Annotated in this window: 40 protein-coding genes; 33 read left to right on the forward strand and 7 right to left on the reverse strand. The window is 42.4% G+C overall.

Annotation, left to right across the window (positions count from 1 at the left end; all coding sequences use genetic code 11):
* Nucleotides 1-52: 52 nt before the first annotated feature.
* On the reverse strand, nucleotides 53-742 hold the full coding sequence (locus tag Q0P34_RS05255; RefSeq protein WP_294953999.1) for a 4Fe-4S dicluster domain-containing protein: 690 nt from the start codon (nucleotides 740-742) through the stop codon (nucleotides 53-55).
* A gap of 364 nt (nucleotides 743-1106) precedes the next feature.
* On the opposite strand from Q0P34_RS05255, the gene Q0P34_RS05260 reads away from it, so the two are divergent.
* The 3 genes from Q0P34_RS05260 to Q0P34_RS05270 are packed head-to-tail and all read left to right on the forward strand — an operon-like array spanning nucleotide 1107 to nucleotide 2073.
* Nucleotides 1107-1310, forward strand: a complete 204-nt coding sequence (locus Q0P34_RS05260; RefSeq protein ID WP_294953898.1) for a hypothetical protein — start codon at nucleotides 1107-1109, stop codon at nucleotides 1308-1310.
* Nucleotides 1303-1920: a hypothetical protein gene (locus Q0P34_RS05265; protein ID WP_294953900.1), complete on the forward strand. Its 618-nt coding sequence runs from the start codon at nucleotides 1303-1305 to the stop codon at nucleotides 1918-1920. The genes Q0P34_RS05260 and Q0P34_RS05265 overlap by 8 nt, the downstream gene beginning before the upstream one ends.
* Before the next feature lie 12 nt (nucleotides 1921-1932).
* A complete protein-coding gene (locus tag Q0P34_RS05270) occupies nucleotides 1933-2073 on the forward strand; it encodes a hypothetical protein (RefSeq protein WP_294953903.1) in 141 nt (46 codons plus the stop codon).
* A gap of 161 nt (nucleotides 2074-2234) precedes the next feature.
* On the opposite strand, the gene Q0P34_RS05275 is transcribed toward Q0P34_RS05270, so the two are convergent.
* A complete protein-coding gene (locus tag Q0P34_RS05275) occupies nucleotides 2235-2978 on the reverse strand; it encodes a TraX family protein (RefSeq protein ID WP_294953906.1) in 744 nt (247 codons plus the stop codon).
* Nucleotides 2979-3273: 295 nt separating this feature from the next.
* On the opposite strand from Q0P34_RS05275, the gene Q0P34_RS05280 reads away from it, so the two are divergent.
* Nucleotides 3274-4239, forward strand: a complete 966-nt coding sequence (locus Q0P34_RS05280) for a Gfo/Idh/MocA family oxidoreductase (protein WP_294953909.1) — start codon at nucleotides 3274-3276, stop codon at nucleotides 4237-4239.
* A 42-nt stretch (nucleotides 4240-4281) separates the two neighbouring features.
* Here the strand turns inward: Q0P34_RS05280 and Q0P34_RS05285 are convergent, their stop codons facing one another.
* Complete coding sequence (locus tag Q0P34_RS05285; RefSeq protein ID WP_294953912.1) at nucleotides 4282-5757, reverse strand: sodium-dependent transporter; 1476 nt, start codon at nucleotides 5755-5757, stop codon at nucleotides 4282-4284.
* A gap of 171 nt (nucleotides 5758-5928) precedes the next feature.
* On the opposite strand from Q0P34_RS05285, the gene Q0P34_RS05290 reads away from it, so the two are divergent.
* From Q0P34_RS05290 to Q0P34_RS05310, 5 genes are all read left to right on the forward strand, one after another.
* Entirely contained in the window at nucleotides 5929-8790 is a 2862-nt protein-coding gene (locus Q0P34_RS05290) for an insulinase family protein (protein WP_294953915.1), read from the forward strand.
* Nucleotides 8791-8880: 90 nt separating this feature from the next.
* The gene (locus tag Q0P34_RS05295) at nucleotides 8881-9705 is read left to right on the forward strand and encodes a transporter substrate-binding domain-containing protein (protein ID WP_294953918.1); all 825 of its coding nucleotides are present in this window, start codon (nucleotides 8881-8883) and stop codon (nucleotides 9703-9705) included.
* A gap of 176 nt (nucleotides 9706-9881) precedes the next feature.
* Nucleotides 9882-10553 carry an amino acid ABC transporter permease gene (locus tag Q0P34_RS05300; protein WP_294953921.1) on the forward strand — a complete coding sequence of 224 codons (672 nt, stop codon included), beginning with the start codon at nucleotides 9882-9884 and terminating at the stop codon, nucleotides 10551-10553.
* Nucleotides 10543-11289 (forward strand): amino acid ABC transporter ATP-binding protein, encoded by a 747-nt coding sequence (locus Q0P34_RS05305; protein ID WP_294953924.1) that lies wholly within the window; start codon nucleotides 10543-10545, stop codon nucleotides 11287-11289. The genes Q0P34_RS05300 and Q0P34_RS05305 overlap by 11 nt, the downstream gene beginning before the upstream one ends.
* A gap of 41 nt (nucleotides 11290-11330) precedes the next feature.
* The gene (locus tag Q0P34_RS05310; RefSeq protein WP_294953926.1) at nucleotides 11331-12254 is read left to right on the forward strand and encodes a DMT family transporter; all 924 of its coding nucleotides are present in this window, start codon (nucleotides 11331-11333) and stop codon (nucleotides 12252-12254) included.
* A 1-nt stretch (nucleotide 12255) separates the two neighbouring features.
* On the opposite strand, the gene Q0P34_RS05315 is transcribed toward Q0P34_RS05310, so the two are convergent.
* Entirely contained in the window at nucleotides 12256-13062 is an 807-nt protein-coding gene (locus Q0P34_RS05315) for an acyltransferase domain-containing protein (protein ID WP_294953929.1), read from the reverse strand.
* Between the two features lie 79 nt (nucleotides 13063-13141).
* On the opposite strand from Q0P34_RS05315, the gene Q0P34_RS05320 reads away from it, so the two are divergent.
* Complete coding sequence (locus Q0P34_RS05320) at nucleotides 13142-14002, forward strand: ATP-binding protein (RefSeq protein ID WP_366783698.1); 861 nt, start codon at nucleotides 13142-13144, stop codon at nucleotides 14000-14002.
* A gap of 57 nt (nucleotides 14003-14059) precedes the next feature.
* Nucleotides 14060-14743: an RNA polymerase sporulation sigma factor SigK gene (gene sigK, locus Q0P34_RS05325; protein WP_178667400.1), complete on the forward strand. Its 684-nt coding sequence runs from the start codon at nucleotides 14060-14062 to the stop codon at nucleotides 14741-14743.
* 262 nt (nucleotides 14744-15005) lie between these two features.
* On the opposite strand, the gene Q0P34_RS05330 is transcribed toward sigK, so the two are convergent.
* Nucleotides 15006-15698: a DUF4430 domain-containing protein gene (locus tag Q0P34_RS05330; RefSeq protein WP_294953933.1), complete on the reverse strand. Its 693-nt coding sequence runs from the start codon at nucleotides 15696-15698 to the stop codon at nucleotides 15006-15008.
* Entirely contained in the window at nucleotides 15688-16419 is a 732-nt protein-coding gene (locus tag Q0P34_RS05335) for a hypothetical protein (protein ID WP_294953936.1), read from the reverse strand. The genes Q0P34_RS05330 and Q0P34_RS05335 overlap by 11 nt, the downstream gene beginning before the upstream one ends.
* Before the next feature lie 214 nt (nucleotides 16420-16633).
* Between Q0P34_RS05335 and Q0P34_RS05340 the strand changes: the two genes are divergently transcribed.
* The 22 genes from Q0P34_RS05340 (at nucleotide 16634) to glnA (ending at nucleotide 40287) form a co-directional block, all read left to right on the forward strand.
* Nucleotides 16634-17407, forward strand: coding sequence for an RNA methyltransferase (locus Q0P34_RS05340; protein ID WP_294953938.1), 774 nt, complete (start codon nucleotides 16634-16636; stop codon nucleotides 17405-17407).
* Nucleotides 17404-18612 (forward strand): DNA-processing protein DprA, encoded by a 1209-nt coding sequence (dprA, locus tag Q0P34_RS05345; protein ID WP_294953941.1) that lies wholly within the window; start codon nucleotides 17404-17406, stop codon nucleotides 18610-18612. The genes Q0P34_RS05340 and dprA overlap by 4 nt, the downstream gene beginning before the upstream one ends.
* A 25-nt stretch (nucleotides 18613-18637) precedes the next feature.
* Entirely contained in the window at nucleotides 18638-20746 is a 2109-nt protein-coding gene (gene topA / locus Q0P34_RS05350; protein ID WP_294953945.1) for a type I DNA topoisomerase, read from the forward strand.
* Between the two features lie 2 nt (nucleotides 20747-20748).
* Nucleotides 20749-22029, forward strand: a complete 1281-nt coding sequence (gene trmFO, locus Q0P34_RS05355; RefSeq protein ID WP_294953948.1) for a methylenetetrahydrofolate--tRNA-(uracil(54)-C(5))-methyltransferase (FADH(2)-oxidizing) TrmFO — start codon at nucleotides 20749-20751, stop codon at nucleotides 22027-22029.
* On the forward strand, nucleotides 22026-23021 hold the full coding sequence (gene plsX, locus Q0P34_RS05360; protein WP_294953951.1) for a phosphate acyltransferase PlsX: 996 nt from the start codon (nucleotides 22026-22028) through the stop codon (nucleotides 23019-23021). Before trmFO ends, plsX begins: the two co-directional genes overlap by 4 nt.
* A gap of 2 nt (nucleotides 23022-23023) precedes the next feature.
* Entirely contained in the window at nucleotides 23024-23701 is a 678-nt protein-coding gene (gene rnc / locus Q0P34_RS05365) for a ribonuclease III (protein ID WP_294953954.1), read from the forward strand.
* Nucleotides 23698-24675 (forward strand): radical SAM protein, encoded by a 978-nt coding sequence (locus tag Q0P34_RS05370; protein WP_294953956.1) that lies wholly within the window; start codon nucleotides 23698-23700, stop codon nucleotides 24673-24675. Before rnc ends, Q0P34_RS05370 begins: the two co-directional genes overlap by 4 nt.
* Nucleotides 24676-24680: 5 nt before the next feature.
* Nucleotides 24681-28253, forward strand: a complete 3573-nt coding sequence (gene smc, locus Q0P34_RS05375; RefSeq protein ID WP_294953958.1) for a chromosome segregation protein SMC — start codon at nucleotides 24681-24683, stop codon at nucleotides 28251-28253.
* 32 nt (nucleotides 28254-28285) lie between these two features.
* Complete coding sequence (gene ftsY, locus Q0P34_RS05380; protein WP_294953962.1) at nucleotides 28286-29287, forward strand: signal recognition particle-docking protein FtsY; 1002 nt, start codon at nucleotides 28286-28288, stop codon at nucleotides 29285-29287.
* Entirely contained in the window at nucleotides 29287-29910 is a 624-nt protein-coding gene (rdgB, locus tag Q0P34_RS05385; protein WP_294953965.1) for an RdgB/HAM1 family non-canonical purine NTP pyrophosphatase, read from the forward strand. Before ftsY ends, rdgB begins: the two co-directional genes overlap by 1 nt.
* On the forward strand, nucleotides 29907-30353 hold the full coding sequence (gene yhbY / locus Q0P34_RS05390; RefSeq protein ID WP_294953968.1) for a ribosome assembly RNA-binding protein YhbY: 447 nt from the start codon (nucleotides 29907-29909) through the stop codon (nucleotides 30351-30353). The genes rdgB and yhbY overlap by 4 nt, the downstream gene beginning before the upstream one ends.
* 6 nt (nucleotides 30354-30359) lie before the next feature.
* Complete coding sequence (gene nadD, locus Q0P34_RS05395; protein WP_294953971.1) at nucleotides 30360-30944, forward strand: nicotinate (nicotinamide) nucleotide adenylyltransferase; 585 nt, start codon at nucleotides 30360-30362, stop codon at nucleotides 30942-30944.
* On the forward strand, nucleotides 30937-31518 hold the full coding sequence (yqeK, locus tag Q0P34_RS05400) for a bis(5'-nucleosyl)-tetraphosphatase (symmetrical) YqeK (protein ID WP_294953974.1): 582 nt from the start codon (nucleotides 30937-30939) through the stop codon (nucleotides 31516-31518). Before nadD ends, yqeK begins: the two co-directional genes overlap by 8 nt.
* 3 nt (nucleotides 31519-31521) lie before the next feature.
* Entirely contained in the window at nucleotides 31522-31887 is a 366-nt protein-coding gene (rsfS, locus tag Q0P34_RS05405) for a ribosome silencing factor (RefSeq protein ID WP_178669363.1), read from the forward strand.
* 37 nt (nucleotides 31888-31924) lie between these two features.
* Nucleotides 31925-34333 carry a leucine--tRNA ligase gene (leuS, locus tag Q0P34_RS05410; protein WP_294953979.1) on the forward strand — a complete coding sequence of 803 codons (2409 nt, stop codon included), beginning with the start codon at nucleotides 31925-31927 and terminating at the stop codon, nucleotides 34331-34333.
* 192 nt (nucleotides 34334-34525) lie between these two features.
* Nucleotides 34526-34702, forward strand: coding sequence for a 30S ribosomal protein S21 (rpsU, locus tag Q0P34_RS05415; protein WP_022258953.1), 177 nt, complete (start codon nucleotides 34526-34528; stop codon nucleotides 34700-34702).
* A 60-nt stretch (nucleotides 34703-34762) separates the two neighbouring features.
* Complete coding sequence (aroQ, locus tag Q0P34_RS05420) at nucleotides 34763-35200, forward strand: type II 3-dehydroquinate dehydratase (RefSeq protein WP_294954001.1); 438 nt, start codon at nucleotides 34763-34765, stop codon at nucleotides 35198-35200.
* Nucleotides 35201-35237: 37 nt separating this feature from the next.
* Entirely contained in the window at nucleotides 35238-35795 is a 558-nt protein-coding gene (gene efp / locus Q0P34_RS05425; protein ID WP_294953982.1) for an elongation factor P, read from the forward strand.
* A gap of 21 nt (nucleotides 35796-35816) precedes the next feature.
* Entirely contained in the window at nucleotides 35817-36236 is a 420-nt protein-coding gene (locus Q0P34_RS05430; RefSeq protein WP_294953985.1) for a CD1247 N-terminal domain-containing protein, read from the forward strand.
* A gap of 186 nt (nucleotides 36237-36422) precedes the next feature.
* Nucleotides 36423-37502 carry a calcium/sodium antiporter gene (locus Q0P34_RS05435; protein WP_294953988.1) on the forward strand — a complete coding sequence of 360 codons (1080 nt, stop codon included), beginning with the start codon at nucleotides 36423-36425 and terminating at the stop codon, nucleotides 37500-37502.
* A 36-nt stretch (nucleotides 37503-37538) separates the two neighbouring features.
* Nucleotides 37539-38744 (forward strand): CapA family protein, encoded by a 1206-nt coding sequence (locus Q0P34_RS05440; protein WP_294953991.1) that lies wholly within the window; start codon nucleotides 37539-37541, stop codon nucleotides 38742-38744.
* A gap of 199 nt (nucleotides 38745-38943) precedes the next feature.
* Complete coding sequence (gene glnA / locus Q0P34_RS05445; RefSeq protein WP_294953994.1) at nucleotides 38944-40287, forward strand: type I glutamate--ammonia ligase; 1344 nt, start codon at nucleotides 38944-38946, stop codon at nucleotides 40285-40287.
* 184 nt (nucleotides 40288-40471) lie between these two features.
* Here glnA and Q0P34_RS05450 read toward each other — a convergent pair whose 3' ends face one another.
* Entirely contained in the window at nucleotides 40472-41296 is an 825-nt protein-coding gene (locus tag Q0P34_RS05450; protein ID WP_294953997.1) for a Cof-type HAD-IIB family hydrolase, read from the reverse strand.
* Between the last annotated feature and the right edge of the window lie 143 nt (nucleotides 41297-41439).

Here is a 41439-nt window from a genome sequence, read left to right on the forward strand (position 1 = left end):
AAATATCGCTTTAATACTGCATTTTTGACGGGTTCGGATTATTACCGTTACCCTATGATAATATTTTTCCATCTGTTGAGATTGTTACAACCTGCCACGGAATGAATTTTCCGCTGTTTTGAAGTGCAGTCTTAACTGCGTGTTCAATACCTCCGCAGCAGGGCACCTCCATTCTTACAACGGTTACGCTCTTAATATTATTATTTGCAATAATTGCAGTTAATTTGTCTGAATAATCTACATCATCAAGCTTCGGGCAACCTATTAAGGTAATCTTGTTTTTGATGAAATCGTTGTGGAAATTGCCGTAGGCATAGGCCGAGCAATCAGCGGCAACAAGGAGATTTGCACCGTCAAAATACGTAGCATTAACAGGCACAAGCTTAATCTGCACAGGCCATTGAGAAAGCTGACTTGATACAGAAACATTGGTATGATCCACTTTCTTTTCGTGATTTATACTCATTGAGCGTGAGCCGGGACAGCCTGAATGTGCGTGTTGCTTTGCTTTTTGACTTGCCTTAACCGCCGCCTCATCATAAGCAGGAGCCTCTCGCATTTCAAAGGAAATTGCGTCAACAGGACAGGCGGGCAGGCAATCGCCCAATCCATCGCAATAGTTCTCTCTTGTGAGAACGGCTTTGCCGTTTACCATATCTATTGCACCCTCGTGGCAGGCAGATGCACAGGCACCGCAGCCGTTACATTTTTCTTTATCTATCTTAATGATTTTTCTAATCATTCTTATCTTCCTTTCATAGGGTAACGGTAATAATCCGAACCACGGTTTATCGTGGCAGATATTGCCCTTACTCTTTGTTAAAATACTCGTTAATCCGAAAGGATTAACTGCGTTTTTGCCTCGATTAAGACCAAATCTGCACACGATAAACTGCAAAGCATCAAAAATGCTTGGAGTAAAGATGAGATTTGGCGTCTTGAGATGGCAGCCTTGCTGACGCAAGGCAACAGCGAAAGCGACAAATATCGCTTTAATACTGCATTTTTGACGGGTTCGGATTATTACCGTTACCCTAAGTGACCTCATTATACTATAAATCGTACTAAAATTCCACAGTTTTTTGATAAAAAACACGAGGTATGTTATGGAAAGAAAGCAACATAAAATAAGTATTTTGAAGCTACTGTTTATTAGCTTCGGTATATCGGCTTCAACTTTGGGTACTGTTTTACGGACTGTCAAAGTGGGAAATATTTACAATAAAGTAATCTTAAGCTATAATGAACATAAAACGGATTATGACTTTATAAACGGACGATTTATCTATAAGGATGATGAGCATGAATAATGGCAACAAATACATATTCAAAATCATTGTTAATTCTCTTCTTTTCGATGCATACGAGGCAGTTGATAATACTCTTGAAATCTACGGTATCGTTATTTCAAATGATTACAGAGAAAGAACAGTTGTGGGAAAATGGAATCCTATGCTAAATAATAAATTAGGTGCCAAAATTAATGTTTGGACAGGCGAGTTTAGGTTGTGGGAGGACGGCTCAACAACTGTTATCCGATTGATTTTAAGCGGTATCGGCGATAAAGCTTCGGCAAAAATAATGGTTAAGTTTTTTTGCAAAAAGCTGAAGAAATTTATTTCGGTTCAAAATATGTATTTAGAAAGAAGCAGTAAAGCATCAAATAATATCACAAAAGAATTATTTACTGCTTTTCAAAGTGCACACCGGAATCCTAAACGAAGCTTTGGACAACAATTATGTGATGCTCTTGATATTGCAGATGCGTTGATACCTGAAAAGAAACAAGCAAAAAAGGTTTATAAATACGACGATTATGATGATGTATCATACTATCCTGACGAGGACCACGAAGGCCACGACCACGAGCCTGACGGGTATTGTATTGAAGCGGATGAGTATATCCAAGATATGATGTAATGGAGATCAATTATGAAAAATGATAGTCATTTGTTTCCGGTTGAAACACCTATGGACAGTCTTTTCGATAGCAATAAAGATGGTAAATTAACCGGATTTGAAACAACTATGCGTGATGCTGAGGATTATTATATGGAGCATCACGATGATTGATTTACTTTTGAAAAACTGAAAAATACAAGCCGAGAGGGGTGTCCTCTCGGCTTAATTTTTTGCGGATATGTAGTGCAATTTTCGTTAATTTTATGTTTTTGATGTAAATAGGCGCCCACTATGCTGTTTTTTGGATTTTTTCATAATATAGAGTATTTTTGCTAAATCTTAAGCCACATACGAAGTATTCCCAAAATAAGCAAATGAACCGGATAAAACCAATATCCCAGCATTTTGCTTTGCTTACCTCTTTTGCCGTTATATGTAAGTGTCAGCCCAAAGCCTAAAAGTGACCAAGGCTCTGTGTATATAGATGCATAGGCAAACGGAATTGATAAAAGCTGTGCATCGTGGAACAGATAGAAGAAATATCCTATTAAAATTGCGTGATGCTCGTAATCAAGTGCCAAAAGCATTGATACTGTGCTCATTACTGCAACAATGGCAAATGACACTAAATACCAATACACCTTCTTTTTGTTTTGCATTTTTACCTTAAGCACATCAATTATCCATATGGTAACAAGCACCAATGCCAAGGCAAACATTACATTGTTCCAATTCTTGTTAAAAAACTCGGAGGTTGTAAACATATCAAAGGGGACCTCGGATATTACACCGAAAATAAGCAGATTCATCAAATACTTTTTTCTGCTTCTTGTTTTATAAAATCCCTCAACTAAAAGAAAGCAAAACAAGGGAAATGCAATCCTGCCGATTTTGTCAAAAATATTACTGAGAGTGGTAAGTCCACCGTAGTCTGCTGTTAAATTAGGATAAATCAATGCCTTGTTAACATGGTCGATAAGCATTGAAATAATGGCAATAGCCTTTAGCTGTGCACCGTTTAGAAACTGAATTCTTTTGCATAAGGCATTAGCCTTGTCAGCGATTTTTTGATACATAATTCAACCGACACCCCCATATCCTTCTGCTTTGATTTTAAGATATCAGCTAAGTATTGTCAATCCTTAAAAGCGATAATAACACTAACCCGGATTTTGTATTTGTGTGTTGTGCCGTGTTGCCTTGACAAAGTATCGTTGATGATGATATATTGAAGTCAATTCAAGGTGAATATTATAAGATGAGAAGGAAAAGCAGCTTGAACAAACATATCAGGGCGAAATTTCCGAAATTGAGCTTCCTGAAAAAAGCATAATGACGGTTGTGTTTGACTTATAAAGGGAATGATGATAAATGGAAAAATTCAGATGGGCTTATATAGGCAGCGGAAGCATTGCACATTCTACTGCAAAGGATATTGTTAAGGGTAATCACAAAATCGTTTCTGTTTACGGCAGGAGCATTGACAGGGTTAAGAGCTTTGCCGATAAATTCGGCGCTGATGCATACGACAATTTTGATAAAGCTGTTAGTCGTGATGATGTGGATGCTGTATACATTGCAACTCCGCACACCTCACATCTTGAGTATGCAACAAGGGCAATGCGCCTTGGCAAGCCTGTTTTGTGCGAAAAGCCGGTCGGCGTTTCTGCTTTCGAGGCACAGGAAATGATTGCTGTTGCAAAGGAACAAAATGTGTATTTTTGTGAGGCAATGTGGACATGGTTTTCCGATGTTGCGTTAACAGTAAAGAAATGGGTGCAAAGCGGAGAGATAGGCAACATCACCGATGTGGAAATCAACTACGCATTCCCCGGTATTATGATGCCCAAAACATCAAGAGTGCTTACCCCTGAAACAGCGGGCGGAGCAATTCTTGACATAGGCATTTATCCTATTACATATTGCTATAATTTGTTCGGAGTGCCAAAGAGCATTTCCTGCAACGGAAAGCTTAAAAACGGCATTGACATATCCGAAACCGTCGTGCTCCGATATGACGGCTTTAACTGTAAGCTTAATATGTCATTGTGCACGCTTAAGGAAAACTGCAAAATAAACGGCACAAAGGGTAGCATAAATCTGCCTGTGTTCTTCCATATGGCATCCCGCGCCGTGCTGAAAAACGAAAACGGCAGACAGGTGTTTAACGGCAGGACAGATTACCTTACGGAATTTACCCGTGTGGCAGAGGAAATAAGGCAGGGTAAAAAGCAGTCAGATTATATTCCGTTTGAAGCAACAGCCGAATGTCTTAAAATCATTGACGAATGTCGCAGACAGATGAAGCTTGTTTACCCGTTTGAGAAAACAATATGACAGTAAAAACCGCCTTGCATAACAAACAAGGCGGTTACATTTTTATTCTATTCTCTTTTTTCTGCCGGTAAATAATGACATACCGAAAATCAGCAGGAGCAGTATTACTGCAAACGCCATCCAAGCAATTCTGCTTGATGCTGTGTGATTTGCGAAGAAATCGTAGTATCCCTTAAGATATACAAATACTACAATTATAGGAAGAATGTATTGCATATAGAATCTTGCCCATTTCGGAAACTTAAGACCGGTGCCCGTATTTGCTTCTTTAAGGAAATTTTCAAAGCCCCAGCCGTTCTTTCTTACACAGAACATAACAAACAGCAGACTGCCGAGCGGAAGAAGATTGTACGATACAATGAAATCCTCAACGTCCATAATTACCGTTCCCTCGCCGAGCGGTTGAATTTTTGACCAAAGGTTAAAGCCGAGTATGGCAGGGATACTGATAACGGTAACAATTACAAGGTTGACGATAACGGATTTAGAACGGCTCCAGCCCTTTGTATCCATAAAGGTTGCAATTAGGTTTTCAAACACGGCAACGATTGTTGACAGTGCGGCAAAGGACATAAATACAAAGAAGAGCGCACCCCAAATTCTGCCTCCTGCCATTTGATTGAACACGTTTGGAAGAGTGATAAACAAAAGCGACGGACCTGCACCAGGCTCAACACCAAAGGCAAAGCAGGCAGGGATAATGATAAATCCTGCCATGAGGGCAACAAAGGTGTCAAGCACCATAACGCTTACCGCTTCTCCGCCGAGCCTTTTCTTTTTGTTTAGATAGCTGCCGAAGATTTCCATAGCGCCTATACCAAGGCTCAATGTAAAAAATGCGTGTGACATTGCGGCAAAGATTGCCGTGCCAAAGCCCTGCTCCTTTACAGCCTGAAGGTCGGGCACAAGATAGAATTTGAAGCCCTCCTGTGCGTTTGGCAGGGTAGCAGAGTTAATTGCAAGTGCTACCATCAGCACAATAAGCAGTGACATCATAACCTTTGTTATTTTTTCTACTCCGTTTTTAACACCGAGCGCACATATGCCAAAGGAAATGATAATTGCAATAAACGCCCACAGCCCCATGGTTTGAGGTTGACTGAGCATAGTAGAAAACACATTGCCGACCTGCTCAACATTAAGACCCGATAGCCTGCCTGTCAGCTCAAGGTATGCATAATAAAGCATCCAGCCGCCTACCATAGTGTAAAACGACATAAGCAAAAAGCATCCCAAAATACTTATCCATTTAAGATTGTGCCATTTTGTACCCTTTGGCTCAAGCCTTTCAAATGCCTTGCCCATTCCCATTTGACTGCCTCTGCCGACTGCAAACTCGGCAACAAGAATAGGAAATCCGAGCAATACCAAAAATAACAGGTACATCAGTATAAATGTGGCACCGCCGTACATACCGCATATGTACGGAAATTTCCACACATTGCCTATGCCCACCGCACAGCCTGCCGATACAAGAATGAAGCCGAGGCGGGAGGCAAATTTTTCTCTTTTTTCCATAAACAAATCCCTCTCAAATTTGTATATAAAGTAATATAGATTGTAACATAAAGATTTTTTATGTCAAGCATAAAAGACATTTATTACAACAAATAATATCAATAGTTGGAACCTTGTGTATTTGATTTTTTTATGGACTGTGATATAATGATTTTATTCGGAGGAATTTTTATGAAAATTAACGACATAATTAACGGATTTAAGGTAACACAGATTAAGGATGTTACCGAGCTAAAGGGCAGAATTATTATTATGCACCACATCAAATCGGGTGCAAGGCTTATGTGGCTTGACCGACCCGATAACAACAAAACATTTTCAATAGCATTCAGAACAGTTCCTGTTGATGATACGGGCATTTTTCATATTTTAGAGCACAGCGTTCTATGCGGTTCAAAAAAGTTTCCTGTAAAGGAGCCTTTTGTTGAGCTTATAAAAAACAGTATGAACACCTTTTTGAACGCTTTGACCTTCAGCGACAAAACAATGTATCCTATTTCGAGCAAAAACGATAAGGACTTTTTTAATCTTATGGAGGTTTATCTTGATGCGGTTTTTTACCCTGCTATTTACACAAAGCCTCAAATTTTCTATCAGGAGGGCTGGCATTACGAGCTTGATGATAATGACAGTATTTCGTATAAGGGTGTAGTTTTTAACGAGATGAAGGGTGTGTACGCAGATGCTGATTCCGTAAAAGAAACAGCTATGTGCAGGGCACTTTATCCCGATACCTGTTACAGCTGTGAGTCGGGCGGTCATCCGTCGGCTATTCCCGATTTAACCTATCAGCAGTTTATTGACGGGCACAAAAGGTATTATCATCCATCCAATAGCTACATTATTTTGGACGGGGATTTGGATATTCAAAGAGTTACGGAGTTTATAGACAGTGAATACCTCTGTCATTTTGACGCCATTGAGCCAAGCGAGGCGCCTGCAATGCAGGCACCTGTTGATGCAGGTAAAATCGAGGTGTGCTTTGAGCAATCAAGGGATTTACCGCTTGAAAACCAAAGCTCTTTGCTTATGGGATATGTTATAGGCACCTTTGACCAAAAGGAAAAAATATACGCATCTCATATTCTTTCCCGTTATTTGTGCGAAAATAATCAGTCTTATTTAACCTCTTTGCTTCTTGATAACGGCTATGCCGAGGATGCTTATATTCACGTTACCGACGGTATTTTACAGCCGTATTTGTGTATAGACATTAAAAATATTGACGAAAAGCGCGCGGATGAAATAGAGGCATTTGTCAAAGAAAAATTGCTTGTGCTTGCAAATGACGGACTTGACAGAGAACAGCTCGAGGCATCTATTTCAAATCTGGAGTTTGAGCTTAAGGAAAAGGATTTCGGTTATCCGCGTGGCTTAATGTATGCAATGCTTTCGCTTGAGACCTGGCTTTATGACGGCGATCCCACTGCTAATGTTGTAGTCGGAGATATATTTGAAAGGCTTCATAAAAAGGCTGACAACGGCTATTTTGAAGAGCTTATCAGAGAGCTGTTCTTTGACAATGCTCACCGTTGCACCTTGCTTGCAAAGCCTTCGTATACCGCAGGCGACGAACAACGAGAGGCAGAGCTTGCAAGGCTTAAGGCTGTTAGAGACTCTTGGAGTGATGCCGACCTTGAGCATTACAGAAATGAGCAAAGACTTCTTGACGAGTGGCAATCATCAACGGACTCTCCGGAGGATTTGGCAAAAATACCAATGATAACTCTTGACGATATAGAGGTAGAGCCGGAGCCGTTGCCTACGGTTGTGGAGTCGAATATCCTAAAGCATGATGTTCAAACCGACGGCATTGCCTACATCAATATGTATTTTGACATTACCGGTGTTGAGGAAAAGGATTTGCCGAGTCTGTCGCTTTTGAGCAGTCTTTTCGGCGAGCTTGATACCGCACATCATACGGCAAAGGAGCTTAAAACAGAACTTATGACAAAGTGCGGAAGCATTAGCTTTTCTGTCAGTCCTATGATGGATTATAACAGCTCACACAGCGGTCAAATCAAGCTTGTTGCATCGTTTAGTGCACTTAACAGATACGTCGATGATGCAGTTGCTCTTGTGCATGAAATACTGACCTCCACAAAATTTGACAATAAAAATCAAATTGTGGATATTATCAAACAGCTTCGTCAAAGAAGGTATCAGGCGTTTGTTTCTGCCGGTTCTATGCTCGCTGCAAGACGAAGCGCTATGTCGTTTTCCTGCGGTGCCGTTGTTGATGAGATGACAAACGGACTTGAATACTATCTGTGGCTAAAGGCACAGGAAAGCAACCCTACTGTTATAGATACTCTGCCCGAGCTTGCACGGTCAATCATCGGAAAGGACAATGTTGTTATCAGCATTTGTGCCGATGATGCGAGTGCATTTGATGAAAGCATTAAGCACTTTGTTGCCTCGCTTGATAAGTCAAGTGTTGACCGTACCTTAAAAATAAAGCCTCACGTTAGGTCAAATGACGGCATTGTTATCCCGGGTGACATTTCCTTTTCTGCTATGTCCTGCGATTTTGAGGGAGGCTATGACGGATTGTCCCTGCTTATGTCGCACATTGTCTCGCTTGATTATTTGTGGAACGAGGTCAGAGTAAAGGGCGGGGCGTACGGTACAGGTCTAAAGGTTATGTCTGACGGCTGGCTTTTTGCTTATTCATACCGTGACCCAAATGCAAATGCATCTGTAAAAACCTTCGGTACTGTTGCCGATTATGTTCGTAGCTTTGCAAAATCAGATAGGTCGCTTGTCGGCTTCATTATAGGTGCAATGTCGAGCGCGTCACCGCTTCTTACCCCTCGTCAAATTGCAATCGGAGCAGATGCAAATTACTTTAAGAACGTTTCGTACGAGGATAGGCTGAAAACCCGTCAGCAGATTGTCGGTGCAACCGTTCAGGACCTTTTGAGCCTTGCAGATAGGCTTGATGATGTAATTAAAAACGCCTGTTATTGTGTTGTCGGCTCAAAAAATCAGGTAGATTCTATGGGCGATATTGACAATGTTTATACCTTATGATGTATAGGTGTTGCACTATGCTGATTGACAAAGTATTGACAACCGACTGAAAAATCATTATAATAAATTCATTATAGTATAAAAAATCCAATGAAGGGGTTAAAAGACGAAAGGATAATTATTATGAAAAAGACTATGAAAAGAGTATTGGCTCTTGTTCTTGCAGCTCTTGCAATCGTAGCTGCATTTGCAGGATGCTCAGGTAAGGCTAACAACGATGCCGGCAACGACACGGCTGCTGCAAAGTACATTATCGCAACAGATACTGTATTTAAGCCATTTGAGTACACAGACGCTCAGGGCAATTTTGTTGGTATTGACGTAGAAATTCTTGCTGCCATCGCAGAGGATCAGGGCTTTGAATACGAGCTTAAGTCACTTGGTTGGGATGCGGCTATCGCTGCCTGTCAAGCAGGTCAGGCAAACGGTATGATTGCCGGTGCTTCCATCACCGAGGAAAGAAAGAATTCAGGCTGGATTTTCTCTGATCCATACTACATTGCAACACAGTGCGCAGCAGTAAAGGCTGATTCCGAAATCAACTCAATTAAGGACCTCAAGGGTGCTCAGATAGCTGTTAAGACAGGTACACAGGGTGCTCAGTATGCAGAGTCACTTAAGGATGAACTTGGCTTAAAGCTTACATATTTTGAGGATTCTCCTACAATGTATCAGGCTGTAACAGGCGGTCAGTGTGTTGCTTGCTTTGAGGATACTCCTATTATGAAGGCTTCAATCAAGGACGGCGATCTTGCACTCAAGGTTCTTGAGGATTCCGAAAACGAGGGTGCAGGCTATGGCTTTGCAATTCACAAGGCAGAAAATCAGGAGCTTATTGATAAGTTTAACGCAGGCCTTGCAAATATCAAGGCTAACGGCAAGTATGACGAAATCATCAATAAGTACCTTGGCTAATTGCTAAACTAAAAACGTATCTATTATCGGATAGGGCGTCTTTAAGGATGCCCTATCTTTGAGTTATTACCGTTACCCTAATGGATAACCTTACAATGACGAAAGCGAAAATATGCCGAAATCAAACCCTTTTAGGCTTGTTCGGATTTATTTCGCTTGCTTAAGGAGGAGAGAGAATGATAAAAATTATCACTGACTATGGTGGGATGTTGTTCTCTGCTTTGGGCCAAACTCTCATAATGGCTCTTTGCAGCTTGCTTTTTGCCTGTATGATCGGTTTGATTTTCGGTATTCTTTCCGTACTGAAAAACAAGGCTTGCAATGCTGTTTACCGTATTTTTGTAGACGTTGTTCGCGGTGTGCCTATGATTGTACTTGCGTTCTTCGTATATTTCGGTGTTCCGATGGCAGTGAACAATATGCTTCCCAATGCTCATTTTACTTTGACCGCGCTTCAGGCAGGTATTGTTTGCCTGTCGCTTAACTGCGGTGCGTATATGGCAGAGATAATTCGTGCAGGTATTCAGTCTGTTGACATCGGTCAAATGGAGGCCTGCCGTTCACTTGGTATGACATACGGTCAGGCAATGCGCAAGGTTGTGCTTCCGCAGGCTATCAAAACAATGATTCCAAGCATTATCAATCAGTTTATCATTACACTTAAAGATACATCAATTCTTTCGGTAATCGGCTTCCCGGAGCTTGTAAACACAACAAAGAATGTAATTTCCGTATCTATGGATTCGTTCGGCGGTTGGGCTTGCGCAGGCATTATGTATCTTGTTGTAATTACAATACTTTCATATATTGCAAAGTTTATCGAGAGGAGGATGAACCGTGGCCGTTAATTATGATAACGTAAAAATCCATGCTTCACACCTCCATAAATGCTTTGGTAAGCTTGAGGTGTTAAAGGACATAAGCACTGACATTTACGAGGGCGAGGTAGTTGTTGTTCTCGGTCCTTCAGGTTGCGGCAAGTCAACATTTCTTCGCTGTATTAATCGCCTTGAGGATATTACGGGCGGTGAAATGGTTGTTGACGGCAACCATATGGATGATAAAAAAATTGACATCAATAAGGCAAGAGAAAACATTGGAATGGTATTTCAGCATTTCAATCTTTTCAACAATCTTAATGTTATGGACAATCTTACTCTTGCGCCTATTCAGGTAAAGAAAATGAAGAAGGATGAGGCTTGCAAGCTTGCAATGTCTATGCTTAAAAAGGTTGGCCTTGAGGAAAAGGCAGAGGCTTATCCGTCACAGCTTTCAGGCGGTCAAAAGCAACGTGTTGCTATTGCACGTGCACTTTGTATGAACCCTGACATTATGCTTTTTGACGAGCCTACATCAGCCCTTGATCCCGAGATGGTAGGCGAGGTTCTTAACGTTATGAAGCAGCTTGCCGCCGACGGTATGACAATGGTTGTTGTTACCCACGAAATCGGCTTTGCAAGGGAGGTTGCAGACAGGGTACTTTTCTTTGCCGACGGCTATATCGGTGAGGAGGGCACTCCTCAAGAGGTTATTTATAACCCTAAAACCGAAAGAGCAAAGGATTTCTTTAACAAGGTATTATAATGTCAAAGTCGAGGTGAGTCCTCGACTTTTTTGGAGCTTGTATGAAAAACAAAAAACTGTTAGCATCTTTTTTGCTGATATTAATTTCTATGGCTTGGGGCGGCTCGTTTGTTGCCCAAAGTAAGGGCGGAGCCATTGTCGGACCGTTTACCTTTGGATTTTTAAGATTTTTGATGGCAGGCATTGCAATTTTGCCCGTTGTTGCCATACATTCCAAGAGAAATAAGGCTGCCGCGGCCGTCAATTATTCTTCAAGAGAGCTTATCAAGGACGGAATAATATGCGGGTTTTTCCTTGCAGGAACATCGGCATTTCAACAGCTCGGCTTGTTTGCAGGCACACCGTCCGGCAAGGCAGGGTTTATTACATCCTGTAACGTACTGTTTGTGCCTATTATCGGCTTGCTGTTCAAAAACAAGGTTAAAGCTAATGTTTGGGCATCGGTAGTAATTACTGTTTGCGGCTTATACTTGCTTTGTGTTAATGAGGGCTTTGATGTTCGGCTGTCGGATGCTTATGTGCTTGTCTGTGCAGTGATGAACGCGGCAAGAATTGTTGCGGTTGACAGATTTAAGGATAAAACAGATATTATTAAGCTTGCCTGTGTGCAGTTTTTTTCTGCATCCGCTATGCTTGCCGTACCCACATTTGCGTTTGAGGCAAGGGACATTTCTTCTTGGTGGTCAACGGTAAATCAAGGCAGCGTGTGGATGGCATTGCTTTATGCCTCTGTTGTTGCAGGTGCATTTGCCTTTACCATTCAAAATGTTGCACAAAAGCACGTTGATCCAACTGTTTCGTCTATTTTGATGAGTACCGAGGCGGTTTTTGCCGTTCTTGCAGGATGGATGCTGATGGGCGACATTCTTTCGGCTAAAGAGATAATAGGATGCTGTGTGATTTTTGTTGCACTGATAATTGCCCAACTGCCAAGCAAAATGCATAAAAACAAGGACGAGATATGATTTATTCAATCTCGTCCTTGTTTATTGTACCTATTCCTATGCCGAGCCTTCCGCCGCCGAGCATATATTCCTTTGCGGATTTTTGCAGGTGGGTGTTGTGCGGATAGTTTCTTTTGTTCAGCCGTCTTTTGCCGTAAATCCTCTCTATTGCCTGTGCGTCAATAGGCAAGGATACGTTAATGTCAAACAGAGACTGAAACTGAATTATGTTGCTGTCTGCATCCATAAATTCCTTGTTTTTGTCGTACAAAAGCCAGCTTTCGCAAAGATAGTAGCTGTATTTGTGGCATGGAAAATATTTTGCAAAAAACTCGTTTGCCTGTCGTATCGAGTCCTTACAGTCCGACAGTCGCAGCTTTTCTCCCTGTGGTATGTGGATGTAGATTAAGCTGTCACCCTTTTGAAAAGGAAGCTTTGAATACGGCAAGGTGGGGTTGTTACATTTGAACAGCTGAAATTGCAGTCTGCCCAACTTAAACAACTCGGCCTTTAGGTGATTTTGTATCCACATATGGTTTTTTAATCCCTTGTTGCCGTTATTTTTGCACCAAATTCCGATGTCCTTTGCTGTTGCTTCAAGTATTGATTTATCTATTCCAAGCTCTTTATAGCGTTGCTCTGTGTACATAAGATATTGTGTGCAAACGGCAAGTCGGGTAATGTGATTCCTGTGATTCAGCACACCGAAGCCCTTGCTTTTACATTCCTTTGCAAGAGCCTCTGTTTTGCTTTTGTTTTTGCTGTAATAGGCTGTCAAACGTTCCTTTAACTCGTCGTCAATGCCTATCATTTCTATATATTTATTCATATTGGTATTATATCATTTTTTATTCTTGCCTGTCAAATTACTGTTGACTAAAGGTTTTTTCGCATTTATAATTGTGGTTATGGAAAAGAATGTAGAGAAAAAAAGAATACCTGCCGAAAACAAGGACATTGAGCGAAGCATCCAAAAAAAGTTCAATAAAACAATTTGGAGCAAATTTGTTAAGGGCATTAATGAATACAACCTTGTAGAGCCGGGCGATAAAATTGCAGTTTGCATTTCGGGCGGCAAGGACAGTATGCTTATGGCAAAGCTTTTTCAGGAGCTTAAAAGGCACAACAAATTTGATTTTGAGCTTGTGTTTTTGGTTATGGATCCCGGCTATACTCCTGTAAACCGTAAGGCGATAGAGGATAATGCCCGCCATATGAATGTGCCTATTACCGTGTTTGAGTCCGACATTTTTAACAGTGTGTTTAATATAGAAAAATCTCCGTGCTATCTTTGTGCAAGGATGCGCAGGGGCTATCTTTACAGCAATGCCAAAAAATTAGGCTGTAACAAAATTTCCCTCGGCCATCATTATGATGATGTTATTGAAACTGTGCTTATGGGTATGCTGTACGGCGGACAGGTGCAAACAATGATGCCGAAGCTTCACAGCACAAACTTTGATGGGATGGAGCTTATCAGACCTCTTTACCTTGTCAGAGAGGCTGATATTGAGCATTGGCGAGATTATAACGGCTTGACCTTTTTGCGTTGTGCCTGCAGGTTTACAGAGCAAAACAAGGAGGTCAAGGCAACGGGAGACAGTGCATCAAAGCGACTGGAAATTAAGCATCTTATTGCACAGCTTTCAAAAATCAATCCGCAGGTTGAGCAAAATATTTTTAAGTCTGTGGAAAATGTTAACCTTTCTACCGTTATTGCATACAAGGACAAAGAGGGCAAAAAGCATAATTTTTTAGACGAATATTAAGTAATCAAACACCTTTTTCCGTCATAGTATTTACTGTGATTAAAAGAGGTGTTTTTTATGTTTTCTGCATTGCTTACGGCGATTGGCTCCGGTTTGCTGGTTTTACTTTTACACGTGCAAACCTCCAACGGCTTTCCAAAGCCTTTATCCGCAAAGGAGGAGCTGGCACAGCTTGAAAAAATGGCAAACGGTGACCTAAATGCAAGGGCGGTTTTGATAGAACGTAACCTGCGACTTGTCAGTCATATTTGCAAAAAGTATTATTCAAAGGCCGGCGATAATGATGATTTGATTTCCATAGGCACAATAGGGCTTATTAAAGCCATTGATTCGTTTGATTATACCAAGGGCACCCGTCTTTCTACATATGCTTCAAGGTGCGTTGAAAACGAGATTTTGATGTATTTTAGGTCACTTAAAAAGCAAAACGGTGAGGTGTTTATGGGTGACGCCATTGATACAGATAAGGACGGAAACCCGTTGACTATCGAGGATGTAATCAGTGATGACAGAGATATTGTTGAGGAGCTTGAAACAAAACGACGTTGGCTTGAGGTAAAAAAAATTATTGACGAAATGACAGACGAGCGGGAAAAGGAAATAATCATTCTTCGCTATGGCTTAAATAATGCCAAGCCGCTTACTCAACGCGAGGTTGCCCAGCGGCTCAATATTTCCCGTTCCTATGTTTCAAGAATTGAAAAAAAGGTCCTGCAGGACATAAAAAACAGGGTGAACTAAAATAGACTGTTGAGAAATGGAGCTGAATTTCGCATTCTTGCGAGTGGGAGCTGTACGATGGTACTGCCCCCGAGCAAAAGGCGAAAAACGCCAAAAGCGGCTTAGACTCGATGTCTAAGCCGCTTTTACAATCCCTCCGAGTGCGATAAATCGCACCCACCTCCCTTTACACAAGAGAGGCTCAAATCGGTTTGTTTAATTTATATGGCGTGTTTCAGCCTACTTTATCGACAGTCAAAAAGAGGCTGATTTTTCAGCCTCTTTATTGATATTCACATACATATTCAAATGTAATTTCGTCGCCGTCGGTTACCCTTTGGCTTGACGCGGAAACATTGGGTCTGTTACCGTTTATGCTGTACATCCACCCGCTTTGGCTGCCGCAATCAAATTCATCAATGTTATTGATTCCCGATACATATGTGCCGTACATTGACGACTTTGCTGTCAGCTTTATGCCGTTATCCTCACAAGCTTTTTTTAGAGCATCATATGCGGTAAAGCCTGCCTTTGCCGTGTATTTGTATCCTTTGATAATATAGCCGTTAGCCGGTACATATTCGCTGTGACCGTCCTTTAGCTTGTCCATATTGTTTAGGATGGATTTACATTCTACATTGAGTGTACAGGATATTTCATCCTTTACCGTCGGCTCATTATTCTTTGTCGTAGTCTTTGATGTGGTGAGATTTACCGTGGTTTTATTCTTTTTTTCTTTATTATTTTTATTCTTTGCTTTTGACGTACTCTGTGCCGTGGTGCTTTCTTTGTCGGCGGTAGTTGCCGCTTCGGTAGTTGCGGTGTCTTCACCGAGCTGTGCCTGCGTTACTGCCTCGGTTTGTGATGTCGTTGATAGGTTATTATTATCAACAGTCTGAGTGTTTCCTGAGCAGGATACAAAGCAAAAGCACATTGCAATTGTCAGTAGCAATGTGCATAGCCTTTTATTTTTCAAAGTCCGCTAACTCCTTTTTCATTGTATTGTACGAGCAGTCAACAGCGTCCTCGGAAATATTACAGCCAAGCTCGTAGATCGGCACCTTGCTGAAGATTACATTAAGGTTGTCCATAAGCTTGTTCATTCCTTTTTCACCGAGTCTTCTGATGGTTTGGCTGAAGATGTTGAATATTGCCTTGTTGGTGTTTGCGGGCTTAATCCAATTATCCTCGCTTCTTTCAAGGAAGCATATGCCGGCGAGAGGAGCAATTGCAGGCGTTGAATAATCGTACTTGCCGCTCCACGGTGTACCGCAGGCATAAACCGTGCCGTCAATAATCCTTATGGCAGGCTTGTCGTCATTTAGCATAAATGCTCTGTCGCCGAATTTTTTGAGCCAAAGCTGTGTGTGGGTTGACTTGCCTGTACCGCTGTCGGCAGAAAAGGCATAAGCAACTCCGTCAACAACAATGCATGAGGAATGAAGTAAAATTCCGTCAAATGCAATGAGAGCAGTATAAAAGTCAGAGCCTGTGAGCATATATTCCCAGTCACCCTGTCCAAGCTCGGGGTGCTCAGCCATTGCAGCCTGAACTCTCTCGTCGTTAACAAAAATATCAATATCTGCCGGTAACTCGTCTGACTGATTTTCTGCAAGATACGGCTTTGCTTGCTTTTCGCTTCTGCCACCGCAGTTGTTCATTTTTACGCGCAGTCCGGCAATGTCATAATATGGCATATAATATCCCTCTGTTTTTTTATTCACAATTTATTATAAAGCAAATTTTGATTGCAGTCAACCTTATTGTAGATATAACAAAATATTTTAATTTAAGTATTGAAATTTTTTTTAATATAATGTATATTATATAAAATAAACTAAATAATTATTTGGTGATTTTCTTAAACGAAACGCAAACATTGCAAAATTTTAGCACGCTACGGAGATGTGTATGGAAAAAATCACAAGCAAAAGCAATACGATTATTAAGGACACAAATAGGCTTTTTACCTCATCAAAGGCAAGAAATGAAAATCATCTTTTTGTACTTGAAGGGGCAAGGCTATGCTTTGATGTCCTTAATTCTGTTTATGAGGCAGATACTCTGCTTTATACAGAAGATATTTATTCTCGATACCCTGACGAAATTGATGCTTTGGCAAAAAAGTCCGACAGGGTATATGTCATAACAAATGATGTTGCACAAAAGCTTACGCAGACAAAATCCGCACAGGGAGTATTCCTTACAGTTAAGGCAAAAGATGAGCAGAAAAATTTTAATTGCGGCAAAATAATTGCCCTTGATAATGTGCAGGACCCTGCAAATGTCGGTGCAATTATTCGTTCGGCAGAGGCTCTCGGTATTGACGGTGTTGTGGTATATAATTGCTGTGATGTTTTTAATCCAAAGACCTTGCGTGCATCCATGGGCTCTATTCTACGTATGAGCATTTGCGTTACCGATGATTTGGAGCAAACGCTTTCACAGATGAAATCAAGTGGCTTCAAGGTATATTCAACAGTTCCCTCGACACAGGCAACAAAAATAACCGATGTGGATTTCGGCAACGATACCGTGTGCGTTATCGGCAACGAGGCAAACGGAGTGGAGGAAAATATTAAGGCGGTTAGTGACGACCTTATCACAATTCCCATGCTTGGCAGGGCAGAAAGCCTTAACGCAGGTGTTGCGGCATCAATTACAATGTGGGAGATGCTTCGATGAGTGATGTTAAATATTGGGTGTGGCTTCAGCTTTGTCTCGGTACAGGTAAAAGCTTTCAGCGTATTGTTGATTATTTCGGCTCTGTCGAGGAGCTTTATAACAGCAATTACCTAAAGCGCAGGGTTTGTCCTCATATAAACGATAAGCTCATTGACTCAATGGAAAAAACTCCGATAGAAAAGGCAGAGCAAATTGTCAGTGAATGTCGGCAAAACGGCTGGGGAATAATCACCTTTGAGGATGAGCGTTATCCAAAGAAGCTAAAGCAGATTTTTGACCCTCCGGCAGTTATTTATGTTGACGGCACATTGCCTGATTTGGACAGACTGTTAACCATAAGCATTGTCGGCACACGCAGGCCTTCAAATTATGCAAAGAGTGTTGCAAGAGTTATATCAAAGGGACTCGCAAGATGTAATGCTGTTGTGGTAAGCGGAGGAGCGCTTGGGATTGACACCTCGGCTCATAACGGAGCCCTTGAGGCAGGAGGTATTACCGTGTCGGTTTTGGGCTGTGGGCTCGGTACGGATTATCTTTCAACCAACGAGGAATTAAGGTGGAGGATTGCACAGTCGGGTGCGGTTATTACGGAATTTCCGCCGCACACTCCTGCAAGCAGGTTCACATTTCCTCAGCGTAACAGAATTATAAGCGGCTTTGCAGACGGTGTATTTGTTGTTGAAGCAGGGCGAAAAAGCGGCTCTCTTATTACAGCAGACTATGCGTCGTCGCAAAACAGAGATTTATTTGCGGTTGCCGCCTCGATATTTGACAAAAGCTTTAACGGCACAAATAAGTTAATTAAGGACGGTGCAATTCCCGTATTGGATACGGAGTCTATTTTGTCCTGCTATACGGAAAAATACAAGTCGCTCGATATGTCAAGGCTTGCAACCAACGATGAGCTGTTAAGCGACAGCTACAAGGACAGAAGCATTACTCCCGATGAGGACGAGGAAATCACCTTTGAAAACATAGAAAAGCATAGGGAGGCACGTACACAGATTGACGAGACGGCAAGACAGCTTGTCGGTGATGAAAAGACTGTGTACGACGCTATGACCGATGATTATACCGATATAGAAGGCATTGCATCAAGGGCAGGGCTTGATATAAATTCTGTTCTTGTCGCACTGACGATGCTTGAGCTTGACGGACTTGCACAGTCCGGTATGGGCAAAAGATACAGAAGAAAGCAATCATAAAAGTAACCGAAAGGAATAAATATATATGTCAAAATTAGTAATTGTGGAGTCACCTGCAAAGGCGAAGAATATTAAGGGCTATCTCGGCAAGGGATACGAGGTTATTGCCTCTATGGGCCATGTTCGCGATTTGCCTGCGGCAAGGCTCAGCGTAGATATTGAGCACAACTTTGAGCCAAAGTATGCTGTTATTAAGGGCAAGGAGGCTCTTGTTGATGAGCTTAAAACAAAGGCGCACAAGGCAGATTGCGTTTATCTTGCAACCGACCCTGACCGTGAGGGAGAGGCTATTTCCTGGCATCTTGCAAACCTTCTTGACCTAAAGCTTAGCGACAAAAACAGGGTAACGTTTAACGAAATTACCAAAACCGGCGTGAAAAACGGAATGGAAAACCCTCGTCAAATTGACATTGACCTTGTTAATGCACAGCAGGCAAGACGTATCCTTGACCGTCTTATCGGCTATAAGCTTTCACCGTTTGTAAGCCAAAAGATCAGACGAGGACTTTCGGCAGGCAGAGTGCAGAGTGTTGCTCTTCGTCTTGTTGTTGACAGAGAAAACGAAATCCGTGCATTCAATCCGGAGGAGTATTGGACAATTGATGCAAAGTTTACCAATCCTCCGGAAAGAAAAAGCTTTAACGCAACCTTGGTGCAGGATGCAGACGGCAACAAGGTGGGCACGGATAAAAATAAAATACCGGACAAGGCACAGTCGGATAAGATTTTGGCAGACCTTGAAAACGCGGAATATGTTGTTACAGGTGTAAAAAAGGGTACAAGAAAAAAGAACCCTGCACCTCCGTTCATTACATCAACCTTGCAGCAGGAGGCTTCCCGTCGTCTTTCGTTCCAGGCAAGAAGAACGATGAAGGCTGCACAGGAGCTTTACGAGGGTGTTGATGTTAAAGGGCTTGGCACAGTCGGTCTTATTACTTATATGAGAACAGACTCACTTCGTATTTCGGACGAGGCTCGTGCGGCAGGCAACGAGTTCATCAGGCAGGCGTACGGCGAAAAGTATTTGCCGTCTACTCCGAGATTTTACAAAACAAAGGGTAACGCTCAGGACGGCCACGAGGCTATTCGTCCGTCAATGCCTAATGTTACTCCGGATTCCGTTAAGGATTCGCTTACATCAGACCAGTACAAGATTTATAAGCTTGTATGGGAGCGATTCATCGCTTCGCTTATGGCATCCTGTCAGCAGGAAACCATGAAGGTGGAGATTACCGCAAACGGATACATCTTTACCGCAGGCGGATATACCGTTAAGTTTGACGGCTTTACTGCATTGTACGAGGAAAAAACCGATGACTCACAGAAGAAGGACAGCGAATCACCGCTTCCTCCTGTTGCAGAGGGTGATGTGCTTAAGCTTAAGTCTATTTTAGGCAATCAGCATTTTACACAGCCACCGGCAAGATATACCGAGGCTTCTCTTACAAAAGCACTTGAGGAAAACGGCGTAGGCCGTCCATCAACATATGTTACTATCACATCAACCATTCTTTCAAAGGAATATGTTGTTCGCGAGGGCAAGCAATTTGTTCCTACGGAGCTTGGCGAGGCTGTAACAAATCTTCTTAAGGAAAAAATCCCCAACATAGTAAATGTTAAGTATACCTCAAAGATGGAGGATGACCTTGACAAGATTGATTCAGGCGAAAAGAATTATATTGATATGATTCGTCTTTACTATGATGATTTTGTAGATCCTCTTGAAAAAGCGAAGAAGGATATGCAGGGCGTAAAGATTAAACTCAAGGAGGAGGAAACCGACGTTGTCTGCGAAAAGTGCGGCAGAAAGATGATTGTTAAGGTTGGACGCTTCGGTAAATTCCTTGCGTGTCCCGGCTTCCCTGAATGTAAAAACGCAAAACCGCTTGTTACAAAGACAAAGGCAAAGTGTCCCGAGTGCGGCGGTGATGTAATAGAAAAGAAAACAAAGCGCGGCACACCGTTTTACGGCTGTTCAAATTATCCCGAATGTAACTTTATGACTTGGGATGCTCCTACCGACGAGGTTTGTCCGAGGTGCAACAAGTCGTTGTTCAGAAAGAAGGGCAATGTGCTTTACTGTCCCGATACAGAGGGCTGCGGATTTACAAAGCCTGCACCTAAGAAGAAGTAATTATGAAAAAATTTACAGTTGTCGGTGCCGGACTTGCGGGCTGCGAAGCGGCTTGGCAGATTGCGCAGGCAGGCTACCGTGTAACTCTTGTTGAAATGAAGCCGGTTAAGTTTTCTCCGGCACATAAAAGTGAAAATTTTGCGGAGCTTGTTTGTTCTAATTCCTTAAAGGCTTCAAGGATAGACAGTGCCGCAGGACTACTCAAGGAGGAAATGGCAAGGCTCGGCTCACTTACCGTTCCTGTTGCACGAAAAACTGCAGTGCCTGCGGGAGGTGCACTTGCTGTTGACAGAAATGACTTTTCTTCTACCGTAACACAGATGATAAAAAATCATCCTAACACCTCGGTTGAAAACAGAGTGTATGATACAATCAATCCCGATGATGACGAGATTTTGATTATTGCAACAGGTCCTCTTACCGAGGGAAAGCTCGGTGAGGAGATACAAAGGCTTTGCGGTGATTATCTTTCCTTTTACGATGCGGCCGCACCGATAGTAACTGCCGAAAGCGTGGATATGCAAAAGGCGTTCGGTGCCTCAAGATACGACCGAGGCGGTGATGACGACTACATTAACTGTCCGTTTAACAAGGCAGAGTACGAGGCTTTTATTAATGAATTGATAAATGCCGAGGGAGCCGTTGTTCACGATTTCGACGTGTACGAGGGATGTATGCCTATCGAAAAGCTTGCAAAGCGAGGACTTGACGCACCGAGATTCGGGCCTATGAAGCCGGTCGGACTTGTTGACCCAAACACAGGCCACAGGCCTTGGGCATGCGTTCAACTTCGCAGAGAAAACAGCAAGGGCACAATGTTTAACCTTGTCGGCTTTCAAACAAACCTTAAATTCGGCGAGCAAAAGAGAGTGTTCTCTATGATTCCCGGACTTGAAAATGCAGAGTTTGTTCGCTACGGTGTAATGCACAGAAATTCATTTTTGAATTCACCTAAATTACTCAATGCAGATTTCAGCCTGAGGAAAAACCCGAACATCTTTTTTGCAGGGCAGATTACCGGCGTAGAGGGATATATGGAATCTGCCGCCTCCGGTATTATGGCAGGCATAAATGCCGTTAGACGTGCCGAGGGCAGAGAGTCTCTTGTACTGAGTGAATACAATATGATAGGTGCCCTGTCGCAGTATATCAGTGATGAAAGCGTAACGAATTTTCAGCCTATGGGTGCTAATTTCGGAATTTTACCGCCCATTGAACCAAAGATAAGGGATAAACGGGAAAGATATATGGCTCTTGCTCAAAGGGCATTGGAGAAGGTATGAAAATTATTGTAGATGCAATGGGCGGAGATAATGCTCCGCTTGAAATAATAAAGGGCAGTATGCTTGCTGTTGACGAATACGGTATCGACGAGCTTGTTTTGCTCGGTGATGAAGCAGTAATAAACAACTGCGTTAAGGATAACGGTATTGCACTTAAAAATACAAGAATTGTAAACTGCACACAGGTTATTGACAACTGCGATGATGCCAAGGCTGTTTTGCGAGGAAAGCCCGACAGCTCTATGGCGGTAGGCTTTAAGCTCCTTAACGATGGCGAGGGCGATGCCTTTGTAAGTGCAGGCAATACAGGTGCTATTACTGTCGGTGCAACACTTATTACAAAAAGAATAAAGGGCGTTAAGCGCCCTGCCATTGCTTCGGTTATGCCGAGTGCCGCAAAGCCGTTTGTGCTTATGGATTGCGGTGCAAATGCCGAGTGCAAAAGTGAGTATCTGTGTCAGTTTGGCCTTTTAGGTTCAATTTATATGCAAAATATTTTCGGTGTGCAAAATCCAACCGTTGCGCTTGCAAATAACGGTACAGAGGAAACAAAGGGAACTCCTGTTGTTAAGGAGGCATATCAAATGATGAAAAATGCTCCGTACAATTTTATCGGCAACATTGAGGGAAGGCAGATACCGTTTGGTGATGCAGATGTTGTGGTTGCCGACGGCTTTACGGGCAATCTTATCCTAAAAACCTACGAGGGCGTTGCAAAGGTGCTTATGCAGGGAATTAAGGATGCATTTTACAAAAACACATTAAGCAAGCTTTCATACCTTGGAGTTCGCTCCGGAATAAATGATATGAAGGCGCAGTTTGATTATAAGGAGTACGGCGGTGCGGTAATGCTCGGTGTCAAAAAGCCGGTAATAAAGGCACATGGCTCGGCGGACGCACGATGCTTTAAGAATGCAATTAAGCAGGCGGTTATGTTTTTGAAAACCGATTTGATAAATAAAATAGAGAAGGAACTGCAATCGCAAGAGTAGCTATGGATATTTCAGTTTTAGAAGAAAATATAGGTTATACCTTCAAAAAGAAGAAGTATTTGCAGGAGGCTTTAACGCACTCATCATATGCAAATGATAACCAAAAAAAATTCAATAACGAAAGAATGGAATTTTTGGGCGACGCAGTTTTAAGCTTTGTGTCCGCAGAATATCTGTACGAAAGGTATCCCGATATGGCAGAGGGCGAGCTTTCAAAGCTTCGTTCATCGCTTGTATGCACACAATCTCTGTCAAATTTTGCAAGAGAGATTAATCTCGGTGATTTTCTTTTGCTTGGCAGAGGGGAGCTGAAAACAGGCGGAAGTGACAGAGATTCAAATCTTGAAAATGCCTTTGAGGCACTTATTGCGGCAATATATCTTGACGGAGGAATTGAGCCTGCAAAAAAGCATATCCTTCGTTTTCTTGCTCGTGACATAAACACTCATCACATTTTGTTTAAGGATTACAAAACCACGCTTCAGGAGGTTATTCAGCAAAACAAGGACGAAACCCTGAACTATGTTATTGTCGGCGAAAAGGGCCCTGACCATGACAAGATGTTTGAGGCAGAGGTACACCTTAACTCCAATGTTGTCGGCAGGGGTGTAGGCAGAAGTAAAAAGCAGGCAGAGCAGGAGGCGGCGAAGGAAGCACTTTCGCTTATGGGTATTATATGAAAAAAGGTAATATAAGCATTTTTATCCCACACCTCGGCTGTCCGCAGCAATGCTCGTTTTGCAACCAAAAAACCATTACGGGCAACCAAAAGCAGCCAACCTGTGACGATGTGATTTGCGCTGTCGAAACGGCATTAAGAAAAAAGGGCTATGAGTACGAAATTGCGTTTTTCGGCGGATCGTTTACTGCGATAGACAGGGAATATATGCTGTCGTTGTTGAAAGCAGCATATACATATGTTGCCGACGGCAGAGTAAAGGGTATAAGGATAAGCACCCGCCCCGATTGTATTGACAACGAGATTTTGGATATTCTTAAGGAATACGGCGTAACGTCGATTGAACTCGGTGCTCAAAGCATGGATGATGAGGTGCTAAAGGCAAATCTTCGCGGTCATACGGCTCAGGATGTAGAAAATGCATCAAGGCTGATTAAGTCCTACGGCTTTGAGCTTGGTCTTCAAATGATGACGGGACTTTATCTTGATACAGACGAAAAAGCTGTTGAAACTGCAAAAAGGATAATAGCACTTCAACCGTCAACTGTTCGTATTTATCCGACAGTTGTGTTAAAGGGAACAATGCTTGCAAGGCTATACGAGGATGAGGTGTTTAAGCCGCAAACCGTGGATGATGCGGCAAATCTTTGTACAAGGCTTGTGCCGATGTTTGAGGATGCGGGGATTAAGGTTATTCGACTTGGGCTTCACGCATCGGACGATATAAAGAAAAATGCTGTTGCCGGAGCATATCACGAATCCTTCGGCGAAATAGTTAAGAGCAGATATATGCTCAACAGAATACTTAAATACAAGCCCGGTGATTACGAGATAATGGTTAATCCTCGATCTGTATCTCAACTAAAAGGGCAACAAAAACGAAACATCTACTTCCTTATGGAAGAGGGATATAATATAAAAGTAACGGTAACCGATAAGGTTGCTCAAAACGATTTGAAAATAATAAGACGGTAAAAAATATGCTACTTAGATCATTGGAAATGCAGGGATTTAAGTCATTCCCTGACAAAACAGAATTGAATTTCGGTAAGGGTATTACAGCGGTAGTAGGACCAAACGGCTCGGGTAAAAGTAATATTTCCGATGCTGTTCGCTGGGTTCTCGGTGAAACAAGCACAAAGTCGCTTCGCGGTTCAAAGATGGAGGATGTCATTTTCGGCGGTACATCAAAGCGAAAGGCATTGGGCTTTGCACAGGTTACTTTAACCCTTGATAATTCCGACGCAGCACTTAAGGACCATGGCGAGATTGTCACAGTAACGCGTAGATATTATCGCTCCGGTGAAAGTGAATATAAAATTGACGGCGAGTCTGTAAGAAGAAAGGATATTCACGAGCTGTTTATGGATACAGGTCTTGGCTCTGACGGATATTCTATGGTAGGTCAGGGCAAGATTGATTCTATCATTTCTGCAAAGAACGAGGACAGGCGCGAGCTCTTTGAAGAGGCGGCAGGTATATCCCGCTTCCGTCACAAGAGAAAGGATGCCGAGCGCAGACTTGATCAGGCACAGGAAAATCTTGTAAGGCTTCTTGATATTCTCGGTGAGCTTGAAGGTCGTGTCGGTCCGCTTAAAACTCAAAGCGAAAAGGCTCAAAAATTCCTTGAGTACAGTGAGGAAAAGAAGACTCTTGAAATCGGTGTTTGGTTAAATAAAATCAACAGATTTACGGTTGATTTGAGAGAACAGGAGCACAAGATTGACGCAGTAAGAGCTTCGTACGAAATCTGTGAGGCAGACCTTGCAAGAATAGAGCAGGAGCTTGAAGAAACCGCAAAGGGTATTACATCTATCAATCTTGATATAGAACAAAGAAGAATTAATGCTTCACAGCTTGAGGAGGAGGCACTGCGCAAGGACGGCGAAATCAGCGTTCTCAACGCAACCCTTGAGCATAATAACGATATAATCGGCAGGCTTACCGATGATATCAACGACGCCGACGGCACAGGTGCTTCTATTGATGAGCAGATTGCTGAAAAAAATGAACTTATTGCGGATACAGAAAAGCAGATTGTTCAAAAGCGCGCAGAGCTCGAGTCTGTTGTAAATGAACTAAACAAGGTTCAAAGCGAAAATCTTGAGTTTTCCGACAGGTCGGTTGAGCTTAATCAACAACTCACATCGTTAACTCTTAAACTTTCCGACAGCAAGGTTAAGATGTCACAGGCAACCTCGTCGATAGATGAGATTAATTCTCGCAAGGATACCATAGCGGCTCAAATTGAAAATGCCGAAAAGGATATTGAATACATTAAATCTCAGGCAGAGGAAAGCAAAAGCAATCTTGAATTTTTGAAGGAAAGAATCAGCGAATACGAAAATTCACTTGAGGGCTATCAAATAAAGGTTGATGCAAAGCAGAAAAAAGCAGAGGCGGTTAAGCAAAAGGCAGAGTCACTTGCGCGTCAAATGGCAGAAAAAGCAGACCGTGCACGAGTGCTTGAGGATCTTGAGAAAAATATGGAGGGCTTTTCCGGTGCAGTAAAGGCTGTGCTTAAGCAAAGTCAAAGCAAAGCTCTTCCGGGTATTCACGGCACATTGTCACAGCTTATCACCGTTGATAACGAAAATTCAACAGCCATAGAGATTGCCTTGGGTGCTACAATGCAAAACATTGTTGTTTCAACAGAGGGCGATGCAAAGCGTGCCATCAATTATTTGAAGCAAAACAATATCGGTCGTGCAACCTTCCTCCCAATATCAGCTATAAAGCCAAGATACATTGAGGAAAAGGATTTGGATGACAATTTCGGATTTGTGGATATTGCTTCAAATCTTGTTGAATGTGACGAGCAGTACAGAGCCATTGTTGAAAATCTGCTTGGCAGGGTAATGGTTGTCGAGGATATTGACTGTGCTATTGCAATTTCAAAAAGATACAAGAACAAATATAAGCTTGTAACCCTTGACGGTCAGGTTATGAATCCCGGCGGTTCAATGTCGGGTGGCTCAAAGGGTAAGGGCAGCGGTGTGCTTTCACGTGCCAATCTTATTGATGAGCTAAAGGCAGAAACCGAAAAAATCGGCAGGGAGCTTGAGACTGTTCAGGCAGAGCTTAAAAAAGCTACCGAGGATGCAAGCCTTGCATATGCCGATTTGCAGGGAGCGGATGCAGACCTTCGCAATGCCAAGGAGGAACTCATTCGTGCCGAGGGCGACGATAAGCTGATTTCGGACAAGCTCTCATCATCTGTCAGTCAGTGTGATGCTCTGAAGCGAGAGCAGGAGAACAGCGATGGAAGAATACTTTTGCTTCGTCAGGCTATCACAAACGCACAGCAGGAGGCAGATGAGATTGAAAAGCAGATGACCGATACCGAGCAGGAAATTAATTCAATTTCCGCAAATGCTCAGGAGCTTTCCGCAAAGCGTGATGAAATCAGAGAAAAAACAGAGCAGATTAACCTTGAAATTGTAACCTTAACAAAGGACAGCGAGGCGGCAAGACTATCCGTTGAGGAGCTTGAGCTTCGCAAGTCTACCCAGTCAGACAGAGTTCGTACCATTACCGACGAGATAAATGAAATTAAGGCAAAGAACGAGGCACTAATTCTTTCTATCAATGATGTTAAGCGCGAGGCAGACGAGCTACGCAGAAAAGCAGGCGAAAGCACAGCTGATATTCAAAACGAGATTAACAGCAGAAACGAGCTTGAAAAGCAGTCGGGTGAGCTTCGTGCCACCGAAAAGTCAACTCTTGCCGATAAGGAAAAGCTGTCGGCCGATATTGTCAGACTTGAGGAACGCAAGGCTAATATGAAAAAGGAATACGACGAGCTCGGCGATATGCTTTTTGAGCAGTACGAGCTTACAAAGCCGGAGGCGCAGGCTCTCGGCATTGTAATTGAGGATATGGCTCAGGCCAAGAAGCGTTTGCATGAAATTAAGGTTGCAATAAAGGGACTCGGCTCAATCAACGTAGGTGCTATCGAGGAATACAAGGAGGTATCCGAAAGGTACACCTTCCTTAAGGAACAGATTGATGACATTGAGCAGAGCAAAAGAGAGCTTGCAAAAATTATTGATGATTTGACCTCTTCTATGAGCGAAAAGTTTATGGCTCAGTTCAACAGGATTAACACCGAGTTCAAAACCTGCTTTGCCGATTTCTTCGGCGGAGGCAACGGTGAGATTATTCTTGAGGAGCCTGATAATTGCCTTGAATCTGCAATAGAGATTAAAATTCAGCCACCGGGTAAATCGGTACAAAACATTAATCTTTTCTCGGGCGGTGAAAAGTCGCTTGCAGCTATGGCATTGCTCTTTAGCGTTCTTAAGGTTCAGCCGTCACCATTCTGTATTTATGACGAGGTTGAGGCGGCACTTGACGATGTTAATGTTGAACGCTTTGCAAAATATATGCGCCGTATGACAGACAAAACACAGTTTATCTCCATCACTCACCGTAGAGGTACTATGGAGGAGGCAGATGTTTTGTATGGTGTTACTATGCAGGAAAAGGGCGTTTCAAAGCTTCTTGAGCTTCAGTCCGCAGAGCTTGCACAGCAGATGGGACTTGAAGCATAATACATATGACAAACATTTAGCGAGGAATTATTATGGGCTTGTTTGATAAATTCAGAAAGGGTTTGAAGAAAACCCGTGAAACAGGAATGGTTGCTCAGATTAACGAGACAATCGAATCCCACGAAAAAATCACCGATGAGCTTTTTGAGGAGCTTGAGGAAATTCTCATTATGGGTGATGTTGGCTTTCCGACGGCGGAAAGAGTAATCGGCGACCTAAAGGAAAAAATAGAAAACGATAATATTACAAGCGTGCCGCAGGTTAGGGAAACCCTCAAGGACATCGTTGCCGGTGTTGTTTGGGGCGGTAGCTATCTTTCGTTGCGCACAAAGCCGTCAATTATTCTTGTTATCGGTGTAAACGGAGTTGGCAAAACAACAACGATAGGCAAGCTTGCAATGCGACTTAAGTCTATGGGCAGAAGCGTTGTTCTTGGTGCCGCCGATACCTTCCGCGCAGGTGCCATTGAGCAGCTTCAGGTTTGGGCAGACAGGGCGGATGTTCCGCTTGTTAAGCATGCAGAGGGTGCAGACCCTGCCGCTGTTGTGTACGATACAATTCAGTCAGGCAAGGCAAAAAACGCCGATGTAATAATTATTGATACGGCAGGCAGATTGCATAACAAGAAAAACTTAATGGACGAGCTTAATAAAATCAGCCGAGTTATTGACAGAGAGCTTCCGGATGCAAGCAGAGAAACCTTGCTCGTTCTTGATGCAACAACAGGTCAAAATGCCGTTAATCAGGCGAAGGACTTTAAGGAAGCGGCAGGCATTACGGGTATAATTCTCACAAAGCTTGACGGCACCGCAAGGGGCGGAGTTGTTCTTGCGATTAACAACGAGCTTGATGTTCCTGTTAAGTTTATCGGTGTCGGCGAGCAGATTGATGACCTCCAGCCGTTTGACGCAGAGGCATTTGCGTCTGCAATGTTTGACATCAAGCCTACCCATGATGATGACAGCACTATCGCTGATTTCATCAATGAAAATGTAACGCGTCAGGATGATAATGCTGACGGGGAGGATGAATAATGGATTTTATTCTTGCAACAAATAATATGAAAAAGCTTGCGGAAATGCAGAGAATATTGTCGCCGTTGGGCATAAACGTTGTTACTGCAAAAATGCTTGGAATCGAGCTTCCGGAGGTTGTTGAGGACGGCGACACCTTTGAGGCAAATGCAAAAATCAAGGCAGAGTCGGCATGCAAAATTACAGGTCTTCCCGCTATTGCAGACGACAGCGGACTTTGTGTTGATTATCTTGACGGTGCTCCGGGCATATATTCCGCAAGGTTTGCGAATATAGAAATTCACGACGGTGTGTGCGTTGATAACGAAAAGAATGCCGACGATGAGGATAATAACAACCTTCTTCTCAAAAAGCTTGAGGGTGTTGATAAGGAAAAGAGAACGGCTTACTATGTTTGTGCAATTTGCTGTGTTTTCCCCGACGGCAGAGAAATTACCGTTAGAGGTGAGTGCCACGGCACTATCGGCTTTGAGCGCGACGGCAATGCAGGCTTTGGCTATGACCCGCTGTTCATCATTAACGGCAAATCCTTCGGAAAGTATGAGGGTGAGGAAAAGGATAAGATTTCTCACAGAGGCAACGCCTTGAGATTACTATGTAAAGAATTGGAGAAAAATATATGACATCAAAGGAAAGAGCAGCCTGGAGAGCAAAGGCAAATACTCTTGAGCCTATTATTCAAATCGGCAAGGAGGGAATTACGGATAATTTGATTACTCAAATTGATGATACTCTTGATGTAAGAGAGCTTATCAAAATCCGTGTTCACCTTGAAACTGCACCGCAAACACCAAAGGAAATTGCACCACAGCTTGCCCAAAGGCTCGGTGCGGATGTAATTCAAGTTATCGGCGGAGTAATTGTGCTTTACAGAGAGGCCGACCCTCAGCGTATTGAGGAAAAGAAAAGAAAAAGAGGCTCCGGTAATGCAAAGGCAAAGGCCAAGAAAAAGGTAAAGATTAAAGGTCTTCGTCAAAGGCAGAGAGAAAAAGAAGCTAAAAATCCTTATGCAGTTTACGACCGCTTGAATAAGGATAAAAACAAAAAGCCAAGCAGAACGAAGTAATACAATATGAGAATCGGTATTTTCGGCGGAGCATTTAACCCCGTTCATAACGGACATCTTGCACTTGCAAAGCATTACAAAGACTCCTTGTCGCTTGATAGGTTGATATATATCCCGACGGCAAACCCACCGCACAAGCCGTCAGGCAATTTAATTGACGGTGAGCACAGGATTAATATGCTTAGGCTATGCGTAGGCGATGATGAGGTTTGTGATATAGAATTCAGGCACGACGGTAAAAGCTACACCTATCTGACCTTGCAGGAATTAAGGCGGGCATATCCGAATGACAAATTGTATTTGATTATCGGTGCAGATCAGTTTTTCTATTTTGAAAATTGGTATAAGTATGAGGAAATTTTATCTCTTGCAACCGTTGTAACTGCCGCAAGGGAGGGCAATCAGTACAGTCAAATGCTTGAGTTTAAGGCACAGCATCCGTCGCTAAAGGATGTTGTTGTTTCCGAATTTGAGGTGATAGATGTTTCGTCCTCTCAGATAAGGAACGCCGTCAGTCAAGGCGAAGATATTTCACAATATGTTCCTAAAAGGGTTGAAGAGTATATAAAGGAGCATAGGCTCTATGTATGATTATAATGGGTATATAGATTTAATTAAGAGCAGCCTTTCCGAGTATAGATTTAACCACAGCATAAATGTTGCAAAAAGAGCAAGAGAGCTTGCTCGCATTTACGGTCTGGATGAAGAAAAGGCTTATCTTGCAGGAATTTTGCACGATATTACCAAGGAAACGGATTATTCACTGCAGGAAGAATATATGAATAATGTTGGTATTATTCCAACAGAACTTGAAAAAAATAATAAAAAGGTGTATCATCAAATGTCGGGGGCGGCTTATGTTAAAGGTGTGCTGAATATTGATGATGAGGATATATTGAGCGCAATAAGATTTCATACCACAGGTCACGCAGATATGACCGATTTTGAAATGCTGATATATCTTGCAGATTTAACAAGCGAGGAAAGAGACTATCCCGATGTGGATACTGTTAGGGCACTTGCCGATAAATCCTTGCTTGAGGCCATGCTTTACGCATTAAGGTTTACCATCAGGGATTTGGCAGGCAAAAACAGCCTGATTCATCCCGACACCCTTCATTGCTATAATTGGGTGATCACACAGATTAATAACGCAAAGGATTAATATATGAGTAAGGAAAATTATTTGGAAATAGCACAGATAGCAGTTAAAGCAATCGACAGCAAGCGCGGTGACGACATTGAGGTTATCAAGGTGTCGGACATTACCGTGTTGACTGATTATTTTGTTATCGCAACTGCAAACACAAATACACAGCTTAAGGCTATTGCCGACGAGGTGGAATACAAGCTAAAGGAGGCAGGCTACGAGCCTCATCACATTGAGGGTGAGCGAAGCGAATGGATTTGCCTTGACTATGTAGGCTGTGTTATTCACATTCTTCTAAAGCAACAACGCGGTTTTTATCAAATTGAGCGTCTTTGGGAGGATGGCGAAAAGGTCGATATAGACGATATTATAGTTAAAGAATAAATAAATCAGTAAATAATTCCTATGGAGGACTGACATAATGGAATATAATTTTAAGCAAATTGAATCAAAGTGGCAAAATGTTTGGTACAGCCAAAATACATTTGCGGCAAAGCAGGATTTTACTCTGCCTAAATACTATTGCTTGGTAGAGTTTCCTTACCCGAGCGGACAGGGACTTCACGTAGGTCATCCCCGTTCCTACACCGCACTTGATATTGTTGCCCGTAAGAAAAGACTTGAGGGATACAATGTTCTTTATCCTATGGGTTGGGATGCTTTCGGACTCCCGACAGAAAACTTTGCCATCAAAAACCATATTCATCCGGCAGAGGTTACAAAAAATAACATTGCACACTTTAAGGAACAACTTCAGGCTCTCGGCTTCTCGTTTGATTGGACAAGAGAGGTAAACACAACCGACCCGTCTTACTACAAGTGGACACAGTGGATTTTTCTTCAGCTGTTTAAGAAGGGCTTGGCATACAAGTCCGAAATGGCTGTTAACTGGTGCACCTCCTGCAAGTGCGTTCTTGCAAATGAGGAGGTTGTAAACGGTGTTTGTGAGCGTTGCGGCAGCGAGGTTATTCGTAAAAAGCAGAGTCAGTGGATGCTTAAGATTACAGAGTATGCAGACCGTCTTGTTAAGGACCTTGACGATGTAAACTTTATCGACAGGGTAAAGACTCAGCAACGCAATTGGATTGGTCGTTCAACAGGTGCAGAGGTTGATTTCGGTACAACACTCGGCGATACTCTTACTGTTTATACAACCCGTCCGGATACATTGTTCGGTGCTACATATATGGTAATTTCTCCGGAGCACCCTTACATTGAAAAGTGGGCAGACAAGCTTACCAATCTTGATGAGGTACGTAAATATCAGGATGAGGCCGCACATAAGTCGGATTTTGAAAGAACCGAGCTTAACAAGGAAAAAACAGGTGTTATGCTCAAGGGTGTAATGGGTATTAACCCTGTTAACAATACAGAAATTCCTATCTTTATTTCAGATTATGTACTTGTATCATACGGTACAGGTGCTATTATGGCTGTTCCTGCTCACGATACTCGTGACTGGGAATTTGCAAAGAAATTTGATTTGCCTATTATTGAGGTTGTTGCCGGCTCAAAGGTCGGTGTGGAAAACGAAGCGTTCACCGATTGCGCAACAGGTGTAATGACAAACTCATCATTCCTCACGGGTATGACTGTTGAGGAAGCAAAGGTTGCTATTACAGAGTGGCTCACAAAAGAGGGCAAGGGACATCAAAAGGTCAACTTTAAGCTTCGTGACTGGGTATTCTCTCGTCAAAGATATTGGGGCGAGCCTATTCCTATCGTTAAGTGTGAAAAGTGCGGATATGTTCCTCTTGATGAAAGCGAGCTTCCGCTTACTCTTCCAAACGTTGAATCATACGAGCCTACCGACACAGGTGAATCACCGCTTGCAAAGATGACTGATTGGGTAAACACAACCTGCCCTTGCTGCGGCGGACCGGCAAAGAGAGAAACCGACACCATGCCTCAATGGGCAGGCTCATCATGGTATTTCCTCAGATACTGCGATCCTCATAACGACAAGGAGCTTATCTCTAAAGAAGCTGCAGAGTATTGGACCCCTGTTGATTGGTACAACGGCGGTATGGAGCACACAACACTCCACCTTCTCTATTCAAGATTTTGGCACAAGTTCCTTTATGATATCGGTGTTGTTCCTACATCAGAGCCTTATCAAAAGAGAACCTCTCACGGTATGATCTTGGGTGAGAACGGCGAAAAGATGTCAAAGTCAAGAGGTAATGTTGTTAATCCCGATGAAATTGTAGATACCTACGGTGCAGACACAATGCGTCTTTATGAGATGTTTATCGGTGACTTTGAAAAGGCAGCACCTTGGAATTCGGATTCTATAAAGGGCTGCAAGAGGTTTATTGAAAAGTATTGGAACCTGCAGGAAAAGGTTGTTGACGGCGATGAGTACACTCCTGAGATGGAGGCACTTATGCATAAAACAATCAAGAAGGTTACCGAGGATATTGATAACCTCAAGGCAAATACTGCCATTGCGGCAATGATGAGCTTGGTTAACGAGCTTACATCAAAGGGCTGTAATAAAGCAGAGCTTAAAACACTTACAATATTGTTAAATCCGTTTGCCCCTCACGTTACAGAGGAGATGTGGGAGGTAATGAGCTTTGGCGGAATGGTTAATCAAGCTGAGTGGCCAAAGTATGATGAAGAGAAGACAAAGGAAAACAATGTCGAAATCGTTCTTCAAATTATGGGCAAGGTGCGTGCAAAGATTACCGTACCTGTTGATATGGCAAAGGATGATGTTTTGGCTGCCGCAAAGGCAGAGCCAAAGATGGCAGAGCTGCTTGCCGGCAAGGAAATTAAAAAGGAGATTTATGTTCCGGGCAAGCTTGTAAACTTTGTTGCTATGTAGTGATGTGCAAGTGTGAAAAGCCTGAAGCTGTAAAGAGTGTTAAATGTAAGTGACGGTTACAAAAAGTGACAAAATATTGATTTTTTGCACTAAATTTTGCAAAATGCTTGACAAGGATAGCATAATTTATTATAATCTTTGCGATATAGAAATTTATCAAATAACCCCCGATGGTCGGAGGGAGGGAATACAGTGAGTCAGGTAAAAGTTAAGGAGAATGAATCTCTTGATAGCGCACTTCGCAGATTTAAGCGCCAAACTTCTCGTGATGGTATCATCCAGGAAGTAAGAAAGAGAGAGCATTACGAAAAGCCTTCAGTAGCTCGTAAGAAGAAGAGCGAAGCTGCTCGTAAGAGAAAGTACAAGTAATAAAGTACATACATTGAGGGGTGACAGCACAGTCACCCCTTTAGATTTTACGGAGATGTTATCATGAAAATTTTGATTATGAACGGTCCTAATCTTAATATGACCGGGGTAAGAAAAAAGAATGTCTATGGTGCTGAAACCCTTGATGACATAAACAAAGAGCTTAAATCATACGGCGAGAGCAAGGGCGCACAGATGTACTTTTATCAGTCAAATCACGAGGGCGCACTTATTGACGCTATTCACGAAAGCAAGGATAAGTTTGACGGTGTAGTGCTTAACGCAGGTGCATATACTCATTATTCATATGCTATTCGTGATGCCATTGAGGCGGTTGCGGATTACACTCCTTTTGTTGAGGTGCATATGAGCGATATTCATAAAAGAGAGGATTTTCGCAAAATTTCCGTTATAACCGATGTTTGTGTAAAGCAAATTTACGGATTTGGCAAAGATAGTTACAAAATGGGTATTGACCTATTGTGTGAAATATTATAAAATAAATGAGTAATATTATATACGGAGGTATAAATTTATGATTAGTGCAGGCGATTTCCGAAACGGAGTTACCTTTGAGGAGGACGGCAACGTATTGCAGGTTATAGAATTCCAGCACGTAAAGCCGGGCAAGGGTGCCGCTTTTGTAAGAACAAAGACAAAGAATGTTATTACAGGCTCTGTTGTTGAAAAGTCATATAACCCAACAGCAAAGTTCCCAACAGCATATATTGAAAGAAAAGATATGGCTTATTCATACAGCGATGAAGGTCTTTACTACTTTATGGATAACGAGACATTCGATATGGTTCCTGTATCAGAGGCAGATCTTCCTGATTCATTCCGCTATGTAAAGGAAAATGATGTATGTAAGATTTTGTCATATAAAGGCAAGGTGTTCGGTGTTGAGCCACCGACATTTGTAACCCTTCAGGTTACTGCAACCGAGCCGGGTATTAAGGGCAACACAGCTACAAATACTCTTAAGCCGGCAACTGTTGAAACAGGTGCAGAAATCAGAGTTCCTCTTTTCATCAACGAGGGCGATATGATAAGAATTGATACAAGAACATGTGAATACATGGAAAGAGCATAATTATTGAAAGGTTGTTATAATATGGAAACATCAGAAAGCTTGGGATACCTCAAGGGCCTTATTGACGGTCTTGATTTGGACCCAAACAAAAAGGAAACAAAGGTTTTTAATGCTATCATTAGCGTACTTGAAAATCTTACAGAGGACATTGATGATATGACAGAGGGCTTGGAGCTTGTCGGCGAGCAGATTGACGCTGTTGACGAGGACCTTGCAGACCTTGAGGATTTTGTGTACGATGATGACTGCGATTGCGGCTGTGATTGCGATGATGAAATCGAAGAGTTTGAGGTTGAATGTCCAACCTGCGGTGAGCAGATTACTGTTGATGAGGATACAGTGATGGAGGGCAAGTTTGAGTGCCCTAACTGCGGTGAGGTTTTGGAATTCGACATCGAATATGATGACGATTGCGAGTGTGGCTGCTGCGACCACGAGTAATCGTAAAATTAAAATGAAAAAGACGCGGGCAGTGCTTTGCGTCTTTTTGTTTACATAGGATTTAATAGGTAATAATATATTATACTATATTATCTTTATAATCACATCACGCCTTGTTCGGCTACAACAAGGATCAACACGTGATTATTAATACTTGATTTGTAGCCGGAAAGGCAATGAGAAAAAATGGAATTTTTAGAAAGCTTTTTTGCAACAGCCAATCTTGGCATAGTTGTTGCCTTGTTTGTTCTCGGCTTAATTCTTATTATCAAGGGCGGCGACTGGTTTGTTGACAGTGCAAGCTGGATTGCAGAGGTGCTTGGTGTGCCGAAGTTTGTTATCGGTGCGACTATTGTGTCTATTGCAACCACGTTGCCTGAAATGATTGTGTCTGTTGTTGCAACTGCAGGCGGCAAGGTTGATATGGCGTCCGGTAATGCTATCGGCTCTGTAACGGCAAACACAGCTATGATTATGGGTATATTCATTGTTTGTATGCCTTTTGCCGTAAAACGTAAGGAATTTGCGCCAAAAGCCATTATGATGCTTGCTGCTGCTATTGCTATTACAATGGGTACAGGTCTTACGGGGCTTATCACAGTTGACGGCTACGAGGGTCAGTATCACACTCTTTCAACAATCGGTGTTATTGTACTTTTTGCTATCTTCATTGCTTTCTTTATCGAAAACTTTATTTCTATGAAGAACAGCTCAAACCAAATTGAGCCGGACCCTCACGGTATCGGCTTGCAGGAGGAGGATGGAATTACTCCTACAAAGGCAAACACAACCGCTGCCGATTGGATAAAGAACATCGCTATGTTTGTTATCGGTGCCGTTTGTATCGTTGCGGGTGCACAGCTCCTCATCAACGGCGGAACAAGAATTGCAAAGGAAATGCACATCAGTGAAAGAGTAATCGGTGTTATTGCCGTTGCTATCGGCACATCGTTGCCGGAGCTTGTAACAACAATTACTGCTCTTCGTAAAAAAGAGGGTGCATTGTCTGTAGGTAATATTCTCGGTGCAAACATTATTGACCTTGCACTTATTCTTCCTATTTGCTCATTTGTATCTATGGGCAAGGGACAGGGTGCGTTGATTGTATCACCCGGCTCTGTATTTGATATGATTATTTGCATATGTGCAGTTGCTATTGCCGTTATTCCGACATTGTTTACCAAAAAGCTTCAGCGTTGGCAGGGCGTTGTATCTCTGACGGGATACCTCGGATACGTTGTTTATACCTTTATTTCTTCAAAATAATTACACACTTTAAGCTTGAAAGGCTACGGTGATTAAATGGCTAAAGAAAAAAAGAATTCGGGCAGGGGACTTTTGTCGCTTGTAATTCCTGCCTGCGTTGCCGTTGCGGTTGTTGTGGGCCTTGCTGTCAGCGGTAAGGTCACCGCCGACAGAGATAAGATTAACCCAACCGTTACATCAACAAAGCCTGCCGTAACAGAAGAGGCAGCACCTGTCAATTCAAAGGTTACCTTGCTTGCTGTTGGTGACAATCTTATCCACAACACATTGATTGATGCAGGTAAGCAGGATGACGGAAGCCTTGATTACAGCTCGTTTTATGATAATATTTCCGATTATGTAAAGTCTGCCGACATTGCTTGCATTAATCAGGAAACCATGCTTGGAGGTCCGGACTTTGAATATCTCGGATACCCATGCTTTAACACTCCTTGGGAGGTTGGCGAGGCTGCTATCAACGCAGGCTTTGATGTGTTTACCTGTGCAACAAACCATTCTCTTGATGTGCAAAAGTTTGCAGGCATTGAGGCAGAATGTACCTTTTTTGAAAAGCATCCCGAGGTTGTGCATATAGGTACTAACAAAACAGAGGAGGAATACAATACCGTTACATATTATGAAAAAAACGGTATTAAGTTTGCACTCCTCAACTACACCTACGGCACAAACGGAATTCCAATTCCGGATGATAAGCCTTGGTGCGTTAATATGCTCGATGAAGAAAAGGTTACTGCCGACATCAAAAAGGCAAGAGAAAACGCAGACTGTGTAATCGTATTCCCGCATTGGGGCACCGAAAACAGCCACGAGATTAATGAGCTTCAGCGAAAATATGTAAAAATCTTTTCCGACAACGGAGTGGATATTGTTATAGGAACTCATCCGCACGTGCTTCAGCCTGTTGAATGGGTGACTAATGAGACGACAGGTAAGAAAATGCTTGTGTATTATTCTATCGGCAATTTCATTTCGCATCAGGTTAACCTTAATCAAATGTGCGGAGGTATGGCAGAGATTACCGTTGAGCGCATCGACGGCGAAATAAAGATTACATCTGCAAAGCTTGCACCGGTTATTGATTTTTATCACAATACAGGTAACGGTTATAGATTTTCTGTTTACAGGCTTAGTGATTATACAGATGAGATTGCAGGCGAGCAGGCAAAGTCAGGGGCAACCGTAAAGTATTTTACCGACCTTGCAAAAAAGATTGTCAGCGAAGAATTTTTGAATTTGAATTAGTGTGTTGGGGGATTTCCACAAACTGTAATCCGTTATTCAATGCAATATCCTTGCATATTTTACAAAGATAAAAAAATACACAATATATTGTTGACATTGGTAAAATGTCGATATATAATGTTAGCAGTAAGAACAAAGGCGTTCCGATTTTTTCGGGATGCCTTTGTTTTTTATAACAGAGAGGGGAGTATTTATTATAATGAGTAAATACACAAAAGAACAAATTCTAAAGGAAGCAAGAGAAAACGGAGTTCAGTTTATCAGACTTCAGTTTACCGACCTTTTCGGTATTATGAAAAATGTTGCCATTACTCTTTCACAGCTTGAAAAAGCTCTTGACAACAGCTGTATGTTTGACGGCTCATCTATCGACGGCTTTGTAAGAATTGATGAATCCGATATGTATCTGCATCCTGATTTTGACACTTGGGCAGTTTTCCCTTGGAGAAAGCATCTTAATGCTCAAACTGCAAGACTTATCTGCTCTGTATACAAGGCAGATAATGAAACACCGTTTGAGGGCGACCCGAGAAACGTTTTGCAAAAGGTTATTGATGAGGCTGCCGAGATGGGATACGGCTTCAATGTTGGTCCTGAATGTGAGTTTTTCCTTTTCAAGCTTGACGAAAACGGAGTTCCTACTCTTGAAACAGGTGATGAGGCAGGCTATTTTGACCTTAATCCTATTGACCACGGCGAGAATTGCCGTCGTGATATTTGCCTTGCACTTGAGGAAATGGGCTATACCATTGAGGCGTCACACCATGAGGTTGCAAAGGGACAGCACGAGATTGATTTCCAATTCGGTGATGTTATGACAAGTGCCGACAGAGTTATGACCTTTAAGCATGTTGTAAAAACATATGCAACAAAGCACGGCCTTCACGCAACCTTTATGCCAAAGCCTGTTGAGGGTATAGCAGGCTCGGGTATGCACACCAATATGTCACTTTGCGACCTTAAGACAGGCAAAAATGTATTTGATGACCCTAACGGTGAGCTTGGCTTAAGCAAAGAGGCTTACAGCTTTATAGCAGGAATTATGGCACACGTAAAGGGCATTGCAGTATTTTCAAACCCAACAGTTAATTCATATAAAAGATTGGTTCCCGGCTACGAGGCACCGTCATATCTTGTATGGTCAACATCAAACCGTTCCGTTCTTGTACGTATTCCTGCATCTCGTGGTAAGGGAACAAGAGTTGAGCTTCGCAGCCCCGACCCTGCATGCAATCCTTATCTTGAAATGGCGCTTTGCCTTGCAGCAGGTCTTGACGGAATTAAGAAGGGTATGAAGCCTGCACCTGCATTTGATGAGAATGTATTTGAACTTTCCGATGAAGAAAGGAATAAGGCAGGTATTGATTCTCTTCCGGGTTCACTTGAGGAGGCTATCAAGGAGGCAGAGGCTGACCCATTCATCAAAGAGGTGTTGGGTGAGCACGTGTTTAACAATTACATTGAGGGCAAGAGAGAAGAATGGAATTCATACAAAACCTCTGTTTCTCAATGGGAGATTAATAGATATATGATTAATTATTAATCATTTATTTATAGGGTACAGGTTACCCGTATTTTGCGGCTTGCCTACAATTAGGCAAGGTTCGCTTTAGCGAACCCTCTCTTATGGCATATTATATGCTGTATGGTTGGTGTCGGGATTTTTCCCGGCACCAACAAAAATCAAAAACTATTTGTTGTGCAATATAGTAAAAGACCTTGTCGGATTAATCACCGATAAGGTCTTTTAATGCTTTTTCAACACCGTTATTGTCATTTGTATCTGTAATAATATCTGCCATTTCCTTTACGCAGTCGACAGCGTTACCCATTGCGACAGCCGTACCTGCCTTTTGTAGAAATTGCAAATCGTTTTCTCCGTCGCCGAAGGCAATAACCTCGTTTAAGCCTATTCCTAAATGATTGCACAGCATTTGCAATGCAGTGCCCTTGTCTGTGCCGGCTTTTGTAATTTCTAAAAATCTGTCTGCAAGCATACAGTATTGGATGTCGCTGATTTTGTCGGTGTGTTTTTTGATACGTTCTCTGTCGGCTTCATCCTTGCAGATGATGAAAACCTCGTCTGCCTCGTTACCCGTGTTGTCAAATAATGCATCTATGCTGTCAATCCTTTTTCTTGAGGAAAAAATATAATCTCCGACCACCGTGCCTGCAAACTCATCCTTGTAATGCTCAAATACACTTTTTTCGCAGTAGCCGAAGTGGTTGGTAAACACCTCAAACATGGCACCTGTTTTTTTAACCTGCGTGATGACCTCACGGCTTTGCTCATTTGTCATAGCAAGCGAAAAAATATCTGCACCCGTTTTGTTGTCCACTGTCTTTGAGCCGTTGTTTGATATGATATAGTCAACACCGTCAATCTCTCTTACCGCCTGTGGCACACCGCTGAGTGGTCTGCCGGTTATTGGCACAATATGTATTCCTTTTTTACTTAATTCTTCAAGCAGTTTAATCGTGCTTTTTTCCAATGATTTGTCCGACCTTAAAAGTGTCCCGTCCAAATCCAATCCTATCAACTTGTATTTCATAGGTACATTATACATATAATTTGCTGTTTTGTCCATTTTTAATTGACATTTTATTTTGCAGAATTTATACTGTTTTTATAATGATATGTATCATGCGTGGTATTGCCACAAAGATTACCACTTCCGGGGAGCATAAGATTAAC

The organism is uncultured Eubacterium sp., from assembly GCF_945980375.1.
GTDB lineage: Bacteria > Bacillota > Clostridia > Oscillospirales > Acutalibacteraceae > Eubacterium_R.

Excerpts from the sequence above, each read along its gene's own strand:
- Q0P34_RS05275 (WP_294953906.1), bottom strand. The coding sequence starts at position 2,978 with ATGTATCAAAAAATCGCTGACAAGGCTAATGCCTTATGCAAAAGAATT.
- Q0P34_RS05335 (WP_294953936.1), bottom strand. The coding sequence starts at position 16,419 with ATGCCATATTATGACATTGCCGGACTGCGCGTAAAAATGAACAACTGC.
- rdgB (WP_294953965.1), top strand. The coding sequence starts at position 29,287 with ATGGATTTTATTCTTGCAACAAATAATATGAAAAAGCTTGCGGAAATG.
- trmFO (WP_294953948.1), top strand. The coding sequence starts at position 20,749 with ATGAAAAAATTTACAGTTGTCGGTGCCGGACTTGCGGGCTGCGAAGCG.
- efp (WP_294953982.1), top strand. The coding sequence starts at position 35,238 with ATGATTAGTGCAGGCGATTTCCGAAACGGAGTTACCTTTGAGGAGGAC.
- leuS (WP_294953979.1), top strand. The coding sequence starts at position 31,925 with ATGGAATATAATTTTAAGCAAATTGAATCAAAGTGGCAAAATGTTTGG.
- Q0P34_RS05440 (WP_294953991.1), top strand. The coding sequence starts at position 37,539 with ATGGCTAAAGAAAAAAAGAATTCGGGCAGGGGACTTTTGTCGCTTGTA.
- Q0P34_RS05290 (WP_294953915.1), top strand. The coding sequence starts at position 5,929 with ATGAAAATTAACGACATAATTAACGGATTTAAGGTAACACAGATTAAG.
- Q0P34_RS05255 (WP_294953999.1), bottom strand. The coding sequence starts at position 742 with ATGATTAGAAAAATCATTAAGATAGATAAAGAAAAATGTAACGGCTGC.
- Q0P34_RS05270 (WP_294953903.1), top strand. The coding sequence starts at position 1,933 with ATGAAAAATGATAGTCATTTGTTTCCGGTTGAAACACCTATGGACAGT.
- rsfS (WP_178669363.1), top strand. The coding sequence starts at position 31,522 with ATGAGTAAGGAAAATTATTTGGAAATAGCACAGATAGCAGTTAAAGCA.
- rnc (WP_294953954.1), top strand. The coding sequence starts at position 23,024 with ATGGATATTTCAGTTTTAGAAGAAAATATAGGTTATACCTTCAAAAAG.
- Q0P34_RS05430 (WP_294953985.1), top strand. The coding sequence starts at position 35,817 with ATGGAAACATCAGAAAGCTTGGGATACCTCAAGGGCCTTATTGACGGT.
- nadD (WP_294953971.1), top strand. The coding sequence starts at position 30,360 with ATGAGAATCGGTATTTTCGGCGGAGCATTTAACCCCGTTCATAACGGA.
- Q0P34_RS05340 (WP_294953938.1), top strand. The coding sequence starts at position 16,634 with ATGGAAAAAATCACAAGCAAAAGCAATACGATTATTAAGGACACAAAT.
- smc (WP_294953958.1), top strand. The coding sequence starts at position 24,681 with ATGCTACTTAGATCATTGGAAATGCAGGGATTTAAGTCATTCCCTGAC.
- Q0P34_RS05285 (WP_294953912.1), bottom strand. The coding sequence starts at position 5,757 with ATGGAAAAAAGAGAAAAATTTGCCTCCCGCCTCGGCTTCATTCTTGTA.
- dprA (WP_294953941.1), top strand. The coding sequence starts at position 17,404 with ATGAGTGATGTTAAATATTGGGTGTGGCTTCAGCTTTGTCTCGGTACA.
- Q0P34_RS05300 (WP_294953921.1), top strand. The coding sequence starts at position 9,882 with ATGATAAAAATTATCACTGACTATGGTGGGATGTTGTTCTCTGCTTTG.
- ftsY (WP_294953962.1), top strand. The coding sequence starts at position 28,286 with ATGGGCTTGTTTGATAAATTCAGAAAGGGTTTGAAGAAAACCCGTGAA.
- Q0P34_RS05315 (WP_294953929.1), bottom strand. The coding sequence starts at position 13,062 with ATGAATAAATATATAGAAATGATAGGCATTGACGACGAGTTAAAGGAA.
- Q0P34_RS05310 (WP_294953926.1), top strand. The coding sequence starts at position 11,331 with ATGAAAAACAAAAAACTGTTAGCATCTTTTTTGCTGATATTAATTTCT.
- Q0P34_RS05265 (WP_294953900.1), top strand. The coding sequence starts at position 1,303 with ATGAATAATGGCAACAAATACATATTCAAAATCATTGTTAATTCTCTT.
- Q0P34_RS05260 (WP_294953898.1), top strand. The coding sequence starts at position 1,107 with ATGGAAAGAAAGCAACATAAAATAAGTATTTTGAAGCTACTGTTTATT.
- sigK (WP_178667400.1), top strand. The coding sequence starts at position 14,060 with ATGTTTTCTGCATTGCTTACGGCGATTGGCTCCGGTTTGCTGGTTTTA.
- Q0P34_RS05280 (WP_294953909.1), top strand. The coding sequence starts at position 3,274 with ATGGAAAAATTCAGATGGGCTTATATAGGCAGCGGAAGCATTGCACAT.
- Q0P34_RS05295 (WP_294953918.1), top strand. The coding sequence starts at position 8,881 with ATGAAGGGGTTAAAAGACGAAAGGATAATTATTATGAAAAAGACTATG.
- Q0P34_RS05370 (WP_294953956.1), top strand. The coding sequence starts at position 23,698 with ATGAAAAAAGGTAATATAAGCATTTTTATCCCACACCTCGGCTGTCCG.
- Q0P34_RS05320 (WP_366783698.1), top strand. The coding sequence starts at position 13,142 with ATGGAAAAGAATGTAGAGAAAAAAAGAATACCTGCCGAAAACAAGGAC.
- yqeK (WP_294953974.1), top strand. The coding sequence starts at position 30,937 with ATGTATGATTATAATGGGTATATAGATTTAATTAAGAGCAGCCTTTCC.
- Q0P34_RS05435 (WP_294953988.1), top strand. The coding sequence starts at position 36,423 with ATGGAATTTTTAGAAAGCTTTTTTGCAACAGCCAATCTTGGCATAGTT.
- topA (WP_294953945.1), top strand. The coding sequence starts at position 18,638 with ATGTCAAAATTAGTAATTGTGGAGTCACCTGCAAAGGCGAAGAATATT.
- plsX (WP_294953951.1), top strand. The coding sequence starts at position 22,026 with ATGAAAATTATTGTAGATGCAATGGGCGGAGATAATGCTCCGCTTGAA.
- yhbY (WP_294953968.1), top strand. The coding sequence starts at position 29,907 with ATGACATCAAAGGAAAGAGCAGCCTGGAGAGCAAAGGCAAATACTCTT.
- glnA (WP_294953994.1), top strand. The coding sequence starts at position 38,944 with ATGAGTAAATACACAAAAGAACAAATTCTAAAGGAAGCAAGAGAAAAC.
- Q0P34_RS05450 (WP_294953997.1), bottom strand. The coding sequence starts at position 41,296 with ATGAAATACAAGTTGATAGGATTGGATTTGGACGGGACACTTTTAAGG.